Annotated in this window: 53 protein-coding genes and 1 riboswitch (1 of these 54 running past the window's edge); of the genes, 29 read left to right on the top strand and 24 right to left on the bottom strand. The window is 53.3% G+C overall.

Translation table 11 applies throughout. The features are described from left to right. Positions 1-906: the 5' portion of a glycine C-acetyltransferase gene (locus PSSD_RS08130; RefSeq protein WP_058970432.1), read on the bottom strand. The gene continues 303 nt to the left of window position 1, outside the view; only the first 906 of its 1,209 coding nucleotides appear in the window; its start codon is at positions 904-906; its stop codon lies off the left edge, out of view. A 232-nt stretch (positions 907-1,138) separates the two neighbouring features. On the opposite strand from PSSD_RS08130, the gene rfaD reads away from it, so the two are divergent. Genes rfaD through PSSD_RS08110 form a run of 4 tightly spaced genes read left to right on the top strand, consistent with a single transcriptional unit; the run spans position 1,139 to position 5,006 of the window. Continuing rightward, entirely contained in the window at positions 1,139-2,071 is a 933-nt protein-coding gene (gene rfaD, locus PSSD_RS08125) for an ADP-glyceromanno-heptose 6-epimerase (protein WP_058970430.1), read from the top strand. A gap of 17 nt (positions 2,072-2,088) precedes the next feature. Beyond that, a complete protein-coding gene (rfaF, locus tag PSSD_RS08120; protein ID WP_039328200.1) occupies positions 2,089-3,132 on the top strand; it encodes an ADP-heptose--LPS heptosyltransferase RfaF in 1,044 nt (347 codons plus the stop codon). 2 nt (positions 3,133-3,134) lie between these two features. Further along, positions 3,135-4,097 (top strand): lipopolysaccharide heptosyltransferase RfaC, encoded by a 963-nt coding sequence (rfaC, locus tag PSSD_RS08115; protein ID WP_058970428.1) that lies wholly within the window; start codon positions 3,135-3,137, stop codon positions 4,095-4,097. Further along, positions 4,098-5,006, top strand: a complete 909-nt coding sequence (locus tag PSSD_RS08110; RefSeq protein WP_058970426.1) for a WaaZ-like lipopolysaccharide core biosynthesis protein — start codon at positions 4,098-4,100, stop codon at positions 5,004-5,006. 34 nt (positions 5,007-5,040) lie between these two features. Here PSSD_RS08110 and PSSD_RS08105 read toward each other — a convergent pair whose 3' ends face one another. The 3 genes from PSSD_RS08105 to envC form a co-directional block, all read right to left on the bottom strand. Then, a complete protein-coding gene (locus PSSD_RS08105) occupies positions 5,041-6,120 on the bottom strand; it encodes a glycosyltransferase family 9 protein (RefSeq protein ID WP_064511448.1) in 1,080 nt (359 codons plus the stop codon). 129 nt (positions 6,121-6,249) lie between these two features. Further along, a complete protein-coding gene (locus PSSD_RS08100) occupies positions 6,250-7,152 on the bottom strand; it encodes a divergent polysaccharide deacetylase family protein (RefSeq protein WP_058970449.1) in 903 nt (300 codons plus the stop codon). Positions 7,153-7,155: 3 nt separating this feature from the next. Then, positions 7,156-8,457 (bottom strand): murein hydrolase activator EnvC, encoded by a 1,302-nt coding sequence (gene envC / locus PSSD_RS08095; RefSeq protein WP_058970422.1) that lies wholly within the window; start codon positions 8,455-8,457, stop codon positions 7,156-7,158. Between the two features lie 250 nt (positions 8,458-8,707). On the opposite strand from envC, the gene PSSD_RS08090 reads away from it, so the two are divergent. From PSSD_RS08090 to cysE, 5 genes are all read left to right on the top strand, one after another. Continuing rightward, the gene (locus PSSD_RS08090) at positions 8,708-9,139 is read left to right on the top strand and encodes a rhodanese-like domain-containing protein (RefSeq protein WP_039328214.1); all 432 of its coding nucleotides are present in this window, start codon (positions 8,708-8,710) and stop codon (positions 9,137-9,139) included. A gap of 17 nt (positions 9,140-9,156) precedes the next feature. After that, positions 9,157-9,411 (top strand): glutaredoxin 3, encoded by a 255-nt coding sequence (grxC, locus tag PSSD_RS27410; protein WP_039328217.1) that lies wholly within the window; start codon positions 9,157-9,159, stop codon positions 9,409-9,411. A 39-nt stretch (positions 9,412-9,450) separates the two neighbouring features. Then, positions 9,451-9,915: a protein-export chaperone SecB gene (secB, locus tag PSSD_RS27405; RefSeq protein WP_034823785.1), complete on the top strand. Its 465-nt coding sequence runs from the start codon at positions 9,451-9,453 to the stop codon at positions 9,913-9,915. Continuing rightward, entirely contained in the window at positions 9,915-10,934 is a 1,020-nt protein-coding gene (gene gpsA, locus PSSD_RS08075; RefSeq protein ID WP_058970420.1) for an NAD(P)H-dependent glycerol-3-phosphate dehydrogenase, read from the top strand. The genes secB and gpsA overlap by 1 nt, the downstream gene beginning before the upstream one ends. A 66-nt stretch (positions 10,935-11,000) precedes the next feature. Continuing rightward, positions 11,001-11,816 (top strand): serine O-acetyltransferase, encoded by an 816-nt coding sequence (cysE, locus tag PSSD_RS08070; protein WP_039328225.1) that lies wholly within the window; start codon positions 11,001-11,003, stop codon positions 11,814-11,816. Here the strand turns inward: cysE and trmL are convergent. The 3 genes from trmL to cpxR are packed head-to-tail and all read right to left on the bottom strand — an operon-like array spanning position 11,813 to position 14,393. Next, the gene (gene trmL / locus PSSD_RS08065; RefSeq protein ID WP_039328230.1) at positions 11,813-12,286 is read right to left on the bottom strand and encodes a tRNA (uridine(34)/cytosine(34)/5-carboxymethylaminomethyluridine(34)-2'-O)-methyltransferase TrmL; all 474 of its coding nucleotides are present in this window, start codon (positions 12,284-12,286) and stop codon (positions 11,813-11,815) included. The genes cysE and trmL overlap by 4 nt on opposite strands. Before the next feature lie 35 nt (positions 12,287-12,321). Continuing rightward, on the bottom strand, positions 12,322-13,698 hold the full coding sequence (gene cpxA, locus PSSD_RS08060; protein ID WP_039328236.1) for an envelope stress sensor histidine kinase CpxA: 1,377 nt from the start codon (positions 13,696-13,698) through the stop codon (positions 12,322-12,324). Further along, the gene (gene cpxR / locus PSSD_RS08055) at positions 13,695-14,393 is read right to left on the bottom strand and encodes an envelope stress response regulator transcription factor CpxR (protein ID WP_039328240.1); all 699 of its coding nucleotides are present in this window, start codon (positions 14,391-14,393) and stop codon (positions 13,695-13,697) included. Before cpxR ends, cpxA begins: the two co-directional genes overlap by 4 nt. A 150-nt stretch (positions 14,394-14,543) precedes the next feature. Here cpxR and cpxP point away from each other — a divergent pair, with 150 nt between their 5' ends. The 5 genes from cpxP to PSSD_RS08030 all read left to right on the top strand — a co-directional run bounded on the left by cpxP (position 14,544) and on the right by PSSD_RS08030 (position 19,349). Next, positions 14,544-15,056 carry a cell-envelope stress modulator CpxP gene (gene cpxP / locus PSSD_RS08050; RefSeq protein WP_058970418.1) on the top strand — a complete coding sequence of 171 codons (513 nt, stop codon included), beginning with the start codon at positions 14,544-14,546 and terminating at the stop codon, positions 15,054-15,056. A 198-nt stretch (positions 15,057-15,254) separates the two neighbouring features. Further along, positions 15,255-16,157: a CDF family cation-efflux transporter FieF gene (gene fieF / locus PSSD_RS08045; protein WP_039328246.1), complete on the top strand. Its 903-nt coding sequence runs from the start codon at positions 15,255-15,257 to the stop codon at positions 16,155-16,157. Between the two features lie 207 nt (positions 16,158-16,364). Then, the gene (gene pfkA / locus PSSD_RS08040; RefSeq protein WP_058970416.1) at positions 16,365-17,327 is read left to right on the top strand and encodes a 6-phosphofructokinase; all 963 of its coding nucleotides are present in this window, start codon (positions 16,365-16,367) and stop codon (positions 17,325-17,327) included. Positions 17,328-17,474: 147 nt separating this feature from the next. Then, complete coding sequence (locus PSSD_RS08035) at positions 17,475-18,464, top strand: sulfate ABC transporter substrate-binding protein (RefSeq protein ID WP_058970414.1); 990 nt, start codon at positions 17,475-17,477, stop codon at positions 18,462-18,464. 129 nt (positions 18,465-18,593) lie between these two features. Further along, positions 18,594-19,349: a CDP-diacylglycerol diphosphatase gene (locus PSSD_RS08030; RefSeq protein ID WP_039328256.1), complete on the top strand. Its 756-nt coding sequence runs from the start codon at positions 18,594-18,596 to the stop codon at positions 19,347-19,349. 100 nt (positions 19,350-19,449) lie between these two features. Here PSSD_RS08030 and tpiA read toward each other — a convergent pair whose 3' ends face one another. The 3 genes from tpiA to fpr all read right to left on the bottom strand — a co-directional run bounded on the left by tpiA (position 19,450) and on the right by fpr (position 21,781). Continuing rightward, entirely contained in the window at positions 19,450-20,217 is a 768-nt protein-coding gene (tpiA, locus tag PSSD_RS08025; protein WP_058970412.1) for a triose-phosphate isomerase, read from the bottom strand. A gap of 120 nt (positions 20,218-20,337) precedes the next feature. Next, positions 20,338-20,928, bottom strand: coding sequence for a YiiQ family protein (locus tag PSSD_RS08020; protein WP_058970410.1), 591 nt, complete (start codon positions 20,926-20,928; stop codon positions 20,338-20,340). 106 nt (positions 20,929-21,034) lie between these two features. Beyond that, entirely contained in the window at positions 21,035-21,781 is a 747-nt protein-coding gene (gene fpr / locus PSSD_RS08015; protein ID WP_058970408.1) for a ferredoxin--NADP(+) reductase, read from the bottom strand. A gap of 291 nt (positions 21,782-22,072) precedes the next feature. Here fpr and emrD point away from each other — a divergent pair, with 291 nt between their 5' ends. Continuing rightward, complete coding sequence (gene emrD / locus PSSD_RS08010) at positions 22,073-23,269, top strand: multidrug efflux MFS transporter EmrD (protein ID WP_058970406.1); 1,197 nt, start codon at positions 22,073-22,075, stop codon at positions 23,267-23,269. Here the strand turns inward: emrD and glpX are convergent. The 3 genes from glpX to PSSD_RS07995 all read right to left on the bottom strand — a co-directional run bounded on the left by glpX (position 23,259) and on the right by PSSD_RS07995 (position 26,757). Beyond that, positions 23,259-24,269, bottom strand: a complete 1,011-nt coding sequence (glpX, locus tag PSSD_RS08005) for a class II fructose-bisphosphatase (RefSeq protein WP_058970404.1) — start codon at positions 24,267-24,269, stop codon at positions 23,259-23,261. The two genes, emrD and glpX, sit on opposite strands and share 11 nt — an antisense overlap. A gap of 98 nt (positions 24,270-24,367) precedes the next feature. Then, positions 24,368-25,879: a glycerol kinase GlpK gene (gene glpK / locus PSSD_RS08000; RefSeq protein WP_034823749.1), complete on the bottom strand. Its 1,512-nt coding sequence runs from the start codon at positions 25,877-25,879 to the stop codon at positions 24,368-24,370. A 29-nt stretch (positions 25,880-25,908) separates the two neighbouring features. After that, the gene (locus PSSD_RS07995; protein ID WP_058970402.1) at positions 25,909-26,757 is read right to left on the bottom strand and encodes an MIP/aquaporin family protein; all 849 of its coding nucleotides are present in this window, start codon (positions 26,755-26,757) and stop codon (positions 25,909-25,911) included. Between the two features lie 421 nt (positions 26,758-27,178). Between PSSD_RS07995 and zapB the strand changes: the two genes are divergently transcribed. After that, a complete protein-coding gene (gene zapB, locus PSSD_RS07990) occupies positions 27,179-27,418 on the top strand; it encodes a cell division protein ZapB (RefSeq protein ID WP_034823745.1) in 240 nt (79 codons plus the stop codon). Between the two features lie 210 nt (positions 27,419-27,628). Here zapB and rraA read toward each other — a convergent pair whose 3' ends face one another. The 6 genes from rraA to priA form a co-directional block, all read right to left on the bottom strand. Then, positions 27,629-28,114: a ribonuclease E activity regulator RraA gene (gene rraA, locus PSSD_RS07985; protein ID WP_039328319.1), complete on the bottom strand. Its 486-nt coding sequence runs from the start codon at positions 28,112-28,114 to the stop codon at positions 27,629-27,631. Between the two features lie 153 nt (positions 28,115-28,267). Beyond that, the gene (hslU, locus tag PSSD_RS07980) at positions 28,268-29,602 is read right to left on the bottom strand and encodes an ATP-dependent protease ATPase subunit HslU (protein WP_039328277.1); all 1,335 of its coding nucleotides are present in this window, start codon (positions 29,600-29,602) and stop codon (positions 28,268-28,270) included. An 11-nt stretch (positions 29,603-29,613) separates the two neighbouring features. Then, on the bottom strand, positions 29,614-30,144 hold the full coding sequence (gene hslV / locus PSSD_RS07975) for an ATP-dependent protease subunit HslV (RefSeq protein ID WP_071885763.1): 531 nt from the start codon (positions 30,142-30,144) through the stop codon (positions 29,614-29,616). Positions 30,145-30,331: 187 nt separating this feature from the next. After that, positions 30,332-31,219 carry a cell division protein FtsN gene (gene ftsN / locus PSSD_RS07970; RefSeq protein ID WP_058970400.1) on the bottom strand — a complete coding sequence of 296 codons (888 nt, stop codon included), beginning with the start codon at positions 31,217-31,219 and terminating at the stop codon, positions 30,332-30,334. Positions 31,220-31,368: 149 nt separating this feature from the next. Further along, positions 31,369-32,406, bottom strand: a complete 1,038-nt coding sequence (gene cytR, locus PSSD_RS07965) for a DNA-binding transcriptional regulator CytR (RefSeq protein WP_058970398.1) — start codon at positions 32,404-32,406, stop codon at positions 31,369-31,371. Positions 32,407-32,573: 167 nt separating this feature from the next. Then, positions 32,574-34,772 (bottom strand): primosomal protein N', encoded by a 2,199-nt coding sequence (gene priA / locus PSSD_RS07960; RefSeq protein ID WP_058970396.1) that lies wholly within the window; start codon positions 34,770-34,772, stop codon positions 32,574-32,576. Between the two features lie 222 nt (positions 34,773-34,994). Here priA and rpmE point away from each other — a divergent pair, with 222 nt between their 5' ends. Further along, on the top strand, positions 34,995-35,210 hold the full coding sequence (gene rpmE, locus PSSD_RS07955) for a 50S ribosomal protein L31 (protein WP_021506837.1): 216 nt from the start codon (positions 34,995-34,997) through the stop codon (positions 35,208-35,210). Positions 35,211-35,285: 75 nt separating this feature from the next. On the opposite strand, the gene metJ is transcribed toward rpmE, so the two are convergent. Next, entirely contained in the window at positions 35,286-35,603 is a 318-nt protein-coding gene (gene metJ, locus PSSD_RS07950) for a met regulon transcriptional regulator MetJ (RefSeq protein WP_034823729.1), read from the bottom strand. Between the two features lie 277 nt (positions 35,604-35,880). On the opposite strand from metJ, the gene metB reads away from it, so the two are divergent. From metB to metF, 3 genes are all read left to right on the top strand, one after another. Beyond that, positions 35,881-37,041 carry a cystathionine gamma-synthase gene (gene metB / locus PSSD_RS07945; RefSeq protein WP_039328291.1) on the top strand — a complete coding sequence of 387 codons (1,161 nt, stop codon included), beginning with the start codon at positions 35,881-35,883 and terminating at the stop codon, positions 37,039-37,041. 2 nt (positions 37,042-37,043) lie between these two features. Beyond that, complete coding sequence (locus PSSD_RS07940) at positions 37,044-39,476, top strand: bifunctional aspartate kinase/homoserine dehydrogenase II (protein ID WP_058970394.1); 2,433 nt, start codon at positions 37,044-37,046, stop codon at positions 39,474-39,476. 205 nt (positions 39,477-39,681) lie between these two features. Further along, complete coding sequence (metF, locus tag PSSD_RS07935) at positions 39,682-40,578, top strand: methylenetetrahydrofolate reductase (RefSeq protein ID WP_058970392.1); 897 nt, start codon at positions 39,682-39,684, stop codon at positions 40,576-40,578. Between the two features lie 230 nt (positions 40,579-40,808). Here metF and ppc read toward each other — a convergent pair whose 3' ends face one another. Both ppc and argE read right to left on the bottom strand, forming a co-directional pair. Then, positions 40,809-43,460 carry a phosphoenolpyruvate carboxylase gene (ppc, locus tag PSSD_RS07930; RefSeq protein ID WP_039328300.1) on the bottom strand — a complete coding sequence of 884 codons (2,652 nt, stop codon included), beginning with the start codon at positions 43,458-43,460 and terminating at the stop codon, positions 40,809-40,811. Between the two features lie 246 nt (positions 43,461-43,706). Beyond that, complete coding sequence (gene argE, locus PSSD_RS07925) at positions 43,707-44,855, bottom strand: acetylornithine deacetylase (protein ID WP_058970391.1); 1,149 nt, start codon at positions 44,853-44,855, stop codon at positions 43,707-43,709. A gap of 169 nt (positions 44,856-45,024) precedes the next feature. On the opposite strand from argE, the gene argC reads away from it, so the two are divergent. From argC to oxyR, 5 genes are all read left to right on the top strand, one after another. After that, positions 45,025-46,029 (top strand): N-acetyl-gamma-glutamyl-phosphate reductase, encoded by a 1,005-nt coding sequence (argC, locus tag PSSD_RS07920; protein WP_058970388.1) that lies wholly within the window; start codon positions 45,025-45,027, stop codon positions 46,027-46,029. Positions 46,030-46,044: 15 nt separating this feature from the next. After that, complete coding sequence (gene argB, locus PSSD_RS07915) at positions 46,045-46,818, top strand: acetylglutamate kinase (RefSeq protein WP_039336504.1); 774 nt, start codon at positions 46,045-46,047, stop codon at positions 46,816-46,818. Positions 46,819-46,833: 15 nt separating this feature from the next. Continuing rightward, a complete protein-coding gene (locus PSSD_RS07910; protein ID WP_058970386.1) occupies positions 46,834-48,051 on the top strand; it encodes an argininosuccinate synthase in 1,218 nt (405 codons plus the stop codon). Between the two features lie 76 nt (positions 48,052-48,127). Beyond that, entirely contained in the window at positions 48,128-49,501 is a 1,374-nt protein-coding gene (argH, locus tag PSSD_RS07905) for an argininosuccinate lyase (RefSeq protein ID WP_058970384.1), read from the top strand. A 266-nt stretch (positions 49,502-49,767) separates the two neighbouring features. Beyond that, positions 49,768-50,685 carry a DNA-binding transcriptional regulator OxyR gene (gene oxyR, locus PSSD_RS07900; protein WP_058970382.1) on the top strand — a complete coding sequence of 306 codons (918 nt, stop codon included), beginning with the start codon at positions 49,768-49,770 and terminating at the stop codon, positions 50,683-50,685. Here oxyR and sthA read toward each other — a convergent pair. Continuing rightward, positions 50,668-52,068: a Si-specific NAD(P)(+) transhydrogenase gene (sthA, locus tag PSSD_RS07895; protein WP_021506825.1), complete on the bottom strand. Its 1,401-nt coding sequence runs from the start codon at positions 52,066-52,068 to the stop codon at positions 50,668-50,670. The genes oxyR and sthA overlap by 18 nt on opposite strands. A gap of 193 nt (positions 52,069-52,261) precedes the next feature. On the opposite strand from sthA, the gene fabR reads away from it, so the two are divergent. Further along, the gene (gene fabR / locus PSSD_RS07890) at positions 52,262-52,906 is read left to right on the top strand and encodes an HTH-type transcriptional repressor FabR (protein ID WP_039336513.1); all 645 of its coding nucleotides are present in this window, start codon (positions 52,262-52,264) and stop codon (positions 52,904-52,906) included. Between the two features lie 18 nt (positions 52,907-52,924). Next, on the top strand, positions 52,925-53,281 hold the full coding sequence (locus PSSD_RS07885) for a YijD family membrane protein (protein ID WP_039336515.1): 357 nt from the start codon (positions 52,925-52,927) through the stop codon (positions 53,279-53,281). Between the two features lie 35 nt (positions 53,282-53,316). Here the strand turns inward: PSSD_RS07885 and trmA are convergent, their stop codons facing one another. Next, positions 53,317-54,420 (bottom strand): tRNA (uridine(54)-C5)-methyltransferase TrmA, encoded by a 1,104-nt coding sequence (gene trmA, locus PSSD_RS07880; protein WP_058970380.1) that lies wholly within the window; start codon positions 54,418-54,420, stop codon positions 53,317-53,319. Between the two features lie 99 nt (positions 54,421-54,519). Continuing rightward, positions 54,520-54,702, top strand: a riboswitch (cobalamin riboswitch). Positions 54,703-54,771: 69 nt separating this feature from the next. Here trmA and btuB point away from each other — a divergent pair. Both btuB and murI read left to right on the top strand, forming a co-directional pair. Continuing rightward, on the top strand, positions 54,772-56,643 hold the full coding sequence (btuB, locus tag PSSD_RS07875) for a TonB-dependent vitamin B12 receptor BtuB (protein ID WP_058970378.1): 1,872 nt from the start codon (positions 54,772-54,774) through the stop codon (positions 56,641-56,643). Beyond that, positions 56,588-57,439, top strand: a complete 852-nt coding sequence (murI, locus tag PSSD_RS07870) for a glutamate racemase (RefSeq protein ID WP_058970377.1) — start codon at positions 56,588-56,590, stop codon at positions 57,437-57,439. Before btuB ends, murI begins: the two co-directional genes overlap by 56 nt. Positions 57,440-57,671 lie beyond the last annotated feature (232 nt).

Below are 57,671 nucleotides of genomic sequence, written 5' to 3'. Positions count from 1 at the left end.
CAGACGTTGGCGTAAGCCATCGCCTTCACTCAGCAAATCCAGCACACGCAGTGAGGCGGTGACGATGGCGGGGGCCAGCGAATTCGAGAACAGGTAAGGGCGTGAACGTTGACGTAGCCACTCGACGACCTCTTTTTTGGCGGCCACGTAGCCACCGGATGCGCCGCCTAACGCCTTACCTAAGGTGCCGGTCAGGATATCAACGCGGTCCATGACGCCACAATATTCGTGTGAGCCACGCCCGGATGCGCCGACAAAGCCAACGGCATGAGAGTCATCCACCATCACCAGCGCATCAAATTCGTCGGCTAAATCGCAAATACCCTGCAAATTAGCGATAACGCCATCCATCGAGAACACGCCATCGGTGGCGATCAGGATGTGACGTGCGCCCTTATCACGCGCCTCTTGCAAGCGGATGCGTAGCTCGCTCATATCGTTATTGGCATAGCGATATCGCTGCGCTTTGCACAAGCGCACACCGTCAATGATCGAGGCGTGGTTGAGCGCATCAGAAATGATGGCGTCTTCCGCGCTGAGCAGGGTTTCAAACAGACCGCCGTTGGCATCAAAACAGGAGGAGAAAAGTATGGCATCTTCCATGCCCAGAAACGCCGCCAGCTTGTGTTCTAACTGCTGATGAATATCCTGAGTTCCGCAGATGAAGCGCACCGACGCCATGCCAAAACCATGCGAATCCATGCCCTCTTTGGCTGCCTGTATTAACGCAGGATGATTAGCCAGGCCAAGATAGTTATTGGCGCAGAAGTTAATGACGGGTGGGCTGTTGGCGACGGTGATTTCCGCCTGCTGTGCCGACGTAATGGTGCGTTCCTGTTTGAACAATCCGTCCTGACGTGTTGTCTCAAGCTGTTGACGGATTTGCGAATAAAACTGACTGGACATGATTCTGCTCCTCAGATAGCAAAATTTTGGCACATATTACTGATCGAAAAGCATCGCGCCGACATTTACGCCAGGGAAATCTCAGTTTTGCAGCATAGTTCACGTGATGGTTGCGATTTGTGCAGCCGTTGCAGAGTCATCTGGCTGCCTGTCTCGGGCTGAAATGTTATGATGTTAGGCATTAGTGCGTGAAACCTCCTGTTTCACCCCAAACTGTTTAAAGGCAAAGCATATGATTATCGTAACCGGTGGCGCTGGCATGATTGGCAGCAACATTGTTAAAGCGCTGAACGATCGCGGTCTTACCGATATTCTGGTGGTGGATAATCTGAAAGACGGCACCAAATTCGTGAACCTCGCGGACCTCGATATCGCGGATTACATGGATAAAGAGGAATTCCTCTCTTACATCATGTCCGGCGAGGATCTGGGTCCGATTGAAGCGGTGTTCCATGAAGGTGCTTGCTCAGCGACCACCGAGTGGGACGGCAAGTACATGATGGATAACAACTATCAGTACTCAAAAGACCTGCTGCATTTCTGTCTGGAACGTGAAATTCCGTTCCTTTATGCCTCTTCAGCCGCCACCTACGGCGGCCGTAATGAGAACTTCATCGAAGAACGCCAGTACGAGCAGCCGCTCAACGTCTATGGCTACTCAAAAATGCTGTTTGACCACTATGTGCGTCAGATTTTGCCAGAGGCGAATTCGCCGGTGTGTGGTTTCCGTTACTTTAACGTATACGGTCCACGTGAAGGGCATAAAGGCAGCATGGCCAGCGTGGCTTTCCACCTCAACACCCAGATCGGCGGCGGTGAAAATCCGAAACTGTTTGAAGGCAGCGACGATTTCCGCCGTGACTTCATCCACGTTGATGATGTGGTTGCGGTTAACCTGTGGTGCTGGGAGAACGGCATTTCGGGTATCTATAACTGCGGCACGGGTCGCGCGGAATCCTTCCAGGAAGTGGCGGATGCGGTACTGAATTTCCATCAGAAGGGCCAGATTGAATATATTCCCTTCCCAGACAAGCTGAAGGGTCGCTATCAGGCCTTCACCCAAGCCGATCTCACCAACCTGCGTGCAGCGGGTTACGACAAGCCGTTCAAAACTGTCGCGCAGGGTGTGGGTGAATACATGGTATGGCTGAATCGTAACGCATAAGGAAACCGGCACCAGCGATGAAAATTCTGGTTATTGGCCCATCCTGGGTCGGCGATATGATGATGTCGCAAAGCCTCTATCGCACGCTCAAGGCTGAGCATCCAGATGCGGTGATTGATGTGATGGCGCCGGCCTGGTGTCGGCCTTTACTGTCACGCATGCCAGAGGTCAATCAGGCGTTGGCGATGCCGCTCGGCCATGGTGCTTTAGCGCTGGGTGAGCGGCGTCGTTTGGGGAAATCCCTCAGCGCCAGTGGCTATGATCGCGCTTATGTGCTGCCTAACTCGTTTAAATCGGCGCTGGTGCCGTTTTTTGCCGGAATTAAACGCCGCGTCGGTTGGCGTGGTGAGATGCGTTATGGCTTGCTGAATGATGTACGCGTATTGGATAAGCCAGCATTTCCGCTGATGGTCGAGCGTTATGTGGCGCTGGGTTATGACCAGCCAGTATCTTCTGCCCAGCAGTTACCGCAGCCCTTGCTCTGGCCGCAACTGCGCGTAGATGATGAAGAAAAGCGCATGACGGCCGCGCAATTTTCACTGTCCGCCGATCGTCCGGTTATTGGGTTTTGCCCAGGGGCTGAATTTGGCCCGGCAAAGCGCTGGCCGCATTACCACTATGCTGCCTTAGCGGAACAACTGATTGGTGAAGGCTATCAGGTTGTGCTGTTCGGCTCGGCGAAGGATCGTGAAACCGGTGACACTATTGTGCAAACGCTATCAGACGACGCGCGTGCACACTGCAAAAATCTGGCCGGTGACACGCAGTTGGAGCAGGCCGTTATTTTGATTGCTCACTGTGCTGCTGTTGTCAGTAATGACTCTGGCTTAATGCATATTGCTGCCGCGCTTAATCGCCCACTTGTGGCGTTGTATGGCCCAAGCAGCCCGGATTTCACGCCGCCATTGTCTCATCAGGCTCGCGTTATTCGTTTGATCACGGGCTATCACAAAGTGCGTAAGGGTGATGCCGAAGAAGGCTATCACCAGAGTTTAATTGATATTCAGCCTGCTCGTGTTCATCAGGAACTGAGTGCGCTGCTGCAGCCGGTGCGGGAGTAGCCATGCACGTTTTGATTGTTAAAACCTCCTCAATGGGAGACGTGCTGCATACCTTACCTGCACTCACCGATGCGATGCAGGCCATGCCGGGCATCCGTTTTGATTGGGCAGTGGAAGAGAACTTCGCTCAAATCCCTGGCTGGCACCCAGCAGTGGATAAAGTCCTGCCGGTAGCCATTCGCCGCTGGCGTAAACACTGGTTTGGCAGCCAGCAGCGCGAAGAGCGTGTGCTCTTCAAGCGTGATCTGCAATCGCGTGAGTATGACGTGATCATTGATGCGCAAGGCCTGATCAAAAGTGCTGCGCTGGTCACGCGCTTGGCTAAGGGGATCAAACACGGGCAAGACAGCCGGAGTGCCCGTGAGCCTTTTGCCAGCTGGTGGTATGACAAACGTCATGAAATTAATAAGCAACAGCATGCCGTTGAACGAACGCGGGAACTGTTTGCCAAAAGCCTTGGATATGAAAAACCGGCTACGCAAGGCGACTATGCAATTGCCCGACATTTCCTCTCCACGCTGCCCCAGGATGCACATCAGTACCTGGTGTTCCTGCACGCGACCACGCGTGACAACAAACACTGGCCGGAATCGCACTGGCGTGAACTGATTGAGCTGGTACAGCCAACGGGCCTGAAAATAAAGCTTCCTTGGGGGGCAGAGCATGAGCATCAGCGTGCATTAAGAATGGCTGAGGGGTTTACACATGTTGAGGTGCTGCCAAAGCTTACGCTGGAACAGGTTGCGCAGCAGTTAGCAGGCGCGCGCGCGGTGGTCTCTGTGGATACCGGCTTGAGTCACCTGACAGCCGCGCTGGACCGGCCCAATATCACGCTCTTTGGGCCAACCGATCCAGGCTTAATTGGTGGCTATGGTCAAAATCAGCATGAACTACGCGGTGAAGATGGCACCATGCAGGCAATTTCTGCCAACAGGGTAATGGATAAATTGCGGGAATTACTCTGAATGGATTCGATCTTCAAGCAACTGTATCGTTATACCCATGCCAGGGTTATGCGGCACAACGAAAACTTTTGGCCGTATATTGCGATTCAACGTGCAGATGAAGATCATATTCAGAAATTATCCTACTGCAGAAAAAATGTTCCCCTGGAAAATCTGAGTGATCTTCATGCGAAGGTGTCTGGCGATGTGACCATTCTCGCCACAGGGCCGTCCATCAATTCACTGGATTTGCAAAAGCTGTCCGATACCACTTTTATTGGTGTTAATGGGGCCTATCATTTACGTAATAATGTTAGGTTTTCTTATTATGTCATTGTGGATCGTGGGTTTGTTAAGCAACGTGCAAATCTGGTTAAGGACGTGCTGGCGGACAAAAATTTAGTGCTTTTCACCACTGTGCACTGTTTGAACGACATGCTTAAGAGCGTGTTGTTAAACGACATCCAGTGTCGATTGGCAATTATCGAAGATCTCAGCTTCAAGGTGTTCCGTGAAAAGGTTATGCCCTATGACTACGAGCGGTATTACCGGGAAAAAAACGGCATTAAAATATTCCCCACTGAACCCCGTGCAGGATTTTCATGGGATATCCGTCAGGGGATTTTCGATGCAGGTACCGTTGCCTATTGGGCTCTGCAAATTGCAGCGTGGTTAGGTGCTCATCGCATCTTATTGGCCGGTGTCGATATGAATAACTTTGACGCGCCAAGGTTTTATGAAAGTGAGGGAGATAAATTACCCAGTTTTCTCTCTTCTAATTTCGAAAGTATTATCAGACCTGCTTTTCTGCATGCGAGTAAAGAGTTGGGGCGCGCAAATATCAAAACCTATAATCTGTGTTTAAATAGTGGATTAGGTGATGATATTTTTGAAAAAATCACACCGGATGTGCTTTTTCCTCAGAAATAATCTGCCAGGTTATTAACTTAACCTGGCATTGAAATTATTTTTTAATCACCATCTTCAATTCCTGCAAAACGGTATCGACGCTGATTTTCCGCAATGGGTAAATCGCATCGTCGCCTGCTTCCGGTTCAATACGAATCGTTTTATGAATCGATAAATCCTGATACGGGCCTGTATGCCGTGGGTTTGCGCTGACGTACAGGCTCACTGTCGGCGTTTGGGCTGTAATGGCAATATGCAGTGGACCGGTGTCACCGGTGACTAATGCATCGATCGAATTGATAAGTTCAATCAGCGCTGGAAGACGGGTTTTTCCAATGTAGGACGTCACTCGGGTGTGATATTTTTCAGGCAATATTTTGAAGAACTCTTTTTCAATCGGCTGGTCTTGTCCTGCACCTGTCAATATCACTTTCGAGTCATCAATGTCAGTGAAAATACGTTCTGCTAATTGAGCAAAATGCTCAACAGGCCAGCAGCGATTTTTACCTGATGCCCCCATCTGAAAACCAATGGTTGGACTCAGAGCGCTGCGCGGCGTTTTATTAACCGCAATCGGAAACTGCATTTTAATATCGGCCGGATCACAGCCTAAAACGCTAATTAAATCCATTTTGCGTTGAATGATATGGCCATCTACGCTGGTCGAATATTTATCCAGCCAATGGTTAAATACCGGTTTGTCGTGGCGAAAGTTATCTCGAAGGATATACTTTGAACCACCCAGCCGGGAGCATAAAATATCGTAACCCAGGCTTGAATGTAAAAGTAATGTTAAGTCTGGTTGGAATCGACGTATTTTTCTAATCAAGTTCGGTGCACGAACAATTTTATTATCCCAGATAGCGACTTGATCAAACCATTCACTTTTTTCGACCAGATCGCGGTTTTTATCACTGGATACCAGCATAAGTTTGGCAGCAGGGTAACGGCGTTTTATGGCTTTAATGGCTGGGGTGTTGAAGAGTAAATCCCCTAATGCAGTCGTTGAGAAAATAACAATGCGTTCAAATTCATGATTTGAACTTAACGGCTGCTTATTTTTATCAATCTGACTCAGTCTGGCATGCAAACTCAGTACGTTATTGATTAAATTTATTTTCCAAATCTTTTTCATTAATCCGATTAACCCTAAGAACCTGGCAAATTTGACATCAATGCTGGGAAATAATTTCGTTATCATAACGAAAAAAACGCCAGTCCCGAATGGGACTGACGTTAATTTTTCATGTCGTTGACATTTAGCTTAGAAAAGCGAACCTAACTGTTTGATTAGTTTGCTTTCTGAAACATGCTCGATAATCAGATCCACCGCACGGCTTTGTGGTACTGGCGGCAGCGGCTTACTCACCTTACACACACCCGGCGCATGGAACTTGGTGGGCCGCGGTTTTGCTGGCTGAGAGGATGGGCCAGATCCCTGATGCAATGGCTCATTCAGCAGCTGGCTTGGGCGTACCAAGGTGATATCGCCAGGCAGTGATGGCAGCATCTGTTGCAACACGCGAACCGTGGTCGGATGCGGATGCCCAATCGCAATGGCATAGCCATCACGTTGTGCCAGCTTCACGGCACGAGTGAATTGCTCACGAATCGAAGCTTCATTCTGGCTGTCATCAAGAAATACCCGCCGTTTGAGTACTTTAACGTGCGTGCCCTGCGAGGCTGGAATGGACTGGCTGTTGCCAATCGTCATGCTATCAAGAAAGTAATAATTGTATTGATTAAGTACCTGCATCACTTTCTGCATGCCAGGCAGGCTTGAGGTCATTTTGCTGCCCATATGGTTGTTCAGACCCACGGCGAATGGGACTTTACCCGTCGCATCGCGAATGATGCGGGCGATTTCCTCGCTACTCATTTCCGGGGTGAGGGTGTCTTTCTCCAGTGGCTGCTTACTGAGCGGTGCCATGGGCAGATGGATCAACACTTCATGGCCGCCCTGATGGGCTTTGGTCGCCATTTCACGCGCGTGCGGTGCATTGGGAAGTACAGCGACGGAAATCGCCGCTGGCATTTGCAACACTTTGTTCTCTTCTACAGGCCGGTAACCGAAGTCGTCGATGACTATCGAAAGTTTGCCGGCCTGAGCAGAAAGTGACAAAAACAGCGCACAGAGCGCGATTGAAAGCTTTCGGGGCTGAAACAACACTTATCTTCCTAACCACGGTAGTGGATTGACGGCCTTTCCCTGGCGTCGGATTTCAAAGTAGAGCGAAGGCGTGCCGCGGCCGCCACTGGTACCCACTAAGGCGATAGGCTGTCCTGCCTTCACCTGAGTACCGACGCTCACCAGCGCACTTTGGTTGTAGCCATAAAGACTCATGTCGCCTTTACCATGTTCCAGCACCACAACCAGACCGTAGCCTTGCAGCCAGTCGGCCATCAGTACGCGTCCATCGGCGATGGCTTTCACTTCTGTACCTTCTGGTGCATCAATCACCAGACCTTTCCAGCGCAGTTCGCCCTGCATGGATTCGCCGAAGCGATGTTCTATGCGTCCGTTGACCGGCCACAGAGCTTGACCTCCAGGCCTGCCAAGTCCGCCGGTACGTGCCATCAGTTCACGCTCGCTCTGCGTGGGCTGATAGTTGGAACCTTTGGCTTTTGCCTGCGCCTGGCGTTGGCGAACTTTCTCTGCCTCGCGCGCTTCGCGTTCCGCACGCTCACGTGCTTCACGTTCTGCTTTGGCAATTTTATCTTGCAGGCGGCTTTCGTTTTCCCGCATTTCGACCAGATCGGCTTGATCTTTTTCCAGCGAGCTTTCCAGCACCGTCAGCGTTTTCTTGCGTGCTGCACTAGCGGTTTCCAGCTTGGTTTGCTGTGTCTGCTGCTGTGACAACAGCGATTTCTGCTGTTCCTGTTTGCCTTGTAATGCCTGGCGCTGTTCCGCGAGCTGCTGCTGGGTTTGTTTGAGATCGTCGATGTTTTTCTGACGTGCGGCATTGAGATAGCCGAAATAAGCCAGAATACGTTCACTGCGCTGCGCTTCTTCACCACCTAACAGCAATTGCAAACCATTGTGCTGCCCCTGACGGAACGCCGCATCCAGCTGTTGCGCCAGCAATTTTTCCTGCTGGGCCTGCTGTTTTTCCAGGTGAGAGATAGAGGTGGTTATCTGTGCGATTTCGCCGTTTAGCGCGGTCAGACTATTACGCGTTTCGCGCAATTGACGGCTGGCTTGAGCAATCACTTTTTCCTGGCTTTGCAGTTGGTCAAGGAGTTTGCTGCGCTGCAGTTTCTGCGCTTTGACGCTCTTTTCTTTCTCGGCGATATCTTGCTGAATGGATTTCAGCTGCGTTTTGCTGTCATCCGCGCTGTGAGCGGCAATCGGCAACAACAGCGCGCCCGCACAGAGCAGGCTTCGGGAGATTTCGGACCAGCGAAATAACAACGGATGCGCTGGGCCGTTGTGGCGAGTCCTTGTGTGTGTAACGGTCGCTTTTCCCTTCATAGTCGATAATTATTCCACGATGAACAGCCGCTTACCAGTTATCCCGGGCGGGTTTTGCTTAACGAAAGATGTCCGTGCCGAGCTTACTGGCATTAACTTTGTCTTAATTTTGCGATTAGAACACTTTTTTTGGAAAATGACGCACAAATCGTAACTCTGCCCGCTTCACGACTGTACATGAGAAGTGGCGCAGGTATACTCAGAACCCTTGTTTTAGCTTAATTAGCCCGGTCTGGAGTCATTACCCCTCATGCAAGATATTATGCAGTTTGCAAGCAATCACACCATCCTTAGTCTGGCATGGGTTGTTTTACTCGTTCTGGTGATTGTGACCACCGTTAAAGGAATGTTCTCTAAGATAAAAACCATCAGCCGTGGCGAAGCAACCCACCTGATTAACAAAGAGGACGCGGTGGTTGTAGACGTGCGCTCGCGCGATGACTATCGCAAAGGACACATTTCAGGGGCGATTAACGTTGCCGCCGCTGATATTAAAAAAGGCAGCTTTGCCGATCTGGAAAAGCACAAGTCACAGCCCATAATTGTGGTATGTGCCACCGGTCAAAGTGCGGGTGAATCGGCAGCGAAATTGAGTGCCGCAGGTTTTGAGAACGTTTCCGTGCTGAAAGATGGCGTGAGCGGCTGGAGTGGTGAAAATCTGCCGCTGGTACGCGGTAAATAATTCCCTGAGGTATCCGCATGGCTAATGTAGAGATTTATACCAAAGTGACCTGCCCGTATTGCCACAGAGCAAAGGCGTTGCTGGATCAAAAAGGCGTGTCGTTCAAGGAGATTCCTATTGATGGGAACGCGACGAAACGTGAAGAAATGATCCAACGCAGCGGGCGTACAACGGTTCCACAAATTTTTATTGATGCGCAGCACATTGGTGGCTGTGACGATCTTTACGCGCTGGATGGGCGTCAGGGACTGGATCCCTTACTCCAGGCATAATTTCTCGATAAGACAATTTAACTCACAGGATTTAGTCACATGTCAGAACATTCTACTAACGAAATGCAGTTCCAGATTCAACGTGTCTATACCAAAGACGTTTCTTACGAAGCGCCAAATGCCCCTCAGGTTTTCCAGAAAGAGTGGGAACCTGAAGTGAAGCTGGATCTGGACACAGCTTCGTCTCAGCTGGCTGATGAAGTGTACGAAGTCGTTCTGCGTGTGACTGTGACCGCAACTGTGGGTGAAGACACCGCGTTCCTGTGTGAAGTACAGCAGGCAGGTATCTTCACTATCGGCGGTATTGAAGGTACGCAGATGGCGCATTGCTTGGGTGCTTACTGCCCGAACATTCTGTTCCCTTATGCGCGTGAGTGCATCACCAGCCTCGTATCGCGTGGTACTTTCCCGCAGCTCAATCTGGCGCCAGTTAACTTTGATGCCCTGTTCATGAACTATCTGCAGCAGCAAGGTGAAGGCGAAGCGCCACGTCAGGATGCCTGATGACTACACTTAACGCTTCTATTAGCGTCATCGGTGCCGGCTCGTACGGCACCGCATTGGCCATCACTCTGGCCCGCAACGGCCATCCGGTATTACTTTGGGGCCACAACCCACAAAGCGTGGCGCAGCTCAAAGCTGACCGATGCAATACCGCTTTCCTGCCCGATGTTCCTTTCCCCGATAATCTTGCCCCTGAGGCCGATCTGGCGACAGTCGTTAATGCCAGCCGCGATCTGCTTGTGGTCGTGCCCAGCCATGTTTTTGGCGACGTGCTGACTCAGCTTAAGCCACATCTGCGCGCGGATTCTCGCATTGTGTGGGCAACTAAGGGCCTGGAGAAAGAAACCGGGCGTTTATTGCAGGATGTCGCACGTGAAATTCTGGGCGATAGCATTCCGCTGGCAGTGATTTCCGGGCCAACCTTTGCGAAAGAACTTGCGGCAGGATTGCCAACCGCCATTGCGCTGGCAGCTACGGATGCGCAATTCGCTGACGATCTGCAGCAAAAACTGCACTGCGGTAAAAGCTTCCGCGTTTATAACAATCCGGACTTCATCGGTGTGCAACTTGGCGGTGCCGTGAAAAACGTGATCGCCATTGGCGCTGGCATTTCTGATGGTATCGGTTTTGGCGCTAACGCCCGAACCGCGCTCATCACGCGTGGCCTGACAGAAATGAGCCGCCTGGGAGCTGCGTTAGGTGCTGATCCCACCACTTTTATGGGGATGGCGGGACTAGGCGATTTAGTGCTGACCTGTACCGATAATCAATCACGCAACCGTCGTTTTGGCATGATGCTGGGGCAGGGTGAGAGCGTTGATGAGGCACAACGCATTATCGGACAAGTTGTAGAAGGTTATCGAAACACTAAAGAAGTCAAAGTATTGGCGGCACGAATGGGTGTCGAGATGCCGATAACTGAGCAGATTTATCAGGTCTTGTATTGCGAAAAATCGGCGCGAGAGGCAGCATTGAGTTTACTTGGCCGTGCAAGGAAGGACGAAAACAGCCAAAGCTGAAGCCGGATGCCCAGCTAAACCACCTGCAGCGCCTCTCAGGCGCTTTTTTATCGGGAGCACAGAGCAATGTCGTCAGAAGAGTTAGAACTGGTCTGGAACAACATCAAAGCTGAAGCCAGAGCGCTGGCTGATTGTGAACCCATGCTGGCCAGTTTTTATCACGCGACATTGCTTAAGCATGAGAACCTCGGCAGTGCGCTGAGCTACATGCTGGCGAACAAACTGGCGAACCCGATTATGCCTGCTATCGCCGTGCGCGAGATCGTTGAAGAAGCCTATCGTGAAGACCCAGAGATGATTGTCTCAGCGGCTTATGATATCCAGGCAGTGCGTATGCGTGACCCGGCCGTCGATAAATATTCCACACCTCTGCTCTATCTGAAAGGCTTCCATGCGTTGCAAGCCTATCGCATTGGCCACTGGCTGTGGAAAGAGGGGCGTCGCGCTCTGGCTGTTTACCTGCAGAATGAAATCTCAGTCTCCTTCGCCGTGGATATTCACCCGGCTGCACGTATTGGTCGCGGCATCATGCTCGACCATGCAACGGGCATCGTCATTGGTGAAACGGCGGTGGTGGAAAACGACGTGTCGATTTTGCAGTCGGTGACGTTAGGCGGTACCGGTAAAACCAGCGGCGATCGCCATCCGAAGATCCGTGAAGGCGTGATGATTGGGGCGGGCGCCAAGATTCTGGGCAATATTGAAGTGGGACGCGGCGCGAAAATTGGCGCCGGGTCGGTCGTCTTGCAACCCGTCCCCCCGCATACCACAGCGGCAGGCGTACCGGCGCGCATCGTCGGCAAACCCACCAGTGATAAGCCATCAATGGATATGGATCAACTCTTCAATGGCGCCGGTTTTGAATACGGCGACGGCATCTAGCTTTTGATCAGTGCGCCACTGTAATCAAGCTGGCGCCACGCTTCATACACCACCACCGATACCGCATTTGAAAGGTTCATACTGCGACTTTCCGCCATCATCGGAATGCGGATCTTCTGCTCTGCAGGCAGCGCATTAAGAATCTCTGCCGGTAATCCACGGCTTTCTGGACCAAACAGCAAATAATCCCCTTTCTGATAACTTACCGCGCTGTGTGCCGGTGTCCCTTTAGTGGTCAAGGCAAAGAGTCGCTGTGGGGCTTCTGACGCGAGAAACGCCGCATAATTGGCGTGTTTCTTCAGCGAGGTGTATTCGTGATAGTCCAGCCCGGCACGGCGCAGGCGTTTATCATCCCAGGCAAAGCCCAGCGGCTCAATCAGATGCAACTGAAAGCCGGTGTTCGCACAGAGGCGGATGATATTGCCGGTATTTGGCGGGATTTCAGGTTCAAATAAAACGATGTTCAGCATAAGGCCCCCGGAAACGAGGGCCGAAGCATAGCAAATTATTGGCGAGCGGAGTACAGCGGTAACCACAGCGTAAGACGCAGGCCCCCCAGTGGACTGTCATCCGCTTTCACCCAACCTCGGTGTTGCTGGACGGCCGTTTCAACAATCGCCAGACCTAAACCGGTGCCACCGGATTCACGATCGCGCGCTTCATCTGTGCGATAAAACGGACGGAAAATCTGTTCGCGATCCTCGGCACTGACGCCTGGGCCATCATCATCGACGTGGACAGTGATACCCTGAATATCTACTGAGAAGCTGACACTGATGTGGTTGTGGGAATAGCGCAACGCATTACGCACGATATTTTCCAACGCACTCTCCAGCGCATGCGGGTTGCCATAGAGCGGCCATGGGCCAGGCGGGTAAGGCACATCCATGGTTTTACCCATCTGCTCTGCTTCGAATTTGGCGTCTTCCAGCACGCCATTCCAAAGCTGGTTTGCCTTCATCGCTTCACTCACCAGCGCATTTTTGTGTTGCGTGCGCGACAGCACCAGCAGATCGTTAATCATGCCATCCAGGCGCTGTGCTTCCGTTTCGATACGTTGTAGCTCTTTACCTTCACCGTTACGACGACGCAGCAGCGCTGTGGCCAACTGAAGGCGCGTAAGCGGCGTGCGCAGTTCATGGCTGATGTCAGACAGCAGGCGCTGTTGAGCAGTCATCATACGTTCTAGCGCACTCACCATTTGGTTGAAGCTCGATCCTGCGGCGAGAAACTCCTGTGGGCCGGATTCCAGTTCAGGATGCTGGCGTAAGTTACCGCTTGCTACTTCATCGGCCGCATACTTCAGTTTGCGTGCCGGGCGAGCCAGGCTCCACGCCAGCCATAACAGCAGTGGCGAGCTGATCAGCATCGTGACAATCAGCAGCAGTAAAGGTCGATCAAATAACAGGTTAACAAAATCCAGCTGCGAACTGGTGGCAGGTCGAATCAGGTAAAGCTGGTAATTGTCTTCGCCATCGCGCACGGCGAAGGGGCCGACCATTTCCACGCGACCATACTTCTTCTTCTGCGGATGATCGGCGTTATCTGCCTGGCCGATAAAGTTACGGATCACCTGCATTTCATTGTGTTGAGCGCCGATGACGCGGCCTTCACTGGTGACCAGCAATAAACGTTGCCCCGGCGGGGCCCATTTATCGATGGCGCGAAATAGCCGACGCCACCACATCAAATCGTTAGGCGGGTCTTGTGACAGTTCAGCTTCAACGTGTTGTTCAATCATGGTGCCCTGTCGTTGCTCACTTTCCAGCAGCGATGTCATCTGGCGTGAGTCGAGTTTGGGCACCATCAAAACCAGCATCAACACCAACGCCAGCGTGAGCCAGAAGATGGCGAAGATGCGGGTGGTCAAACTTCCAATCATGATGCCGAAACCATCAGATAGCCGCGTCCGCGCAGAGTTTTAAACCACGGATGACCATCACGACGTTCCGGCAATTTACGACGCAGGTTAGAGATATGCATGTCAATGGCACGGTCAAACGGCGTCAGGCGTTTGCCCAGTACTTCCTGGCTTAGATGTTCGCGCGAAACCACCTGACCCAAATGCTGTGCCAGCAAATAAAGCAGGGTGAATTCGGTACCCGTAAGATCCAGTGTTTCAGTATCGAAACTGGCTTCCTGGCGACCGGGATTCAGGCGTAAACAATCCACTTCCAGCGTTGGCGAGCTGTTGTCATGCTGCTGTTGCTGTTCGCTCCAGTTTGAACGGCGCAAAATAGCACGGATACGCGCTACCAGTTCGCGGTCGTTAAACGGTTTTGGCAGATAGTCGTCCGCGCCCAGCTCAAGGCCGAGAACGCGATCTAACTCACTGCCACGCGCGGTCAGCATAATGACCGGAGTCTGATGTTGCTGGCGTAATTCTTTCAACGTATCGATACCGTTCTTTTTCGGCATCATGACGTCGAGCAATAACAAGTCAACGGTGTTGTCCAGTAGGTTGAGCGCCTGCTCGCCATCACCGGCGACAATCACCTCAAAACCTTCCATTTCAAGCAGTTCTTTAAGCAGCGAAGTTAATTCGCGGTCGTCATCAACCAACAGGATTTTATTCATTTTTTATTGCCCTCCGCAGGCAAAATACCGTGTTCCATGACCTGCAATCCAACGCTTTACGTAGTTTTACACCCCCTGACGGATGTTTGCAGCCATCGCCGTACACTAGCTCTCGTTGAATCGCAAAACGGAACGAACTGGGAGTAAACGATGCGCTACTTAACCGCCGTCGTCATTGCCTCAGCGATGGTTCTCAGTCACGCCAGCGCAGAAGCAGCAGACACGACGACGATTGACGAGATGCATCAGTACAGCGGATTGACGACAGGCAGTATGACGCAAAATCCGCAAAGCCACATGTTCGATGGCATTGAGCTGACTGAACAACAGCGGCAACAGATGCGAGACCTGATGCAGCAAGCGCGACACGAACGCCCCGTATTGAGCGTTCAGGACATTGAAACTATGCATGACCTTGTCATTGCAGACAAATTTAACGAATCGGCCATCCGCCAGCAGGCAGAAAAACAAGCCCGCGCGCAGGTTGAACTGCAAGTTGAGATGGCTCGGGTTCGTAACCAGATGTATCACCTGCTTACGCCTGCACAGCAAGCGTTATTGCAGCAGAATTATGAGCGGCGTCTCAAGAATATGCGTCAGCTCTCCGGATTGCAGCCATCATCACCGCTGCATGCAGTGAGTAGTACCAGCAGTAACCAGTAACATAGTATCCCTGTTTTCCTTGCCATAGACACCATCCCTGTCTTCCCCGCCATGATGGCGGGGTTTTTTTGCCTGTCATTGCGCTGACGCATCATTAACTTAATATCAATCCACGCAGCTTAAGCTGGCCGATGATAAACTTTAGCCATGATTTAACCACGGCGTGGCGCTTTAGCGTGCGCTTTCATGAGGCAAGGCATGGATCCCTCCTATGCAAAACTCGTCAACCGAGCTGCGCTGGCAGCAACGACACTGGCGACACTGCTGTTAATCGTCAAAGTTTTCGCCTGGTGGCTAACCGGTTCAGTCAGCATGTTGGCCGCGCTGGTTGATTCACTGGTCGATATTGCCGCATCACTCACCAACCTGTTGGTGGTGCGCTATTCATTACAGCCAGCCGATGATGATCATACCTTTGGTCACGGTAAAGCGGAGTCGCTGGCAGCGCTGGCTCAGAGCATGTTCATCTCCGGTTCTGCCCTGTTTCTCTTCCTCACCGGTATTCAGCATCTTGCGTCACCCAATACGCTGCATTCGCCGCTGGTAGGCATTGTGGTGACGGTGGTTGCTCTGTTCTCAACGCTGTTGTTGGTGACGTTCCAGCGCTGGGTTGTCAGGCGCACACGTAGCCAGGCTATTAGAGCGGATATGCTGCACTATCAATCCGATGTGGTGATGAACGGCGCGATTCTGGTCGCCCTGGTGTTAAGCAGCTATGGTTTTGTCAGGGCAGATGCGTTATTCGCCTTAGGGATCGGCGTCTACATTCTCTATAACGCATTACGTATGGGCTATGAAGCGGTGCAATCGCTACTGGATCGCGCGTTGCCGGAAGAGGAAAAACAGGCAATTATTGATGTAGTCAGTGACTGGCCAGGCGTGCGTGGTGCGCATGCGTTACGTACACGTCAGTCTGGGCCGACGCGTTTTATACAGCTGCACCTGGAAATGGATGATCACTTACCGTTGCTGCAGGCGCATCAGGTGGCCGATCAGATTGAGCAAGCATTGCGGCAAAAATTTCCCGGTTCTGACGTGATCATTCATCAGGATCCCTGTTCGGTGGTGCCTGAAAATCAGCAAGGTTTTTTTCAGTTTTAGCGGTTAAATATCATGGCGTTGCGTGATAAAAATGACGTAACGCTAACAACTCTGTAAAAAATTAGCGAAAACTTGTCTGACCTGAATCAATTCAGCATCAAGCCTTTGATATACTATCTGCAACTATTAAGCCGCACGATCGTGAATGGGTTTACACCGGTCGGCAGGCAGGAATAATCCTTAGTTTTGAACAATCCAGAGGTTGTCATGATCAAAAAAATCGGAGTACTGACCAGCGGCGGTGACGCCCCAGGCATGAACGCAGCCATTCGCGGAGTTGTCCGTTCCGCGCTGAGTGAAGGCCTTGAAGTTTTTGGTATCTACGACGGCTATCTGGGATTGTATGAAGATCGCATGATCAACCTCGACCGCTACAGCGTATCAGACATGATCAACCGTGGCGGCACTTTCCTTGGCTCTGCGCGCTTCCCGGATTTCCGTAATGAGGACGTTCGCCAGGTCGCGATTGAGAACATGAAAAAGCGCGGCATTGATGCGCTGGTGGTGATTGGCGGTGACGGCTCCTACATGGGTGCCAAGCGTCTGACTGAAATGGGCTTCCCGTGTATTGGTCTGCCTGGCACCATTGATAACGACGTGGCTGGAACCGACTACACCATTGGTTACTTCACCGCACTGGAGACCGTGGTGGAAGCGATTGACCGTCTGCGCGACACCTCATCTTCACACCAGCGTATCTCTATCGTTGAAGTGATGGGTCGTTACTGCGGTGATCTTACCCTGGCTGCCGCGATTGCTGGCGGTTGCGAATTTATCGTGCTGCCGGAAATCCCTTACACCCGCGAAGAGCTGGTGGAAGAGATTAAAGCCGGTATCGCTAAAGGTAAAAAGCACGCCATTGTGGCGATCACTGAGCACATCTGTGATATCGACGACCTGGCACATTACATTGAAGCGGAAACCAAACGCGAAACCCGTGCCACCGTACTTGGTCACATTCAGCGTGGCGGCGCGCCATGTGCCTATGACCGGATTCTGGCTTCTCGCATGGGTGCTTACTCTATTGAACTGCTGTTGCAGGGTTACGGCGGCCGTTGTGTCGGTATCCAAAATGAGAAGATGGTGCACCACGACATCATCGATGCGATTGAGAACATGAAGCGTCCGTTCAAACGCGATTGGCTCGACACCGCGAAAAAACTCTACTAATCAAACTGCATCAGGGCGCGACCTTCATCGCGCCCTTTTTTGCGCACCCTTATATTCCCCTAAGTTATAAACACTCTTTTTTAATTCTTTAATCTATGGATTGGTTTGTGTCAGTCTTGTTCTATAACGACTTCGGGAGAGCAAGCAATGAACAAGTGGAGTATTGGTGTCACCCTGTTACTGGCTTCAACCAGTGTTTTGGCAAAGGATATCCAGCTGTTAAACGTTTCTTACGATCCAACGCGTGAGTTGTACGAGCAGTACAACAAAGCGTTTAGCGCACACTACAAGCAAGAGACCGGCGACAACGTGGTGATTCGCCAGTCGCACGGCGGTTCAGGTAAGCAGGCAACCTCAGTCATCAACGGCATTCGTGCCGATGTGGTGACGCTGGCGCTGCAGTCTGACGTAGATGCCATTGCTGACCGAGGTCGTATCGATAAAAACTGGATCAAACGCCTGCCTGATAACTCCGCACCTTACACCTCAACCATCGTGTTCCTGGTACGCAAAGGCAACCCGAAGGGCATCCATGACTGGAACGATTTGATCAAGCCTGGAGTCTCGGTGATCACCCCGAACCCGAAAACCTCTGGCGGCGCACGTTGGAACTATCTGGCCGCATGGGGCTGGGCACTGGACCAAAATAATGGCGATCAGGCCAAGGCTCTGGCTTATGTGAAAGCGCTTTTCAAGAATGTGGAAGTGCAGGATTCTGGCGCGCGCGGCGCGACTAATACCTTTGTTGAACGTGGTATTGGCGATGTGCTGATTGCCTGGGAAAACGAAGCCTATCTGGCGGTGAATAAGCTGGGTAAAGATAAATTTGAAATTGTCACCCCGAGCGAGTCGATTCTGGCTGAGCCAACGGTTTCCGTGGTGGATAAAGTGGTGGATGAGCAGGGCACGCGCAAAGTCGCCGAAGAGTATCTGAAGTACCTTTACTCACCGGAAGGCCAGACCATCGCGGCGGAAAACTTCTATCGTCCACGCGATCCTGAAGTGGCCAAGAAGTTTGCCAGTACTTTTGCCCCGGTCAAACTCTTCACGATCGACAGTAAGTTTGGTGGCTGGACACAGGCCCAGAAAACCCACTTCGCCGATGGTGGCAGCTATGATCAGGTGATGAAACCGTAATCGCATCATCTTTAAATTGAAACGGTCAGCCTTGCGCTGGCCGTTTTGCTTTGCGTGGCAGCAAAAGTCCGTGACTTTACCCATTCGGCAGGCGAGGATGCAGGCAGGTGATGAACAGAGGGCCAGGCCATGCAGGGAAGTCGTCGTACCCTGAAGTTATTGACCGTGTTGTTGCTGCTATTGATAGTGGGGCTGATCGTCAGTGCCTTTCACTTCCAGAAAAATTCTAATGCGTTATGGCAGATCATCAGTGAGAAGTGCGTACCCAATATGGCGAAGAGCGGCAATCCTGCCCCTTGCCAGCAGGTCAACACTGCACAGGGCTATGTCACGTTAAAAGATCTCAACGGGCCATTGCAGTTTTTACTGATGCCGATTGAGAAAATCACCGGCATGGAAAGCCCCATCATTCTCGAACCCACTACGCCGAATCTGTTTGCTGCCGCCTGGCAGCAGCGCAGTTTACTGGCGAAAAAACGCGGTGCGCCGATTGATGATAGCGCACTGTCGCTGGCGATAAATGCGCAATATGGTCGCTCGCAGAATCAGCTGCACATCCACATTTCCTGCTTACGTCCTGATATTCGGCAGCAGTTGGATAGCATGACGGCACGACTTAACGAGCAGTGGCAATCCGCTACGCTGCGCAAACATCATTATCTGATTCGTACGCTTTCGACCGCTGAACTGGCGCAACAAAGCGCATTTATCCGTCTGGCAGAAGAAGTGCCAAATGCACGCAGTGAGATGGGGAAATATGGGCTGGCATTGGTCGCGTTACCGGATGGTCGCCTGGCGTTACTGGCGTTGGAGCGGAACTGGCTGAAGTTGAATAGCGGTTCGGCGGAAGAGTTGCAGGACCATCAATGCCAGATTTTGCATTAATGAAATTCAGGTGCGCATGAATGCGCACCCTACAGATTCGGAGCGGTTCTTCGTAGGGTCGCCATTAATGGCGACCTGTAAAAAGACCTTAGCCTACAGCTTAAGCGTTTTTCGCTGCCGCAGCGGCTTTCACGATAACTGCGAAAGCGTCCGCTTTCAGTGATGCACCGCCAACCAGCGCGCCATCGATGTCTGGCTGGGTGAACAGTTCTGCCGCATTTTTATCGTTAACAGAACCGCCGTACTGAATAATCACCTGCTGAGCAATCGCCGCATCTTTCTTCGCGATGTGGTCACGGATGAATTTGTGCACGGCCTGAGCCTGTGCAGGGGTGGCTGATTTACCGGTACCGATCGCCCAGACTGGCTCGTAAGCGATAACCACGCCTTCAAAGGCAGCAGCACCCTGAGTTTCCAGTACCGCGTCGATCTGACGTGCGCACACTTCTTCGGTTTTGCCCGCTTCGTTTTCTGCTTCGGTTTCACCGATGCACAGGACGGGAATCAGACCACCCGCTTTCAGCACCGCAAATTTCTTCGCGATGAACTCGTCACTTTCTTTGTGGTAAGTACGGCGCTCAGAGTGGCCGATAATGATGTATTTCGCGCCGACGTCTTTCAGCATGTCTGCGGAGGTTTCACCGGTGAATGCGCCTGACAGGTTAACATCGACGTTCTGAGCACCCAGTGCAATGTGGCTACCGGAAATGGCGTGTTTTGCCAGGTCAAGATAGATAGCCGGTGGGGCAATCGCTACACCACAACCTTCAACACCTGACAGCTCTTTGCGCAGACCTTCGATCAGCTCGCCCGCCATGTGCTTACTGCCGTTCAGTTTCCAGTTACCCATAACCAGTGGATGTCGCATTCTTTCCTCCGCATAACGCGATTCATGAAATAGCGCTGCCATCGGGCAGCGATGTCTGCCAGACAGTATAGAGATCAAATGTGCCGCTGGCTTTGCTTTTCGTCATTTTTGCCGGAGTGATCAGGGGGTAGCAAGCGAGAGTTTTATCGGCTCAACCGCGAAGGTCAAACCCTTGTCGCCGTTGTCTGCCACCACAAAACGCAGTGCGCCTTCGGTGCGAGCAAAATAGCGCACGCCTTTACCGGCATTAAGGAGGGAGTCGAGTTTTTTGCGTCCGTCTTCAGGTGACAATCCCGGCACGAAAAAGCGCAGCAGGGCGGTCATGTAATCCATGGCGCGGGCCTGCGCGGCTTTCATGTCAGGGCCTGGAACCGGTAGCCAGGTGATTTGCAGCGTTTTGATTTTTCCGGTGCCTTGCTCCAGTGCGGTGGAAGCGTACAGCGTTTCGCTGATTTTGCTGGCAGCGCGCGTCAGGTTGCTCTTGTCGTCGCGATTATCGATAGCGCGATACTCCAGCAGCGGCAGTTCTGGATTCGCCGCATTATATTTTTCGCGGAACTGCGCGATGGTCATATCAAAGGTGGGCGCGCCCGCCAGCAAATAGGGCGCAGCAGGCAGATGATCGCTACGATCCTGCGCAGGTGCGTCCTCCGCCCAGGCGGGAAATGTCAGTGCGAGGCTAACAAGCAGCGCGACTGGCAGGTTCTTCATTGCTTCGGCCCTAAATCATTCACTTAGCCCATGATTAGAACGGTTTTTACCGACCAAAGTCAAAACTCGCACTGAGAAAAATCTGACATTAATCACACCGCACTTATCACCAGTAATGTTCGCTGGTCATATGACCGGGTTTGCGTTTGAAATGTTTGCGCATATCACGCGACTCTTTCAACAACTGCTGGGTATCACGCACCATTTGTGGATTGCCACACAGCATCACGTGGCTGGTGTCAGCTGTCATCGGCAAGCCAACGGCACGTTCTAATGCTCCGCTTTCAATCAATTGTGGCACACGGCCGTGCAGTGAACCGGCTATCTCTTCGCGGCTCACCACCGTTTGGATATGCAGTTTGCCCTGATAGCGCTGTTGCAACTGCTGCATCAGCGGTAAAAAGCTCAGGTCATCGGCATAGCGCGCGGCATGAACCAGCACAATATTGTCAAAACGTTCCAGGCCTTCACCTTGCTGCAGAATCGACAAGTAGGGACCGATTGCGGTGCCGGTAGCCAACATCCACAGGGTGCGGCAGTCGGGAATTTCGTCGAGCACAAAAAATCCTGCGGCTTCTTTGGTCACCATCACCTGATCGCCAGGCTGTAATGCCTGTAAACGCGGGCTGAGTTTACCTTCCGGTACCGTGACCAGATAAAACTCCAGCAGCGGATCCTGCGGGGCATTCACATAAGAGTAAGCGCGCTGTACGCGTTCGCCGTCAATCTCCAGCGCCAGTTTGGCAAATTGCCCGGCGGTGAAAGCATCAATGGGCGCGGTAACGCGCAGGCTGAACAGTGCGTCGGTCCAGTTTTTCACTTCTTTCACTTCAGCATTGATCCACTCTGCCATGATCGCTCCTTATTGTTGATTATTCAGGCATGTCACTATCATCGTCAGCCAGCCAGCTCATTTCCAGCCCTGTGCCGGGCAAAGCGCTCTCAGCGACAAATGGAGCGCACAGATCAGCAACTGTAGCGACCACTTTACAAGCCTGGTACATAAGCTTGCCGCCTGCGCGTAAACCACTTTGCGCTCACCTCTCGATTTGTCACTCAATCCTGATATTTTTGCCGCCATTCATTTCAGATGGCATTTTTTCATGCTGTCTTAATTTTGTTTCTCAGGCAGACATTTTGTTCCATGTTGAAAAATAAAACGCAAAACCGCTTCCTGTTATTCATGCTGATCGTTTTAGTGGCCGTGGGTCAGATGGCGCAAACGATCTATGTTCCGGCGATGGCCAACATGGCGGAAGCGCTCAATGTGCGCAGCGGCACCATGCAGCAGGTGATGGCCGCATACCTGATGACCTATGGCGGATCGCAGCTGATCTACGGCCCACTGTCAGACAGTGTTGGTCGTCGCCCGGTGATCCTTATCGGTATGACGATCTTTGCCGTGGGCGCGTTGATCGCTATGTTCGCACCCTTGCTACACATTTTAGTCCTCGGCAGTGCTGTGCAAGGGCTGGGGACTGGCGTGGCGGGTGTGATGGCGCGCACCATGCCACGCGATCTCTATTCGGGTATTGCGCTGCGCCAGGCTAACAGTCTGCTGAATATGGGCATTTTGGTCAGCCCACTGCTGGCACCGGTGATAGGCGCATTGCTCACGCATCTGTTTGGCTGGCACGCCTGTTTCGCCTTCCTGCTGCTGCTGTGTGTGGGCGTAACGGCCTCTATGGCGCGCTGGTTACCGGAAACGCGTCCCGTTGAAACGCCTGCTACGCCGTTCCTGCGTCGTTATGCCACGTTGCTCAGTGACGGCAATTTTGTGCGCTTTCTGCTACTGCTGATTGGCGCACTGGCAGGCATCGCGGTGTTTGAGGCCAGCTGTGGCGTGCTGCTCGGAGGTGTGCTGGGTCTTGATGGGTTGACCGTCAGTATTTTGTTTATTCTGCCCATTCCGGCGGCGTTCTTTGGCGCATGGTTTGCCGGGCGTGAGCAGAAATCCTGGCACACGCTGATGTGGTATGGCGTCAACAGTTGCTTGCTGGCTGGTTTATTGATGTGGGTCCCAGCCTGGTTCGGCATCATGAATATCTGGACGCTGCTGGTGCCAGCCGCGTTGTTCTTCTTTGGTGCCGGTATGCTGTTCCCGCTGGCGACCTCTGGCGCAATGGAACCCTATGCCTGGTTAGCGGGCAGTGCGGGTGCGCTGATTGGTGGCTTGCAGAATTTGGGTTCAGGCGTGATTGCCTGGCTATCCGCGCTGTTACCTCAGCACGATCAGTCCAGCCTTGGCATGCTGATGTTTGTGACGTCACTGGTGATGTTGCTGTGCTGGTGGCCGCTCTCACGTCATCCTGAGAGCGGCAAACAGGCGATTACAGGATAAACTGATGCAGCGCCGCGTCTTTGCGATCCAGATAATGGATCGACTGGATGCGGCGAATGGTGCGTGATTTGCCGCGTACCAACAGGGTTTCGCTGGTGGCGATGTTACCGTTGCGGGTGATGCCTTTCAGCAGGTCACCGGTGGTGATGCCGGTGGCCGCGAAAATCACGTTATCGTTACGCGCCATCTCCTCCAGCTTCAGCACTTCTCCGGCTTTAATGCCCATCTCTGCGCAGCGTTGCAGCTCTTGCTCGCCAAGACGGCGATTCTCTTCGCTATCCCCTTTGACGTCGTGACGCGCCAGCAAGCGGGCCTGCATGTCGCCATCCATCGCACGGATCACTGCCGCTGACACTACGCCTTCTGGCGCGCCGCCGATACCGTAGAGCACATCCACTTCGCTGTCTGGCATGCAGGTGAGAATGGATGCGGCCACATCGCCATCCGGGAAGGAAAACACGCGCACGCCGAGCTGCTGCAACTGCGCAATCACCGCATCGTGGCGGGGTTTGGCCAGAATCGAGACGGTCAGTTGGCTGAGGGGTTTATCGAGTGCGATAGCGATGTTTTTGAGGTTGGTTTCCAGCGGCAGATTGAGATCGATGGCCCCACGTGCGCCCGGTCCGACAATCAGCTTTTCCATGTACATATCAGGTGCGTGCAGGAAGCTGCCTTTATCGCCCACCGCCAGCACGGCCAGCGCGTTGGCCTGGCCCATGGCCGTCATGCGTGTGCCTTCGATCGGGTCTACGGCGATATCCACCGCGTCGCCACGGCCGGTACCGACTTTTTCTCCGATATACAGCATCGGGGCTTCATCGATTTCGCCTTCGCCAATCACAATCTGGCCGTCGATATCGATGGTATTGAGCATAATGCGCATGGCGTGAACGGCTGCGCCGTCAGCCGCATTTTTATCGCCGCGTCCTAACCAGTGATAGCCCGCTAACGCAGCGGCTTCGGTCACACGGGAAAATTCAATCGCGAGTTCTCGTTTCATGGTTGCACCTGATAAAAAACAGGCAAGCAGTGTAGCACGGAGGGGAAAGTGAGACGGGGAGAAAAACCCGCGGCAGGGTGCCGCGGGTCAGTTGAGTATTACTCTGAGTCTTCCCACGCTTGTGCGCGCGCCACAGCTTTCTTCCAGCCGGCGTAACGTACGTTACGTTCGGTGGTTTCAATGCTTGGGCGGAACTCGCGCTCAACCACGGCTTTCGCACGCACTTCTTCCAGATCGCTCCAGAAGCCAACCGCCAGGCCCGCCAGGTAAGCGGCGCCTAATGCTGTGACCTCACGCACTTCTGGACGCTCAACGCGGGTACCCAGAATGTCTGACTGGAACTGCATCAGGAAGTTGTTGGCAACCGCACCGCCATCAACACGCAGGGATTGCAGGCGTGTCCCCGCATCATTCTGCATGGCTTCCAGTACGTCACGCGTCTGGTAAGCGATGGATTCCAGAGTCGCGCGGATGATGTGGTTAGCATTCGCACCACGCGTCAGGCCAAAGATGGCACCACGCGCATACGGGTCCCAGTATGGAGCGCCCAGACCGGTAAACGCTGGCACCATGTAAACGCCGTTGGTGTCTTTCACTTTCAGCGCGAAGTATTCAGAGTCAGTTGAATCACTGATCAGCTTCATCTCATCACGCAGCCACTGAATGGACGCGCCGCCGATAAACACCGCACCTTCCAGTGCATAGTTCACTTCACCGCGCGGGCCGCAGGCGATGGTGGTCAGCAGGCCGTGGGTGGAGGTCACCGCTTCGGTACCGGTGTTCATCAACATGAAGCAGCCAGTGCCGTAAGTGTTTTTCGCCATGCCAGGTTGCACACAGAGCTGGCCGTACAGTGCTGCCTGCTGGTCACCTGCAATACCGGCGATAGGAATACGCGTACCGCCTTTACCACCGATGTTGGTCTGGCCGTAGATTTCAGAAGAGCCTTTCACTTCCGGCAGCATTTCGCGTGGAATATCAAGGATCTCCAGCATGCGCTCATCCCACTCCAGCTTGTGGATGTTGTACATCATGGTACGCGAGGCATTGGTGTGATCGGTGATGTGTACGCGGCCCTGTGTCATTTTCCACACCAGCCAGGTATCAACGGTTCCGAACAGCAGCTCGCCACGTTTTGCACGCTCACGCGCACCTTCCACGTTGTCGAGAATCCACTTCACTTTGGTGCCGGAGAAGTACGGGTTAATCACCAGACCGGTGGTGTGCTGGATGTACTCTTCCAGACCCTCTTTTTTCAGCTTGTTACAGTAATCCGCAGTACGCGGATCCTGCCAGACAATGGCGTTGTAGATTGGCTTACCGGTCTCTTTATCCCACACGATGGCGGTTTCACGCTGGTTAGTGATACCAATCGCGGCAATTTCATCAGAGCGAATGTCGGCATGAGCCAGCACTTCTACCAGCGTTGAGCTTTGTGAGGCCCAGATGTCCATTGGGTCATGCTCTACCCAGCCCGCTTTCGGGTAGATCTGGGTAAATTCACGCTGTGAGACGGCGACGATGTTCGCGTCATGATCCAGTACCACGGCACGGGAGCTGGTCGTGCCCTGATCGAGCGCGAGAATGTATTTTTTATCAGTCGTAGTCATTTTATTTTCCTGATGATTAACGATGAAACTTACGCTTTACGCTGCTCAGCGCGTGCGACCGGTTTTTCTGTTTTGCTGGCTTCCGCCACATTGACAGGCAAGTTACGGCCAATCAGTGAACGGTAACCGAAGGCTCCGAGGCAGGCACCCACTAATGGGCCAAAAATCGGAACCAGGAAGTAAGGAATATCTTTGCCACCGGTAAAGGCCACGTCACCCCAACCGGCGATGAAGGCAAACAGTTTTGGACCAAAGTCACGTGCCGGGTTCAGTGCGAAGCCGGTGAGTGGGCCCATTGAACCGCCAATCACGGCAACCAGCAGACCAATTAACAGCGGCGCCAGCGGACCACGAGGCACACCATTGCCGTCGTCAGTCAGTGCCATAATCACCGCCATCAACACTGCCGTAATCACCATCTCCACCAGGAAAGCCTGACCTACAGTGATGTGTGGGTTTGGATAGGTAGAGAAGATGCCGGCCAGGTCGAGGCTCTGCACGCTACCGCGTACCATTTGATGGCTGGCTTCATAATCAAAGAACAAATTGTAGTAGAGACCATAAACCAACGCTGCCGCACAGAAGGCTCCGGCAACCTGCGCCAGGATGTAGGGCAGAACTTTACGGCCTTCGAAGTTAGCGAACAGGCACAGCGCGACGGTAACGGCTGGATTCAAATGCGCACCTGACACGCCAGCACTGAGATAAACTGCCATGGAGACAGCTAAACCCCAGATAATACAAATTTCCCACTGACCGAATGCGGCACCCGCCAGTTTCAGCGCCGCCACACAGCCTGCACCAAAAAAGATGATCAAACCGGTGCCGAGAAACTCGGCGATGCACTGACCTTTTAGTGTGTTCGTTGTCTGACTCATAATGGTATTCCTGAAGCGAGGTTAAATTTTATCAGTTTTTGTTCTCAATCCATGAGTCACCCAGCTCTTATGTAGGGCTGATGTGAATTTATCGTTAACGAGCATAAACGAGAAATAGCGAAATCGAAATATGTGTACTGCGTCATAAAAATGCGCGTTTTCGCGTCTTTTGCTTTTCTTTATGACCCATTAACCCTGCTGTCGCTGGGTGCAATACCGTGACCGCGCGCAAAAATGCGCGAACGTGAGCGTTTTTTTAAGCATTAACTGAAAAGTGTTACAGACTAGCGTTGCAGGCCCTGTGCTGCTGGACTTGCAAGGTCTCGCTACATACAATCGGGACATCGTGGCTGGACGCACCATAACAAGGCAGTCCCAGCACCATCAACGCCTTGCAAGAGATTTAGGAGAGGTCAGAAAGATGTCATTTGAAGTGTTCGAAAAACTGGAAGCGAAAGTACAGCAGGCGATTGATACCATCACCCTGCTGCAGATGGAAATTGAAGAGCTGAAAGATCAGAACAACACGCTGCGCAACGAAGCCAGCCAGGCTTCTGGCAACCAGGATGCACTGGTACGTGAAAACCAGCATCTGAAAGAAGAGCAGCATGTATGGCAGGAGCGCCTGCGTGCACTGCTGGGAAAAATGGAAGAGGTTTAAGCCAGCATTTAAACATCAGCGCTTAAACCAACGGGTGCCTCGGCACCCGTTTTTACCCGTCATACTTCAAGCCGCAGGTGCGTTGGCTGCCTTCACTCACCCCAGTCACATACTGGTGTATGCTCCCGGGGATTCGTTCAGTTGCCGCCTTCCTGCACCAAGAGTAGGCCCCATGAGGGGACTCGAAGTATTTAGGGTATATTTTGTGGCTTACTCGATATCGAGTGCGTCTTCCGAAAGAATGATACCCGTATTGTCGGCATACAAGTGGTCACCGGAGAAGAAGGTGACACCACCAAAGTTAACGCGAACGTCACTTTCACCAATACCTTCACCTGCAGCGCCTACGGGAATCGCGGCAATCGCCTGAATGCCGATCTCCAGCTCTTCCAGATCGTCAACCTGGCGCACGGAACCGTAAACCACCAATCCTTCCCACTCATTTTGCGCGGCCAGACGTGCCAGTTGTGCATCCACCAGCGCGCGACGTACGGAACCTCCGCCGTCAATGACCAGCACACGACCCCGACCATTCTCTTCGAGTAAATCATAGAGCAGGCCATTGTCTTCGAAACATTTCACTGTGGTGATTTGTCCACCGAATGAGGTGCGTCCGCCAAAATTTGAAAAGAGCGGTTCAACCACGTTCACTTCTTCATGGTAGATGTCACAGAGTTCGGAAGTATCGTATTTCATGAGGGTATCGTCTGTTTGCCACAGGAGGGGTAAGTATATCGCTATCTGAGGATTGTTGGCAAAATCATCAACCGTCAAAAAAAGCGCTGCATCAATATCCTGCGCAAAAAAATGCCCGGCGCAGTGGCCGGGCATCGCACATCGATGAGACGATTACAGAATAAAGCGGCTGAGATCTTCGTCTGCCACCAGCACGTCCAGATGTTTGCCAACGTACTCGGCATCAATGGTGATGGATTCACCGCTACGATCGCTGGCGTCATAGGAGATGTCTTCCATCAGACGTTCCAACACCGTGTGCAGGCGGCGCGCACCGATGTTCTCGGTGGTTTCATTGACCTGCCATGCGGCTTCAGCGATACGACGAATGCCGTCTTCGGTGAAATCGACATTCACACCTTCTGTGCCCATCAGCGCTTTGTACTGCACGGTAACGGAGGCATTAGGTTCTGTCAGAATGCGCTCAAAGTCATTCACAGTCAGCGCTTGCAGCTCAACGCGAATCGGTAAACGACCCTGCAGTTCTGGAATCAGATCCGATGGGCTCGCCACCTGGAATGCGCCCGAAGCAATAAACAGGATGTGGTCAGTTTTGACCATGCCGTGTTTGGTTGAAACGGTGCAACCTTCTACCAGTGGCAGCAAGTCGCGCTGCACGCCTTCACGTGAAACGTCAGGACCGGAAGACTGGCCGCCGCGCTTACAGATTTTGTCGATTTCGTCGATGAAAACGATACCGTGCTGCTCAACAGCCTCGATAGCGTCCTGCTTCAACTCTTCCGGATTCACCAGTTTTGCCGCTTCTTCCTCGATCAGCAGCTTCATCGCGTCTTTGATCTTCAGCTTGCGTGCTTTCTGCTTCTGACCGCCGAGGTTTTGGAACATCGACTGCAACTGGCTGGTCATCTCTTCCATGCCAGGAGGAGCCATGATCTCAACACCGGCAGAAGAGGCCGCCAGATCGATCTCAATTTCTTTATCGTCCAGCTGGCCTTCACGCAGCTTCTTGCGGAAAGACTGGCGTGCAGCAGAAGGTTCAGCGGTGTGTTCCGCCTGGCCCCAGTTATTTTTTGCCGGTGGGATCAGCACATCGAGAATGCGCTCTTCAGCCATCTCTTCGGCACGGTATTTGTTTTTCTCGATCGCCTGGCTGCGCACCATCTTGATAGCGGAGTCGGTCAAATCACGAATAATCGAGTCTACTTCTTTACCGACATAACCAACTTCGGTGAATTTAGTGGCCTCAACTTTGATGAAAGGCGCGTTGGCGAGTTTTGCCAGACGGCGAGCGATTTCGGTTTTACCGACACCGGTCGGGCCAATCATCAGAATGTTTTTTGGTGTCACTTCATGGCGCAGCTCTTCGTCGAGCTGCATGCGGCGCCAGCGGTTACGCAGCGCAATCGCGACGGCCTTCTTGGCGCCATCCTGGCCAATGATGAAGCGGTTAAGCTCGCTGACAATCTCGCGGGGAGTCATCTCAGACATGATTTTAATCCTTACGCCTTAGACGGTAATTCTTCGAAGTTGATGTTGTGGTTGGTGTAGATGCAGATATCACCCGCGATGTTCAGCGCTTTCTCTACGATATCGTGCGCACCAATGTCCGTGTTCTCCAGCAGGGCGCGTGCCGCTGCCTGGGCGTAAGGTCCGCCAGAACCGATGGCAATCAGGTCATTTTCCGGCTGAATCACGTCACCGTTACCGCTGATGATCAACGAGGAGTTTTCATCAGCAACCGCCAGCAGTGCTTCAAGACGGCGCAGCATGCGATCGGTGCGCCAGTCTTTTGCCAGTTCGACCGCGGCTTTCACCAGGTGACCCTGATGCATCTCCAGCTTGCGCTCGAACAGTTCAAATAGGGTGAAGGCATCTGCAGTACCGCCAGCAAAACCAGCGATGACTTTGTCGTTGTAGAGACGACGCACTTTCTTAACATTGCCTTTCATCACGGTATTGCCGAGAGTCGCCTGGCCATCACCGCCAATTACGACTCGGCCGTTGCGTCGTACACTTACTATTGTTGTCACGGGCAGACCCCTTGTTGCAGTGGAAAAGGAACGCCGCGCACAAAGCGCGGAGTATCATGCAACCAGATATGGGGCAAGTTTAGAGGGTTTCAACCCCGAGATTTGTCTTACTTGACAGGGCAGGTGAGCTGGCGAGGTACGCTCACCCCTGTTGTATGCTCAGGGGGAGCGCACTTGCCGCTCGTCTTTAAGGTAATGCGAGAGGAATACAGCTGCTGTGGCCGGAACTGTGTAAGCGTTTGACGGTGCTGTCCGCGCTGCTGCGATCTTTAAACGGTCCGATAACCACGCGATTCCAGCCACCGCCAGTGGTGATGCGGCTTTCGAAACCTTCGAATGCCAGCCCCGCACGCACAGATTCTGCCTGATCGGTACCTTTAAACGATCCACACTGCACCATCCAGCGCTGAGCAGTGGCCTTCTCTTCCGGCTTCGCTTTTGCCGTCTCCTGCGGTTTCGGCTGTTGCACCGGCTCGCGAGTGATTGGCGCCGGTTGCTGCTGCTGACGCGTGGCCTGCTGCTGAATCTGCTGTTGGCGCTGCTGCTGTTGTAACTGTTGCTGCTGGCGCTGTAATTGCTGTTGCTGAACTTGCACCTGCTGCTGACGTTGCAAGGTTTGCTGGCGCTGCGCAGGTGTTTGCTCGTTCCATGGCACTTCGTTCAGCTGCGTGGGTTGCTGGCGCATATCCGCCTGCATCTGCTCCAGCAGCTGACGTTGTTCATCAGTGAGTTGGGTTTGCGACTGCACGCCACCGCCAGCAGACGGTTCGGTCGGCGTTGGCACGGTGATCTGGCGATTTTCCAGCTCTTTGATGTACTTCCAGCGCTCTTCCGGCTTAGGCGGAAGGCCGTTGCCGTTGGCTTTATGATTCGGAATGACCTCAGTCTCTTCTTTCTTATGATGAGAGATGAACCATAAACCACCGGCAAAGGTGACCAGCACGGCCACGGCCAGTACCATCATCAGCTTTGAGGTGCCGGAGCCGCCTTTGCTTTTCTTGCTGCGGCCCGCTGCGGGTTTTTTGCGACGCGTCCCTGTTGAACGCCCGCGGCCTACATAATCTCTCTGTGCCACTTTCGTTCTGATACCCTTTAAAAAATGCCAATGGGCCTGTAAATGTACTGTTAATTGCCCGGCAAGGAATGCGCCATGTTACTCAAGGGCTGGAACTTTGACCAGCAGAGTCTGCCTTCAGAATCTGCTGAAAATGCAGGGTTCCATCGCTATTTTTCGCGTTTTGCCGCTGGCGCAGTGCTCCCGCGTACGCGTAATTCCGCATCCAGTAGGCGTGAACCGTTATTGACCCGCTTGCCTTGTAACTCATCAAGCAACAGCAACATCGCTTCGCGACCGATGGCAAATCGCGGCTGGGCAACGGTCGTCAGCGGCGGATCGTAATATTGTGCCAGCTCGATATCGTCAAAACCCACCACCGAAAGGTCCTGAGGAATGCGCATGCCGAGTTTACGCGCCTGATTCATCGCGCCCAGCGCCATCAAATCGCTGTGGCAGAATATCGCTTTAGGCGGGATCGGTAAGCTCATTAACTGTTTCAGTGCATTAGCACCCGCTTCGAAGGTGAAATCACCGTGGACAATCATCGTCGGGTCAATGGCGATATTGCTGCGGCGCAGCGCCTGAATATAGCCTTGCAAACGATACTGGCAGAGGGGGATGTGCTCAGGGCCGGTGATACACGCAATCTGGCGATGGCCGAGTTGCAGCAGATGGTTGACCGCTTCAAAGGCGGCGGTCAGGTTATCGATGTGCACCGTGGGCAGCGCCATTTCTGGGGCAAACTCATTGCCCATCACCATCGGTGGCAGATTGCGTTGATCTTCAATACCCGCCTCGAATGGCAACTGTGAACCCAGCAGCACCATCCCGTCGATTTGCCGTGTCAGCATCAGGTTCAGGAAGGTTTTTTCTTGTTGATCCTGATGCGCGCAGTCACCAATCAGCACCAGATAACCTTTCTGAGCGGCGGTCACTTCCACGCCACGAATGATTTCGCTAAAGAAGGGGTCACAGATGTCCGGCACAATGACCAGAATGGTTTGAGTTTCACCGCGTTTGGCGTTGCGCGCCAATCCATGTGGCGCGTAGCCTACGTCAATGACGGCCTGTTCAACTTTCTGCCGGGTGGCAGCCGAGACTTTTTCTGGATTCATCAACGCACGAGATACCGTGGCGGTTGAAACGCCGGCTTTCTCGGCCACATCTTTCATGGTGGCAGCAGATGAAGGTTGCTTCTGGTCCAACGTATAACTCCTGACGCGGTACAGCGCATTGATTTTCAGACATTGCCGGGCTTCAGCCGGGATGGGCACTATTGATAACCCAACGCCGGATGAGGTTGTTACTTAATTTGCATAAAAATTGTGACTTGTGCGACTTTTTTCGATCTGGCTCGCAGATGTGATGTGGCTTAGCTCTCAGTAGGATCGATATCCAGCGTCCATTTCACTTTACGCGCGGCTGGCAAGGTTGAGATCAGGGGTAATGAACTGCTGAGCAACTGTTGCAGGCGTTTGCGTGAAGGGTGCTGTATCAGCAGTTGCCAACGCCAGCGTCCACTGCGTTTCGGCGCTAAAGCAGGGACTGGACCCATCAACCACATGGCTTCATCTTTCAGTGGGCTGGCTTCCAGCAAATTACGCAGTTGCGTCAGAAATTCGGCGGCTTGCGCGTTATCGAGGTCTTCAGCCCGAAACAGCGCATGGCTGGTCCAGGGGGGCAGTTGGACGGATTGGCGCTCCAGCAAGGTTTCATCAGCAAAAGCGAAATAGCCGCGATGGAGCAGCGTCTGCAACAGGGGATGTTCCGGATGATGGGTTTGTAGCAACACTTCACCCTGTTTTCCGGCGCGTCCAGCGCGTCCCGCGACCTGGGTATACAGCTGCGCAAAGCGTTCGGCAGCCCGGAAGTCAGCGGAAAACAACGCGCCATCGACATCCAGTAGCGATACCAGCGTCACATCGGGGAAATGGTGGCCTTTGGCCAGCATCTGCGTACCGACCAAAATGCGGGCTCCCCCGCGATGTACATCGGCCAGATGTTGTTCCAGCGCGCCTTTGCGGCTGGTGGTATCACGGTCGATGCGCGATACCGGCACGCCAGGGAAGAGTGTGCTGAGCTGCTGTTCCAGCTGTTCGGTCCCTACACCCACCGGCATCAAATGCGTTGAACCACAGCCAGGACACTGGTTTGGCAACGGGCGCTGGCTGTCGCAATGGTGGCAGCGCAACTGGCGGTGATGTTGATGGAGGGTGTAATAGCTATCGCAACGCTGACACTCGGCTAACCAGCCGCAGTCGTGGCACATTAACGCCGGAGAAAATCCGCGTCGGTTAAGGAACAGCAACACCTGATTATCGGCCTGTAAATGCTGACGCATTTTGCCTAACAGCGCGGGAGCCAGGCCGCCTTTTAGCTGCTGGCCCTTAAGGTCGATCAGCTGTTGCAGAGCCGTTTTGGCATTTCCGGCGCGTTTGGTGAGGTTGAGCTGGCGATATTTCCCGACGCGCACATTGTGCAGGGTTTCCAGCGCCGGCGTGGCTGAACCCATCACGACAGGAATGTCCTCCTCGTGCGCACGGAACACCGCCAAATCACGAGCCTGATAGCGCCAGCCTTCCTGCTGCTTATACGAGCTGTCGTGCTCTTCATCAATAATGATCACGCCAGGACGGGCCAGCGGCGTGAACAAGGCCGAACGCGTGCCGATGATAATCGCCGTTTCGCCGCGGCGCGCACGCAGCCACACTGCCAGGCGCTCACTGTCGTTGAGTGCAGAGTGCAGGACATCGATGGGCGCATCAAATCGTTCGCGGAAGCGGGCGATAGTTTGGGGCGTCAGCCCGATTTCTGGCACCAGTACCAGCGCCTGTTTGCCGCGTGCCAGCACATTCTCCAGCACGCTGAGGTAGACTTCCGTTTTACCGGAACCGGTAATGCCTGCCAGTAACCAAGGGGCATAGTGCTCGTCTTCGCTGCGAATCGCACCTACTGCCATGGCTTGATCGGTGTTCAGGCGCAGGCGATCGCCTTTTACGGCAAAGGTGGTGCGCCAGTCGTGCATTTGTGGCGCGTGTTCACGCAGATCACACAGCCCTTTTGTGCGCAGCGATTGCAGCGCAGCATCAGTCAGATCCTGTTCACTGACCTGGTGGCGATAAAGCGGCTGTTGGCGCAGTGCCGCCAGTGCCTGCTGCTGCTTAGGCGCACGCTTCAGGCTTTCCATCGCCACTTCACGTCCCGCGTCGTTGATTACCCACTGCCAGAGCGGGGCTTCCTGAGCCGGTTTACCCTGGCGCAACAGCACCGGCAACGCGTGGCTCAGCACTTCGCCGAGTGGGGAATGGTAGTAACTTGCTGCCCAGTTGAGGATGCGCCACAGTGCGGGAGAGAAAAGGCTCTGATCGTCCAGCACGCTTTCCAGTTGCTTTAGCTGCGCCAAAGGCAGATCGCTGCTTTCCTGAATCTTCACCACAATGCCAATCATTTTGCGATTGCCAAACGGTACGCTCACGCGGCTACCGACCACTGGCTGCGGCGCGTCGATGGGCAGCAGGTAGTCAAACAGGCGAGGCAGCGGAACGGGCAGGGCAACCTGAACAACGGGCATGTCGATCTCTATCCGGTTCTGTCAAAAGGAGAAGTAGTGTACACGCTCGCTTCAGCAGCGGGTATAGATCGCAGGGATTTGCCTGGTGTGGTCAAATTCTGTATACTATGCCGCCTTTGATGAGACGACTCGTCAAAGTTACACTTAATTGTTCAACCGCGTGTGGTGCTGTGCAGGTTCGCCTGGCACGGAGAGCGACACGGCCTTTTATGAGGTTCTCCCATGAAACAAGGTATTCACCCGAAATACGAAGCTGTGACCATCACCTGCTCTTGCGGCAACGTGATCAACACCCGTTCAACCATGACTGGTACCCTGAACCTGGACGTGTGCGGCAAATGCCACCCGTTCTACACTGGTAAGCAGCGTGTTGTTGATTCTGGTGGTCGTGTTGATCGCTTCAACAAGCGTTTCAGCATCCCAGGCAGCAAGAAATAAGATTATTTGCCATCGAATCTTTATGATTCGGCAGCAAGAAAAACCCAGCCTTGGCTGGGTTTTTTGTTTCTGGACTCAGTATTCCCAGGTATCGGGATCGATGCCCATCTCACGCATGATCTGTTTGGCTTCTTCCGGAATTTCATCACTGCGTTCTTTTCGCAGATCAACATCATTTGGCAGAGGCTGCCCGGTGAAAGCATGCAAAAAGGCTTCGCACAGCAATTCGCTGTTAGTGGCATGACGCAGGTTGTTCACCTGACGGCGGGTGCGCTCATCCGTTAAAATTTTCAGCACTTTCAGCGGGATAGAAACTGTAATTTTCTTGACCTGCTCGCTCTTCTTACCGTGTTCAGCGTAAGGGCTGATATATTCGCCGTTCCATTCAGCCATGGGTTACCTTAATCAATAAAAGTTGAATATGGGGAAATCCGTTGATTATGCCCGATTTTTCGATGCCTGACCGCTTAAACTGCCGGTTTTATGCTTAAACATCGCTTTTCACAGGAAAGCGCGCTGAACACCAGGCGATGACGCGTAATTTTAGCGGTTATTGATGATTTGCTCAATCTATACGCAAAGACATTTAGATGTCCAGATGTATTGACGTCTATGCGCTGAATGTTATCCTGTTGCCACTTCTTATTACACTTCAGGAACAGTAAGCACCATGACGCGTAAACAGGCAACCATCGCAGTACGCAGCGGTTTGAATGATGACGAGCAATATGGCTGCGTTGTCCCCCCGATTCATCTTTCCAGCACCTACAACTTTCTCGATTTCAACGAACCGCGTGCGCATGACTACTCACGTCGCGGAAATCCTACGCGTGATGTGGTACAACGCGCGCTGGCCGAGTTGGAAGGTGGTGTGGGCGCGGTATTGACCAATACCGGGATGTCGGCAATCCATTTGGTGACCACCGTGTTCCTGAAGCCGGGCGACCTGTTGGTGGCCCCACATGACTGTTACGGCGGCAGCTATCGCCTGTTCGACAGCCTGAGCAAGCGTGGCGCTTATCGCGTCAAATTTGTCGATCAGGGTGATAAAGCAGCACTGGCCGCGGCGCTGGCTGAAAAACCGAAGCTGGTGCTGGTCGAAAGCCCAAGCAACCCGTTGCTGCGCGTGGTGGATATCGCCGGTATTTGCCAGGCGGCGCGTGAAGCCGGTGCCGTCAGCGTGGTGGATAACACCTTCCTGAGCCCGGCGTTGCAGAACCCGCTGGCACTGGGTGCCGATCTGGTGATCCACTCTTGCACCAAATACCTGAATGGCCACTCTGACGTGGTGGCGGGTGCGGTGATTTCTAAAGATCCTGCCGTGGCAACCGAACTTGCCTGGTGGGCGAATAATATTGGTGTAACCGGCGCAGCGTTTGATAGCTACCTGCTGCTGCGCGGTTTGCGCACGCTGGCGCCACGTATGGCGGCCGCACAGCGTAATGCGCTGGCAATTGTTGATTACCTGAAGCAACAACCGCTGGTGAAAAAACTGTATCATCCGTCTCTGCCGGAAAATGCGGGTCATGAGTATGCGGTACGTCAACAGCGTGGCTTTGGTGCGATGCTCAGTTTTGAACTCGACGCTGATGAAGCACGTCTGCGCCGCTTCTTGAAAGCGCTGCAGCTGTTCACCCTGGCAGAATCGCTGGGTGGCGTAGAGAGTTTGATTTCGCATACCGCGACCATGACGCATGCCGGTATGTCTGCGGAAGCGCGTGCCGCAGCGGGAATTTCGGAAACGCTGTTGCGTATTTCTGTCGGAATTGAAGATCACGAAGATTTAATCGCCGATCTGGATAATGCCTTCCGGATCGCAGCCGAGGACTAAGCATGACGATTTCAGCAGGCGCGGGAACGCCGAACAAGCAGTTGCATAAATTTGGTGGCAGTAGCCTGGCCGATGCGCGTTGTTATCAGCGTGTTGCCAGCATCATGGCGGATTACAGCCAGCCGGGCGACTTAATGGTGGTCTCTGCCGCAGGCAGTACCACCAATCAGCTGATTAGCTGGCTCAAGTTGAGCCAGAGCGATCGCCTATCTGCGCATCAGGTGCAACAAGCTTTACGGCGTTACCATAGCGAGCTGATTGCTGCGCTGCTGCCTGCTGAATTTGCTGAAACCCTGACAGCTTCGTTTATTCGTGATTTGGAACGTCTTGCGGCACTGCTGGATGGCGCCATCACCGATGCGGTCTATGCCGAAGTCGTCGGTCATGGCGAACTTTGGTCGGCGCGTTTAATGGCCGCGGTACTGAGCCAGCGTGATATTGAAGCGGCCTGGCTGGATGCACGTGACTTCCTGCGTGCCGAGCGTGCTGCGCAGCCACAGGTGGATGAAGGCAAATCCTGGCCGCTGTTGCAGGCATTGCTGGCACAGCATCCGCATAAACGTCTGGTGGTGACTGGCTTTATCAGCCGCAGCGATGCCGGTGAAACCGTGTTGCTGGGCCGTAATGGTTCGGATTACTCGGCCACGCAGATAGGCGCGCTGGCAGGCGTCAGTCGCGTGACCATCTGGAGTGACGTGGCCGGGGTTTACAGTGCCGATCCACGTAAAGTCTCCGATGCTTGTCTGTTACCGCTACTGCGTTTAGACGAAGCCAGCGAACTGGCACGTCTCGCTGCCCCCGTGCTGCATACCCGCACGTTACAGCCAGTCTCTAATAGCGATATCGATTTGCAACTGCGTTGCAGTTACCAGCCGGAGCAGGGTTCCACGCGCATTGAACGCGTGCTGGCTTCCGGCACCGGCGCGCGTATCGTCACCAGCCATGACGACGTGTGTCTGGTGGAGATTCAGATCCCAGACAACCATGACTTTAAAACCCAGCAGAAAGAGATCGATCTGCTGCTGAAGCGGGCGCAACTGCGTCCGTTAGCGATTGGCGTGCATCCTGACCGCCGATTGCTGCAACTCTGCTACACCTCAGAAGTGGTGAACAGCGCCTTTAACCTGTTGCAGGACGCCGCGCTGCCGGGTCATCTGCAATTGCGTGATGGCCTGGCGTTGGTGGCGCTGGTGGGCGCAGGCGTCACGCGCAATCCACTGCACAGCCATCGTTTCTGGCAGCAAATTAAAGATCAGCCGGTGGAGTTTGTCTGGCAGTCAGAAGACCATATCAGCATCGTTGCGGTACTGCGTGTCGGCCCAACCCAGCATCTGATTCAGGGACTGCACCAGTCGCTGTTCCGCGCGGAAAAACGCATTGGTTTAATGCTGTTCGGCAAAGGCAATATCGGTTCGCGTTGGCTGGAGCTGTTTGCTCGCGAGCAGGAAAGTTTATCGGCGCGGACCGGTTTTGAATATGTGCTGGCGGGTGTGGTGGACAGTAGCCGCAGCCTGCTGAGCTATGAAGGTCTTGATGCCAGCCGCGCATTGGCTTTCTTTGAAGATGAAGCCGAAGCGCGCGATGAAGAGTCATTGTTCCTGTGGATGCGCGCCCATCCGTTTGATGATTTAGTGGTGCTGGATGTCACTGCCAGTGCGCCGTTGGCCCAGCAGTACCTTGATTTTGCCAGTCACGGTTTCCACGTCATCAGTGCAAATAAAGTGGCGGGGGCATCAAGTGGTCAAAGCTGGCGCCAGATCCGTGATGCCTTCGCGAAAACCGGTCGCCATTGGTTGTATAACGCCACCGTGGGCGCCGGTTTGCCGGTCAACCATACGGTGCGCGATCTGCGTGAAAGCGGTGACAGCATTCTGGCGATCAGCGGCATTTTCTCCGGTACGCTGTCGTGGCTGTTCCTGCAATTTGATGGCACGGTGCCGTTCAGTGAGCTGGTGGATCAGGCCTGGCAGCAGGGCTTAACCGAGCCCGATCCACGCGTTGATTTATCGGGTCAGGACGTGATGCGCAAGCTGGTGATTTTAGCGCGTGAAGCCGGTTATGACATTGAACCAGACCAGGTGCGTGTCGAATCGCTGGTGCCAGCGGATTGCGAAGACGAGTCCATCGATCATTTCTTCGAGAACGCCGACGAGCTTAACGACCAAATGCTGCAACGCCTTGAGGCCGCGCAGGAGATGGGGTTGGTACTGCGCTACGTGGCGCGTTTCGATGCGAATGGCAAAGCGCGCGTTGGTGTTGAGGCGGTGCGTCCGGAGCATCCGCTCGCCTCGCTGCTGCCGTGTGATAACGTGTTTGCCATTGAAAGCCGCTGGTATCGTGATAACCCACTGGTGATCCGTGGGCCAGGCGCTGGCCGCGATGTTACGGCGGGCGCACTGCAATCTGATATCAACCGCCTCGCGCAACTGCTGTAATCTGCCCTATCCTGCAGACGGCGTCCGTCGTCTGCATTTTCCTCTTGTCATGAAACTCTTTCACATTGGTTGAATTTTTGTCACGCCTGTTCATTAATTTTAAGTTGACGCTAACGCCATAATCGTTCAATTTAAGCATCTGGACGTCTAAACGTATGGATGTTTGGGGGCCGCAAAATAATCGATGTGATGACGAGGTAACAGGATGAGTTTCTTTCACGCCAATCAACGCGAAGCGCTGAACCAAAGCCTGGCTGAGCTGAACGGGCAAATTAATGTTTCTTTCGAATTTTTCCCGCCGCGCACCAGTGAAATGGAAGAGACCTTGTGGAATTCGATCGATCGACTCAGCAGCCTGAAGCCAAAATTTCTCTCCGTCACCTACGGTGCCAACTCAGGCGAGCGTGACCGTACGCATAGCATCATTAAAGGCATTAAAGATCGTACCGGACTGGAAGCCGCACCGCATTTGACCTGTATCGATGCCACATGTGATGAACTGCGTGCTATTGCACGTGATTACTGGGAAAACGGTATCCGTCATATTGTGGCGCTGCGTGGCGATTTACCACCTGGCAGCGGCAAACCCGAGATGTACGGCGCGGATTTAGTTGAATTGCTTAAAGAAGTGGGCGATTTTGATATCTCCGTGGCGGCTTATCCGGAAGTGCATCCTGAAGCGAAAAGTGCCCAAGCGGACCTGATCAACCTGAAGCGTAAAGTGGATGCGGGAGCCAATCGCGCTATCACGCAGTTCTTCTTTGATGTCGAAAGTTATCTGCGCTTCCGTGACCGCTGCGTAGCGGCAGGCATTGACGTGGAAATCGTGCCGGGGATTCTGCCAGTATCGAACTTCAAACAGCTGCAGCGCTTCGCCACCATGACCAACGTTCGTGTACCTGGCTGGATGAATGCAATGTTTGAAGGGTTGGATAACGATCCAGAGACACGCAAAATGGTCGGCGCCAGTGTGGCCATGGACATGGTAAAAATCCTGTCACGCGAAGGTGTGAAAGATTTCCATTTCTATACGTTGAACCGTGCAGAGCTGAGCTACGCCATTTGTCACACGCTGGGTGTGCGTCCGCCTGTCTCGGCCTGATCATCTACAACGGAATCACGAATAAGAGGGCCAATGCGTCCTCTTTTTTTATAGGCACTGGCTTACATAGTGAGAAGAGGCGGCAAATGGAGTAAAGCGTCGAGCGCCATGGATGGCGCCCGCCGAGCGATCAGGGACGAGACAGCGACTTTACGTAATTTGTCGCCTCTTCTCGCGACGCCCATGAAAAAAGGGGCACATTGGCCCCTTCATGATGAGCGTTTTCACCACTAGCCCGTATTACGCATACCCGCCGCAACACCTGCAATCGTTACCATCAGTGCTTGTTCAACGCGTGCATCTGGCTCATCACCACGATCTTCCTGCGCACGCGCACGATGCAACAATTCAGCCTGCAGCACGTTGAGCGGATCGGTGTAGACGTTACGCAGTGCGATGGACTCGGCAATCCATGGTTGGTCGGCCATCAGATGCGCATCGTTGGCGATGGTCAGCACAGCTTTGATATCCGCTGCCAGCTGATCACGCAGTTGCTGGCCCAGCGACCACAGCGATTTATCCACCAGACGCTGATCGTAATACTCCGCCAGCCACAAGTCGGCTTTCGAGAACACCATTTCCAGCATACCCAGGCGCGTGGCAAAGAACGGCCATTCGCGGCACATCGCTTCCAGTTGGTCCTGATGGCCTTCATCCATCGCTTTCTGCAGCGCGGCACCCGCACCGAGCCAGGCCGGCAGCATCAGGCGGTTCTGCGTCCAGGCAAAAATCCACGGAATGGCACGCAGTGACTCCACGCCACCGGTTGGACGACGCTTCGCAGGACGCGAACCGAGCGGCAGTTTGCCCAGTTCCTGTTCCGGTGTTGCGGAACGGAAATACGGCACGAAGTCAGGATTTTCACGCACATAGCCACGGTACATCGCGCAGGAGTGCGCTGACAGACCGTTCATGATCTCCTTCCACTCACGCTTTGGTTCTGGCGGCGGCATCAGGTTGGCTTCCAGAATCGCACCGGTATACAGCGACAGACTAGCGATGGTGACTTCTGGCAAACCGTACTTGAAGCGAATCATCTCGCCCTGTTCAGTCACGCGCAGGCCACCTTTCAGGCTGCCCGGCGGTTGCGACAGCAGTGCTGCATGGGCAGGTGCGCCGCCACGGCCGATGGAACCACCGCGTCCGTGGAACAGCGTCAGCGTGATGCCGGCCTTCTCACAGGTTTTGATCAGCGCGTCTTGTGCTTCATATTGTGCCCAACTGGCGGCCATCACGCCGGCATCTTTTGCCGAGTCGGAATAACCAATCATCACCATCTGTTTGCCGTTGATGAAGCCGCGATACCAGTCGATGTTCAGCAACTGCGTCATCACGTCATTGGCGTTGTTCAGGTCATCAAGGGTTTCAAACAGCGGCGCAACCGGCATCGCATAAGGAATGCCCGCTTCTTTCAGCAGCAGATGCACGGCCAGCACATCTGACGGCGTTTTTGCCATGGAAATCACGTAGGAAGCGATCGATCCTTCTGGCGCATCGGCCACCACTTTACAGGTGTCCAGCACTTCACGCGTGTTGTCGCTTGGCTCCCACTGGTGTGGCAGCAGCGGACGTTTGGAATTCAGTTCACGGATCAGGAACGCCTGCTTGTCGGCTTCTGACCAGCTTTCATAATCACCCAGACCAAGGTAGCGCGTTACTTCAGCAATCGCCTCAGTATGACGGGTGCTCTCCTGGCGAATATCAATGCGCACTAGCGGTACGCCAAAGCATTTCACGCGGCGCAACGTATCCAGCAGTTGGCCATTGGCAATGATGCCCATACCGCACTGTTGCAGCGATTGATAGATAGCGAACAGCGGTTGCCACAGCTGATCGTTGTTCACCAGCAAATCAGCCGGACGCGGCAGGCGTTCACCTTTCAGACGACGCCCCAGATACGCTTGGGTGGTCATCAGCTGGCCACGGATGCGCTTGAGGATCATGCGATACGGTTCCAGCGCTTCGGGATCGCCGCACAGCTCACGCACTTCATCGCTGCATTCAGACATCGATAGCTCAGAGATCAGCACACCCACATCGCGCAGGAACAGATCGGCGGCTTTCCATCGGCTCAGTTGCATCGCATGACGGGTGATCGGCGCAGTAACGTTGGGGTTGCCATCGCGGTCGCCACCCATCCATGAGGTGAATTTAATTGGGACGAAGTCCACTGGCAGCTTGATGCCAAAAGTCTCTTCGACTTGTTCATTCAGCTCACGCAGGAAAGCCGGCACGCCTTGCCACAGGCTGTTTTCCACCACCGCAAAGCCCCATTTGGCTTCGTCAATCGGGGTAGGGCGATATTTACGGATTTCATCCGTATGCCAGGCTTGCGCGACCAGTTGGCGCAGGCGACGCATCACCTGCGTGCGCTCATAATCGGAGATGTCGCTGTGATCGAGTTGCTGCAAGCAGCTATTCACTTCACCCAGCATGTGAATCAAGGTGCGACGTGTGATTTCGGTTGGGTGCGCAGTTAACACCAGCTCCAGCGACAGCGATTCAATCGCCTGACGGATCGCCGCTTCACTCAGGTCGCCCTGCTGTTTCAGATGTTCAAAGGTTTTTTTCAGCAGCTCAGGGTTATTCGCCCCCTCGCCGCTGCGGGAAATGGTCTGATACTGTTCAGCCACGTTGGTCAGGTTCAGGAACTGGCTAAAGGCACGCGCGACGGGCAGCAGCTCGTCGTTAGAGAGGTTTTGCAGCGTGTTCAGCAATTCCTTACGATCGGTGTCATTTCCAGCGCGGGATGATTTAGAGAGCTTGCGGATGGTCTCCACACGTTCGAGGATGTTCTCTCCCAGTGCATCCTTTATCGTATCCCCGAGCAGTTTGCCGAGCATACTGACATTACTTCGCATTGCGGAATATTGTTCGTTCATTTGACCCTGACACCCTCATCGTCTTAAAAGTACCCTTACACCCAACGGGCATAACATCGTCTTTTATCTAGCCACGGTTCTTCCTGTACGTCAATTGACTTAAATTGACGATAATTCGCTGCTAACTACCGGAAATTCATAGAATTAAATTGAGAGGAAGCGAGATAAGTTATTCTTATTATTAAATCCCGAACAATGACCGGGCAATTTGCTGTTTTAACAGTGAATTGCCCCATCTATTGTTAATCAGTGGCAAAAATGCTGTACAACCTGCGTGATAAGCGCATGAGTTGGCTTAATAAATGCGGTATCAATAAATTCATCTGGCTGATGGGCCTGATTGATCGATCCTGGGCCTAAAACCAATGTTGGGCATAACAACTGGATAAAAGGCGCTTCAGTGCAATAGTTCACCACTTCAGTCGGCACACCCAGCAGTTTCTCAACCACTTTCACCAGTTCATGATCGGCAGGGCATTCGTAGCCCGGGATCGGCGGGTGCAATTCGCCTACGGTTAAACGTCCTGGCCAGCGTTCGCTAACCGGTGCCAGGGCTTCATTCAGCAGACCGTCAAGATCGCTCAGGGTTAAGCCCGGCAGCGGACGAATATCCATATGTAATTCGCAGCAGGCGCAAATTCGGTTGGCGGCGTCACCCCCGTGAATGTGGCCAAAGTTCATGGTCGGGTAGGGGATAGCGAAGCCGTCGTGGTTATAACGCGTTTTCAGCGTGTTACGCAGCTGCATCAACTGGGTAATGGACTCATGCATCAGTTCGATGGCGTTGACACCGCGCGCGGGATCGCTGGAGTGGCCTGACTGGCCCTGAATACGAATCACATTCGACAGGTGACCTTTGTGAGCACGTACCGGTTTTAGCGAGGTCGGTTCACCAATAATGGCGCAGTCCGGACGCAGCTGGGTGGATTCCGAAAAATACTTCGCACCGGCCATGGTGGTTTCTTCATCGGCGGTCGCAAGGATGTACAGCGGCTTGCTCAGTTTAGTCACGTCAACGTCACGCAACGCATCCAGAATAAAGGCAAAGAAGCCTTTCATATCCGCCGTACCCAAGCCGTATAACTTGTTGTCGTGTTCAGTCAAGGTAAAGGGATCGCGCGTCCAGCGGCCATCATCGTAAGGAACGGTGTCCGTGTGACCCGCCAGCAGCAGGCCGCCCGCACCTAATCCGCTGCGTGCCAGCATGTTGAATTTATGGCGCGTACCCGGTACCGGTTGTACTTCGACACTGAAGCCCAGATCGCGGAACCAACCTGCCAGTAAATTGATTAAAGTTTCATTGCTCTGATCGATGGCGCTGTCGGTCGCGCTGATCGATGGTGTGGCAATCAACTGGCGGTAGAGTTCGATAAAAGGTGGTAATTTTGTCTTCACTGTTGACGGTCCTTGGGTTAGGATGTATCAATATTCATGCATTAATAGTGAATAAAAATACAATAACGTCGTCTGCATGTGAAGAGAGAAATCTTCTGCAAACGGCATCGTGGGCAACGGGGCAAGGCCGCGACCCGGAATGTGTGACTGTAATAAGGTATACAGCCTGATGTTGAATACGCTGATCGTTGGTGCCAGTGGTTATGCTGGCGTAGAGCTTGCCACTTACCTGAATCGCCATCCGCATATGAACATAACCGCTTTGGCGGTTTCAGCGCAAAGCCCGGATGCCGGAAAATTACTGTCGGACCTGCATCCGCAGCTGAAAGGCATTGTGGATTTGCCACTGCAGCCGTTGAGTGATGCCTCAGAATGGGCCGATAAAGTCGATGTGGTGTTCCTTTGCACCGCCCATGAAGTCAGCCACGATCTGGCACCAGGCTTTCTTAAAGCCGGTTGCGTAGTGTTCGATCTTTCCGGTGCGTTCCGCGTCAACGACGAAGCTTTCTATAATCAATATTATGGTTTCAGCCATCAGCATCAGGAGTGGCTGGACAAAGCGGTCTACGGCCTGGCGGAATGGCAGCACGACAAAATTAAAGATGCACAGTTGGTCGCCGTGCCGGGTTGCTACCCAACGGCGGCTCAGCTGTCATTGAAACCGCTGGTTGAAGCGGGCCTGCTTAACGATGCACAGTGGCCAGTGATAAATGCTACCAGCGGCGTAAGCGGTGCAGGGCGCAAAGCCAATGTTGGCACCAGCTTCTGTGAAGTGAGCCTGCAACCCTATGGGCTGTTTAACCATCGTCATCACCCTGAAATCGTTGCGCATTTGGGAACGCCAGTGATCTTCACGCCGCATCTTGGCAGCTTCCCGCGTGGTATTTTATCCACCACCACCTGCCGTCTGAAAGCCGGTGTGACGCAACAAGATGTCGCCGATGCTTTCCACAAGGCCTATCACGACAAACCGCTGGTGCGCGTGTATGACAAAGGCGTGCCTGCGCTGAAAGGGGTGGTCGGTTTGCCGTTCTGCGATATCGGTTTTGCCATGCAAGGCGAGCACCTGATTGTGGTGGCGGCGGAAGATAACCTGCTGAAAGGTGCCTCTTCGCAGGCGGTTCAGTGTTTGAACATTCGTTTCGGCTTCCCCGAAACGCTGTCACTGATTTAACGGACGGAAACTGCAATGAATCCATTGATCATTAAACTGGGTGGCGTGTTGCTGGATAGCGAAGAAGCGCTGGCCCGTCTGTTTGATGCCCTGCTGGCGTATCGTAATGAATATCAGCGTCCGCTGATCATTGTGCACGGTGGCGGTTGCCTGGTTGACGAGCTGATGAAGAAGCTCGCCCTGCCAGTGAAAAAGAAGAACGGATTGCGCGTGACGCCAGCCGATCAGATTGACATTATTACCGGTGCCCTGGCCGGTACTGCCAACAAAACGCTGTTAGCGTGGGCAAAGAAATACGGCATTGGCGCAGTGGGCTTATGCCTCGGCGATGCTGGCCTGGTGAATGTGGCGCAGTTCGACGAAGAGCTCGGTCACGTGGGCAATGCCACGCCTGGCAATCCTGCGCTGGTGAATACCTTATTAAGTGCAGGCTACATGCCAGTGATCAGTTCAATTGGTATCACTGATGGCGGTGACTTGATGAACGTCAATGCTGACCAGGCGGCGACGGCGCTGGCGGCAACTATCGGTGCTGATTTGGTTCTGTTGTCTGACGTGAGCGGTATTCTCGATGGCAAAGGTCAGCGCATCGAAGAGATGACAGCAGAGAAAGCAGAGCAGTTGATTGCTCAAGGCATTATTACTGATGGCATGATCGTGAAAGTGAACGCTGCGCTCGACGCAGCGCGTACGCTGGGTCGCCCGGTTGATATTGCTAGCTGGCGTCATGCTGAACAGCTGCCAACCCTTTTCAACGGCGTGTCGATTGGCACCCGGATTCTCGCATAATCAAGGATTTAAGACATGAGCACGCAAAAGATTAAGAAAATCGTTCTGGCCTATTCCGGCGGTCTGGATACTTCAGCCATCATTCCATGGTTGAAAGAGAATTACGGCGATTGTGAAGTGGTGGCATTCGTGGCCAACATTGGTCAGGACCCAGCCGATCTGGAAGGCGTTGAGAAGAAAGCGCTGCAGTCAGGTGCTTCTGAATGCCACGTAGCTGACCTGCGTGAAGAGTTCATCAGCGAATACGTTTATCCTGTGCTGCAGACTGGCGCACTGTACGAAGGCACCTACCTGCTGGGTACCTCAATGGCACGTCCTATCATCGCTAAAGCGCAGGTTGAGCTGGCGCTGAAAGTCGGCGCAGACGCGCTTTGCCACGGTGCGACCGGTAAAGGTAACGATCAGGTGCGTTTCGAAACCACCTACACCGCACTGGCACCACAGCTGAAAGTGGTTGCGCCATGGCGTGAGTGGGACCTGCGTTCACGTGAAGCCCTGTTGGATTACCTGAAAGTACGCAACATCCCAACTACCGCTTCGCTGGAAAAAATCTACAGCCGTGACGAGAACGCATGGCACATCTCCACCGAAGGCGGCGTACTGGAAAGCCCAGCGAACGCACCGAACAAAGATTGCTGGGTATGGACCGTTGATCCACTGGAAGCGCCAGACCAGCCAGAGAACGTGACCGTCACCGTTGAGAAAGGCCGTGTGGTTGCCGTAAACGGTGAGAAGCTGAGTCCGTTCCAGTGCCTGGAAAAACTGAATGTGCTGGGCGCGAAGCACGGCGTGGGCCGTATTGATATCGTGGAAAACCGCTTGGTGGGTATTAAGTCTCGCGGCTGCTATGAAACCCCTGGCGGCACCATCATGGTTAACGCCCTGCGTGCGGTTGAGCAGCTGGTGCTGGATCGTGATAGCTTCAAATGGCGTGAGCAGTTGGGCCATGAGATGTCTTACGTAGTTTACGACGGTCGTTGGTTCGCGCCACTGCGTAAATCTATCCAGGCGGCGGCTGAATCACTGGCAGAAGAAGTGAATGGCGAAGTGGTACTGCAGCTGTACAAAGGCCATGCGACCGCGATTCAGAAAACCTCTGCTAACAGCCTGTACTCTGAAGAATTCGCGACCTTCGGCGAGGACGAAGTGTACGACCACAGCCACGCGGGCGGCTTCATCCGTCTGTTCTCTCTCTCTTCACGCATCCGTGCACTGAACGAGCAGAAGAAGTAATACCGCAGCAGAGACGATTTTTTGCAAGGGCGGCCGCGAGCCGCCCTTTCTTTAACAGAATTCAGGAGTAAAGCAGATGGCACTTTGGGGCGGACGTTTTTCGCAGGCAGCAGACCAACGGTTCAAACAATTCAATGACTCACTGCGTTTTGACTATCGTCTGGCTGAGCAGGACATCACCGGGTCGATTGCGTGGTCAAAAGCGCTGGTGACCGTCAATGTGCTGAGCAGCGAAGAACAACAGCAGCTGGAAGCCGCATTAAATGAACTGCTGGCAGAAGTGCGCGCCAATCCAGAGCAGATTTTGCAAAGCGACGCAGAAGATATTCACAGCTGGGTTGAAGGCAAACTGATCGACAAAGTTGGCGCACTCGGTAAAAAACTGCATACCGGCCGTAGCCGTAACGATCAGGTCGCGACCGATCTCAAACTGTGGTGCAAAGAGCAGGTTGCGCTGCTGCTTGAAGCAACGCGTGAGCTGCAATCGGCTTTGGTGGCGACCGCAGAAGCCAATCAAGACGCAGTCATGCCGGGTTACACGCACTTGCAGCGTGCACAGCCGGTGACCTTTGCGCACTGGTGTCTGGCCTATGTTGAGATGCTGGCGCGTGATGAAAGCCGCTTGCAGGATACCCTGAAGCGTCTGGATGTCAGCCCGCTGGGCTGTGGCGCACTGGCTGGCACTGCGTATGAAATCGACCGTCAGCAGCTGGCGGGCTGGTTAGGTTTCGCCTCTGCCACCCGCAACAGCCTTGATACCGTGTCTGACCGCGATCACGTACTGGAGCTGCTGTCTGACGCATCGATCGGTATGGTGCACCTGTCACGCTTTGCTGAAGACCTGATTTTCTTCAACACCGGTGAAGCGGGCTTCCTTGAACTGTCTGACAAGGTGACGTCTGGCTCCTCACTGATGCCGCAGAAGAAAAACCCGGATGCGCTGGAACTGATTCGCGGCAAATGTGGCCGTGTGCAGGGCGCGTTGACCGGCATGATGATGACGCTGAAAGGCCTGCCGCTGGCCTACAACAAAGACATGCAGGAAGATAAAGAAGGGCTGTTCGATGCGCTCGATACCTGGAGTGACTGCCTGTATATGGCGGTGCTGGTACTGGACGGCATTCAGGTAAAACGTCCACGTTGCCAGGAGGCGGCAGAGCAGGGTTATGCTAACTCCACCGAACTGGCGGATTATCTGGTGGCGAAGGGCGTACCGTTCCGTGAAGCACACCACATTGTGGGTGAAACGGTGGTCGAAGCGATCAAACAGGGCGTGGCGCTGGAAGCGTTGAGCCTGGCGCAGCTGAAGCAGTTCAGTGCGGTGATTGAGGACGATGTCTATCCGATCCTGTCACTGCAATCGTGCCTGGATAAGCGTAACGCCCAAGGCGGTGTGGCACCGCAACAAGTGGCATTCGCCATCAGCGAAGCGAAAAAGCGTTTAAGCTGATGAAAAAAAAGCGGGCTCCTTTTCGGTAGCCCGCCAACCTCTAGCTTCAGAATTACATGTTGTTATAGGCACATCATCAAGGGCTGGCACTCCCGGCCAACACCACGATTTTTCAAGCTGATTGCAGGTGATGCTCGATGTCATCTCAGCTTCTTTTCTACATTGCTTCGTATGGCCGGTATTATTCCTGTTCATTGCTTGATAGGGCTAATCGTTCATTGCTATTCTATCTATCGCCACGGGCTATCGTGGTTTGGAGGATATCAATGAACATTCGTGATCTGGAGTATCTGGTTTCGCTTGCGGAGCATCGCCATTTCCGGCGTGCAGCTGACGCCTGTCATGTCAGCCAACCCACCTTAAGTGGACAGATTCGTAAGCTGGAAGATGAACTGGGTGTGATGCTGCTGGAACGTACCAGCCGTAAGGTGTTATTTACGCAGGCTGGCTTGTTGCTGGTGGACCAGGCACGAACCGTGTTGCGTGAAGTGAAAGTGCTGAAAGAGATGGCGAGCCAACAGGGTGAAGCCATGTCCGGACCGCTGCATATTGGTTTGATTCCGACCACCGGTCCTTACTTGCTGCCGCATATCATCCCTATGCTGCACAAGACCTTCCCCAAACTCGAAATGTATCTGCATGAAGCGCAGACCCAGCAACTGCTGGCACAGCTTGACAGCGGTAAGCTGGATTGTGCCATTCTGGCGCTGGTCAAAGAGAGCGAAGCCTTCATTGAGGTGCCGTTGTTCGACGAACCGATGAAACTGGCTGTCTATCAGGATCACCCGTGGCATGATCGCGATCGTGTCCCGATGTCAGATCTGGCGGGCGAAAAGCTGCTGATGCTGGAAGATGGCCACTGCTTGCGCGATCAAGCCATGGGCTTCTGCTTCGAAGCGGGTGCAGATGAAGATACCCATTTCCGCGCGACCAGTCTGGAAACACTGCGCAATATGGTCGCGGCGGGAAGCGGCATTACGCTGTTGCCTTCACTGGCGGTGCCAAATGAGCGTGTGCGTGATGGCGTGTGTTATCTGCCGTGCTATAAGCCGGTTCCACAGCGTACTATCGCACTGGTGTATCGTCCGGGATCGCCTCTGCGCAGCCGCTATGAGCAGCTGGCAGAAGCAATTAAAACCCACATGCAGGGTTATCTGGGCACCACGTTAAAACAGGCGGTTTAACCCGTTAAGCGCGGCCACTCGGTAGGCTTCAGCCATGGTGGGATAGTTGAAGGTGGTATTCACGAAGTACTCAATCGTGTTGCCGCCGTTCTTCTGCTCCATAATGGCCTGGCCGATGTGAATAATCTCCGCTGCACGCTCGCCAAAGCAGTGAATCCCCAAAATCTCTTTGGTTTCGCGATGGAACAGGATTTTCAGGCTGCCCACGTGCATGCCGACAATCTGTGCGCGCGCCAGATGTTTAAACTGCGCACGACCCACTTCATACGGCACTTTCATCGCGGTGAGCTGTTGCTCGGTTTTACCCACTGAGCTGATCTCCGGAATGGTGTAAATCCCGGTAGGAATATCTTCGATCAGATGCGCAGTGGCTTCGCCTTTGATGATGGCTTGCGCCGCAATACGGCCCTGATCGTACGCCGCTGAAGCCAGACTTGGGTAACCAATGACATCGCCCACGGCATAGATGTGTGGCTGTGCAGTCTGGTACATGCTGTTCACTTTCAACAGACCACGACCATCGGCTTCAAGGCCAACATTTTCCAGCGCCAGCGAATCCGTGTTACCGGTTCGGCCATTCGCGTACAGCAGGCAATCTGCTTTCACTTTTTTGCCTGACTTCAGGTGCATGATCACGCCATCACTCACCCCTTCAATCTTCTCGAACTCTTCGTTATGACGAATCACAACGCCGCTGTTCCAGAAGTGGTAGGAGAGCGAATCTGACATTTCCTGATCGAGGAACGCCAGTAAACGATCGCGGGTGTTGATCAGATCGACTTTGACGTTGAGCCCACGGAAGATCGACGCGTATTCGCAACCAATCACACCGGCGCCGTAAATAATCACGTGGCCAGGTTCATGATGCAGATTAAGGATGGAGTCGGAGTCGTAAATGCGTGGGTGGGTAAAGTCGACGTCTGCTGGATGGTACGGGCGTGAACCGCAGGCAATCACGAATTTTTCAGCGGTTAAGCGTTCGCGGGTGCCATCCGGTTGCTCAACCTCAATGGTGTTGGCGTCGACAAAATGGGCATCGCCCTGATAAAGCTCACACCGGTTGCGCTCATAAAAACCCTGACGCATCGCCGTTTGTTGGCTGATAACGTTTTCAGTGTGATTCAGAATGTCAGCAAATGAAGAACGCAGGAGCCGGGTGTGATCGCTATAAAGGGGGTTTTGATTGAACTCGATAATACGGCTGACAGCGTGACGCAAGGCTTTAGAAGGGATGGTTCCCCAGTGAGTACAACCGCCGCCGATGTTATGGTAGCGTTCGATCACTGCAATGCGCGCTCCCTGCTTTACCAGGCCCATTGCCGCACCTTCGCCGCCTGGACCGGAGCCAATCACAATGGCATCGTAATCGTAAGACTTTTGCATACCAGTACGTCCTATTTTTCTATCACATTTTTACAACGAGATTCTAACATCTCGCCGCGCACTTCTGAATTCTATCAGCGAAAATTGCCCAGTTTTGACAAAGCGTGAGGTTCACAGACGCTCACAAGTTTGCGCCACTGTACGCTGAAAAGTTTGTTATAGTGCCTGCCAGATCACTCAAAAGGCCGGGAACATGGGCGTCAGGGCGCAACAGAAAGAACGTACACGACGCTCACTGATTGAAGCAGCCTTCAGTCAGTTAAGTGCAGAAAGGAGTTTTGCCAGCCTGAGTTTGCGTGAAGTCGCGCGTGAAGCCGGGATTGCACCTACCTCATTTTATCGTCACTTCAAAGATGTGGATGAGTTGGGTCTCACCATGGTCGACGAAAGTGGCTTGATGCTACGCCAGTTAATGCGTCAGGCGCGTCAGCGCATCGCGAAAGGCGGCAGCATCATCAAGACTTCCGTCTCCACTTTTATGGAATTCATCGGGAACAATCCCAACGCTTTTCGTCTCTTATTACGTGAACGCTCCGGAACCTCGGCGGCGTTTCGTGCTGCGGTCGCACGTGAAATTCAGCACTTTATTGCTGAACTGGCTGATTACCTTGAGCTGGAAAACCGCATGCCGCGCAGCTTCACTGAAGCGCAGGCCGAGGCGATGGTCACCATCGTGTTTAGTGCAGGTGCTGAAGCGCTGGATGTGGATATCGAACAGCGTCGCAAGCTGGAAGATCGCCTGGTGCTGCAATTACGCATGATCGCCAAAGGTGCTTATTACTGGTATCGCCGGGAGCAGGAACGTCTGGCGGTCACCCTGGAAAAAACCGAAGAGTAATGTGATAAGGATAATGAAATGATTGAGCAGAACCCTCGCGATAAAGGAACGTTGTTACTGGCTTTTATCACCGGTTTAGCGATCAACGGCTCCTTTTCGGTGCTGTTTAGTACTTTTGTACCCTTTTCGATTTTCCCGTTGATTGCTCTGGGCCTGGCGGCCTGGTGCCTGCATCAGCGTTATCTGAACCGCAACATGCCAGACGGTATGCCTTCACTGGCTGCGGCGTTTTTCCTGCTGGGCATTCTGGTGTATAGCGCGCTGGTGCGTGCTGAATATCCGGATATCGGCTCCAACTTTATCCCGACCATTCTGATGGTGGCGTTGGTGTTCTGGATTGCCACTCGCTTCCGCCGCGCGAAGAACAAAAGCTAAAAACAACAACGGGAACCGCAGGGTTCCCGTTTTTTTTACGCTTTGCGCGTCAGCCAGACACCACATTCCATATGATGGGTGTATGGGAACTGGTCGAACAGCGCCAGGCGCGAAATCTCGTGGGTCTCACCCAGCGTTGCCAGGTTATCGCACAGCGTTTGTGGGTTGCAGGAGATATAAAGGATGCGTGGATAGGCCTGCACCATTTTCACCGTTTCCTCATCCAGCCCGCTGCGTGGTGGATCGACAAAAATGGTTTCGCACTCATAACTCGTCAGATCGATGCCTTCTAAACGGTTAAAACTGCGCACGCCATTCATCGCCTGAGTAAACTCTTCCGCCGCCATGCGAATGATCTGCACATTATCAATATGGTTGGCCGCAATGTTGTACTGCGCTGAGGCCACTGATGGCTTGGCAATTTCCGTCGCCAGTACGCGGCGGAAGTTACGCGCCAGTGCCAGCGAGAAGTTGCCGTTTCCGCAATACAGTTCCAGCAGATCGCCACGCGAACCTTGGGTGACGTCCAACGCCCACTCCAGCATCTGAATGTTCATAGCCGCATTGGGCTGGGTGAAGCTGTTTTCTACCTGGCGATAAATCATCTCTTTTCCCGCCACCGGCAGGCATTCATCGACGTAGTCGCGATCGAGGCAGATTTTGGTCTTGGTTGCGCGTCCAATCAGCTGTACGTCAATACCTTCAGCGCGCAGCGTGTCGCGCAGCACGGTCGCGGCTTCGGTCCAGTCTGCTTCGAGCTTGCGGTGGTACAACAGCGAAATCACGATCTGATTGCTCATCGTCGACAGGTAGTCGATCTGGAACAATTTAAAACGCAGTGCCGGGTTATCACGGATCGTGTCGATCAGTTTTGGCATCAGCTGGTTGATCAGTTCGCTGGCGGCAGGGAATTGATCCACGCGAATGCGCTGCTTGGTCTCTTGATCAAAGATGATGTGATAGAGATCGTCACCCTCGTGCCAGATGCGGAATTCTGCGCGCATGCGATAGTGGCTGACCGGTGAGCGGAACACCTCCACGTCAGGCGCGGCAAAGGGCGCCATCATCGCCTGTAAACGGCTGACTTTCTCTGCCAGTTGCGCGTCGTATTGTTCAATCGGGAGCTGTTCGGGTGTCATCTTCAATCCTGGTAATAAGCCTGCTTGCCGGGCGATTGTAGGCATTCACCTGCTGATGTCCAGTTCTGTGAGAGGAAGATGGCTTTCAGGCCTTCTTAACCTTAGACTGCGACAGCCGGCCTCCTTGAGTTAAAAGGGAATCCAGTGCAAATCTGGAGCTGACGCGCAGCGGTAAATGAATGTCGTGGTGATCGCATCGATAAACACTGTCCTACGGGATGGGAAGTTTTTCACCATTTATGATTCTCAGCCCGAAGACCTGCCGGTGTGACGTCGCAACTACTACGATCATCGCGTGCTATCGATCGTGGGCCTGCGGCATCCTGCTTCGTCTTTTGGATGCTTACAAAAATGAATAAAAGCAAAACCACGCTGTTTGCCTTCAGTGCAACGGCGCTTTCACTCTGGGCTGCATATGGATACGCTCAGGATGATGATACGCAAATCGTAACTGCTAACCGTTTCGCCCAGCCGGTGTCTTCAGTGCTGGCCCCCACTACCGTTGTCACCCGTGACGAGATTGATCGCTGGCAGGCTAAAAGCCTCACTGATGTGATGCGGCGCTTACCTGGCGTGGATATCGCGCAGAACGGTGGCCTCGGCCAATCCAGCTCAATGTTCATCCGTGGCACAAATTCAAGCCACGTGTTGGTGCTTATTGATGGCATTCGCCTTAATCAGGCGGGTATTTCTGGTTCATCTGATTTGAGCCAAATACCGTTGTCGCTGGTGCAACGCATCGAATATATCCGTGGTGCACGTTCTGCGGTGTATGGTTCTGATGCGATTGGTGGCGTGGTTAACATTATTACCGGTCGTGATAAACCGGGTACTACCTTGACCGCGGGGATGGGTTCAAAAGGCTACCAAAGTTACGACGGCTCTACGCAGCAAATGCTGGGCGATGCCACTAAGCTGACCATGGCAGGTAACTATACCTACACCAAGGGCTATGATGTGGTGGCCAATCTGCCAGATGTTTACGGCGATCCGGCACAGAAAGACCGCGACGGCTTTATGAGCAAGACGCTGTATGGCTCGTTAGAGCATCAGTTTAGCGATCAATTTAGCGGGTTTGTCCGTGGCTATGGCTTCGATAATCGTACCGCTTACGATGGCTATCCGACTTACGTTGAACCCAACACCTTTGTTGATACTCGCCAGCTTTACAGCCAAACCTGGGATACCGGTTTGCGCTTTAATCAGGGCATCTATTCATCCCAGTTAATTGCCAGTTATAGCCATACTAAGGATTACAACTACAGCCCTCAGCTCGGTAAATATGATGCGACGGCGTCATTAGATGATGTGCAGCAATATAACCTGCAGTGGGGCAATACCGTTCAGATAGGGCACGGAGCGGTGAGTGGAGGCGTGGACTGGCAGAAACAAACTTCTGAACCCGGCACTAACTCCACTATTGAAGGTCAGGAGCAACGTAATACCGGTATTTATGCGACCGCGCAGCAGCAGTTTGGTAGTGTCACGCTGGAAGGTGCCGTACGTGGTGATGACAATAACGCTTTTGGCTGGCACAACACCTGGCAGAGCAGCGCTTCATGGGCATTTATTGACGGCTACAGTGTGTTTGCTTCTTATGGTACGGCCTTTAAATCGCCAAACCTTGGGCAGCTTTACAGCCAGACTTATGGCAACCCGGATCTGAAGCCAGAAAAAAGCAAGCAGTGGGAAGGTGGGTTTGAAGGTCTGACCGGGCCAGTCAACTGGCGTGTATCGGGTTATCGTAATGATATCGACAATCTGATCGATAGCGACCCAAGCACTTACGTTTATTACAACATCAACAAAGCGCGTATCAAAGGTGTCGAAGCTACAGCGTCCTTCGATACTGGCCCATTGAGTCATCAGATCTCTTATGACTATGTGGATGCACGCAATGCTGAAACCAACCAACAGCTGGTACGTCGTGCTAAGCAGCAGGTGAAATATCAACTCGACTGGACGATCTACGATTTTGACTGGTCCATTACCTATCATTATCTGGGCGACCGTTATGACACCGACTATAACCACTCCTACACCGCGCAGCGCGTAAAATTGGGTGGAGTAAGTTTATGGGATCTTGCAGTGTCGTATCCGGTCACATCACAGCTCACCGTTCGTGGTAGAATTGCCAACCTGTTCGATAAAGACTACGAGACAGTGTATGGCTATCAAACTCCAGGAACGGAGTATTACCTCAGCGCCAGCTACAGCTTCTGATCTGCGTCCCACCGTGCTGGTGTTTGACTCCGGCGTCGGTGGGCTCTCCGTCTATGATGAGGTCCGGCAATTATTGCCAGACCTTCACTATTTGTACGCCTTCGATAATGAAGGTTTCCCGTACGGCGAAAAAAGCGAAGACTTTATTGTCGATCGTGTCGTTGCGGTTGTTCACGCTATCACCCAGCGGTTCCCGCTGGCACTAGTGATTATCGCCTGTAACTCCGCCAGTACCGTTTCTTTACCGGCACTGAGAGAGCGCTTCGAATTTCCCGTTGTCGGTGTGGTCCCGGCCATCAAACCTGCTGCACGCCTGACACGTAATGGTGTTGTAGGACTGCTGGCAACACGTGGCACGGTAAAACGCCCCTACACCCACGAGCTGGTGGCGCAGTTTGCACGCGAATGCAAAATCGAAATGTTGGGATCTGCGGAATTAGTAGAACTGGCAGAAGCCAAGCTGCATGGCGAAGAGGTGGAACTGTCCGATGTGCGCCGCGCTGTACAACCCTGGCTACGAATGAAAGAACCGCCTGACACAGTGGTTCTGGGATGTACGCACTTCCCTCTATTACGTGATGAACTGCAAATGGTGTTACCTGAAGGCACGCGATTAGTGGATTCAGGAGCGGCAATTGCGCGTCGAACCGTATGGTTACTTGAGCATGAAGCGCCGCATGCGGTTTCTTCTGGCCAGAATATGGCGTTCTGTACGCGCATGGATGATGAGGTGATGCAATTATCACCGGTTTTACAGCGTTATGGCTTCCCGGTGCTGGAAAAACTGGCGATTTAGTGGGGTTTCGACGAAAAAAACAACACTCAGAATTTAATTTGCATTTAGCGCTTGTCAGTCCAAAAGAAATCCCTATACTGCGCCTCCACTGACACGGAACAACGGCTTACGAAGTGATGTGTTCAGGAGGTGGTCTTCAAGGCAACCTTCAGAAAAGCAAAAATAAATGCTTGACTGAGAATGCGGAAAGCGTAATATACGCATCCCGCGCCGCTAGAGAAATAGCGGCACT

The organism is Type-D symbiont of Plautia stali (genome assembly GCF_001485335.1).
GTDB classification, from domain to species: domain Bacteria; phylum Pseudomonadota; class Gammaproteobacteria; order Enterobacterales; family Enterobacteriaceae; genus Pantoea; species Pantoea vagans_C.
The sequence above is the reverse complement of the archived record's forward strand: the minus strand, read 5'-3'. Positions and strand labels throughout refer to the sequence as shown.

Coding starts and splice junctions, on each gene's coding strand:
- rfaD (WP_058970430.1), top strand. CDS start 1,139: ATGATTATCGTAACCGGTGGCGCTGGCATGATTGGCAGCAACATTGTT.
- rfaF (WP_039328200.1), top strand. CDS start 2,089: ATGAAAATTCTGGTTATTGGCCCATCCTGGGTCGGCGATATGATGATG.
- rfaC (WP_058970428.1), top strand. CDS start 3,135: ATGCACGTTTTGATTGTTAAAACCTCCTCAATGGGAGACGTGCTGCAT.
- PSSD_RS08110 (WP_058970426.1), top strand. CDS start 4,098: ATGGATTCGATCTTCAAGCAACTGTATCGTTATACCCATGCCAGGGTT.
- PSSD_RS08105 (WP_064511448.1), bottom strand. CDS start 6,120: ATGAAAAAGATTTGGAAAATAAATTTAATCAATAACGTACTGAGTTTG.
- envC (WP_058970422.1), bottom strand. CDS start 8,457: ATGAAGGGAAAAGCGACCGTTACACACACAAGGACTCGCCACAACGGC.
- PSSD_RS08090 (WP_039328214.1), top strand. CDS start 8,708: ATGCAAGATATTATGCAGTTTGCAAGCAATCACACCATCCTTAGTCTG.
- grxC (WP_039328217.1), top strand. CDS start 9,157: ATGGCTAATGTAGAGATTTATACCAAAGTGACCTGCCCGTATTGCCAC.
- secB (WP_034823785.1), top strand. CDS start 9,451: ATGTCAGAACATTCTACTAACGAAATGCAGTTCCAGATTCAACGTGTC.
- gpsA (WP_058970420.1), top strand. CDS start 9,915: ATGACTACACTTAACGCTTCTATTAGCGTCATCGGTGCCGGCTCGTAC.
- cysE (WP_039328225.1), top strand. CDS start 11,001: ATGTCGTCAGAAGAGTTAGAACTGGTCTGGAACAACATCAAAGCTGAA.
- trmL (WP_039328230.1), bottom strand. CDS start 12,286: ATGCTGAACATCGTTTTATTTGAACCTGAAATCCCGCCAAATACCGGC.
- cpxA (WP_039328236.1), bottom strand. CDS start 13,698: ATGATTGGAAGTTTGACCACCCGCATCTTCGCCATCTTCTGGCTCACG.
- cpxR (WP_039328240.1), bottom strand. CDS start 14,393: ATGAATAAAATCCTGTTGGTTGATGACGACCGCGAATTAACTTCGCTG.
- cpxP (WP_058970418.1), top strand. CDS start 14,544: ATGCGCTACTTAACCGCCGTCGTCATTGCCTCAGCGATGGTTCTCAGT.
- fieF (WP_039328246.1), top strand. CDS start 15,255: ATGGATCCCTCCTATGCAAAACTCGTCAACCGAGCTGCGCTGGCAGCA.
- pfkA (WP_058970416.1), top strand. CDS start 16,365: ATGATCAAAAAAATCGGAGTACTGACCAGCGGCGGTGACGCCCCAGGC.
- PSSD_RS08035 (WP_058970414.1), top strand. CDS start 17,475: ATGAACAAGTGGAGTATTGGTGTCACCCTGTTACTGGCTTCAACCAGT.
- PSSD_RS08030 (WP_039328256.1), top strand. CDS start 18,594: ATGCAGGGAAGTCGTCGTACCCTGAAGTTATTGACCGTGTTGTTGCTG.
- tpiA (WP_058970412.1), bottom strand. CDS start 20,217: ATGCGACATCCACTGGTTATGGGTAACTGGAAACTGAACGGCAGTAAG.
- PSSD_RS08020 (WP_058970410.1), bottom strand. CDS start 20,928: ATGAAGAACCTGCCAGTCGCGCTGCTTGTTAGCCTCGCACTGACATTT.
- fpr (WP_058970408.1), bottom strand. CDS start 21,781: ATGGCAGAGTGGATCAATGCTGAAGTGAAAGAAGTGAAAAACTGGACC.
- emrD (WP_058970406.1), top strand. CDS start 22,073: ATGTTGAAAAATAAAACGCAAAACCGCTTCCTGTTATTCATGCTGATC.
- glpX (WP_058970404.1), bottom strand. CDS start 24,269: ATGAAACGAGAACTCGCGATTGAATTTTCCCGTGTGACCGAAGCCGCT.
- glpK (WP_034823749.1), bottom strand. CDS start 25,879: ATGACTACGACTGATAAAAAATACATTCTCGCGCTCGATCAGGGCACG.
- PSSD_RS07995 (WP_058970402.1), bottom strand. CDS start 26,757: ATGAGTCAGACAACGAACACACTAAAAGGTCAGTGCATCGCCGAGTTT.
- zapB (WP_034823745.1), top strand. CDS start 27,179: ATGTCATTTGAAGTGTTCGAAAAACTGGAAGCGAAAGTACAGCAGGCG.
- rraA (WP_039328319.1), bottom strand. CDS start 28,114: ATGAAATACGATACTTCCGAACTCTGTGACATCTACCATGAAGAAGTG.
- hslU (WP_039328277.1), bottom strand. CDS start 29,602: ATGTCTGAGATGACTCCCCGCGAGATTGTCAGCGAGCTTAACCGCTTC.
- priA (WP_058970396.1), bottom strand. CDS start 34,772: ATGCCCGTTGTTCAGGTTGCCCTGCCCGTTCCGCTGCCTCGCCTGTTT.
- rpmE (WP_021506837.1), top strand. CDS start 34,995: ATGAAACAAGGTATTCACCCGAAATACGAAGCTGTGACCATCACCTGC.
- metJ (WP_034823729.1), bottom strand. CDS start 35,603: ATGGCTGAATGGAACGGCGAATATATCAGCCCTTACGCTGAACACGGT.
- metB (WP_039328291.1), top strand. CDS start 35,881: ATGACGCGTAAACAGGCAACCATCGCAGTACGCAGCGGTTTGAATGAT.
- PSSD_RS07940 (WP_058970394.1), top strand. CDS start 37,044: ATGACGATTTCAGCAGGCGCGGGAACGCCGAACAAGCAGTTGCATAAA.
- metF (WP_058970392.1), top strand. CDS start 39,682: ATGAGTTTCTTTCACGCCAATCAACGCGAAGCGCTGAACCAAAGCCTG.
- ppc (WP_039328300.1), bottom strand. CDS start 43,460: ATGAACGAACAATATTCCGCAATGCGAAGTAATGTCAGTATGCTCGGC.
- argC (WP_058970388.1), top strand. CDS start 45,025: ATGTTGAATACGCTGATCGTTGGTGCCAGTGGTTATGCTGGCGTAGAG.
- argB (WP_039336504.1), top strand. CDS start 46,045: ATGAATCCATTGATCATTAAACTGGGTGGCGTGTTGCTGGATAGCGAA.
- PSSD_RS07910 (WP_058970386.1), top strand. CDS start 46,834: ATGAGCACGCAAAAGATTAAGAAAATCGTTCTGGCCTATTCCGGCGGT.
- argH (WP_058970384.1), top strand. CDS start 48,128: ATGGCACTTTGGGGCGGACGTTTTTCGCAGGCAGCAGACCAACGGTTC.
- oxyR (WP_058970382.1), top strand. CDS start 49,768: ATGAACATTCGTGATCTGGAGTATCTGGTTTCGCTTGCGGAGCATCGC.
- sthA (WP_021506825.1), bottom strand. CDS start 52,068: ATGCAAAAGTCTTACGATTACGATGCCATTGTGATTGGCTCCGGTCCA.
- fabR (WP_039336513.1), top strand. CDS start 52,262: ATGGGCGTCAGGGCGCAACAGAAAGAACGTACACGACGCTCACTGATT.
- PSSD_RS07885 (WP_039336515.1), top strand. CDS start 52,925: ATGATTGAGCAGAACCCTCGCGATAAAGGAACGTTGTTACTGGCTTTT.
- trmA (WP_058970380.1), bottom strand. CDS start 54,420: ATGACACCCGAACAGCTCCCGATTGAACAATACGACGCGCAACTGGCA.
- btuB (WP_058970378.1), top strand. CDS start 54,772: ATGAATAAAAGCAAAACCACGCTGTTTGCCTTCAGTGCAACGGCGCTT.
- murI (WP_058970377.1), top strand. CDS start 56,588: ATGGCTATCAAACTCCAGGAACGGAGTATTACCTCAGCGCCAGCTACA.